This window comes from Kitasatospora sp. NPDC047058, assembly GCF_040643935.1.
Lineage (GTDB): Bacteria > Actinomycetota > Actinomycetes > Streptomycetales > Streptomycetaceae > Kitasatospora.
The window spans coordinates 1-53,882 of the sequence record NZ_JBEYVJ010000003.1; the positions used below are offsets into that span (position 1 = coordinate 1).

Genomic DNA, 53,882 nt, shown 5'->3' on the forward strand with positions numbered 1-53,882 from the left:
TCCCGCGGCCGACTGGCAAGGAGTGGACAGTGCCTCAGCGGGTGCGACGGTGGCCGGAATTGTGGCAGCAAGCTGACAACGGGACCGTAAACCGGCCAGGTCCGCGCGGGCCCCGGCGGCGGCGGTGTGCAGCCGCTGCCGCAGCTCCTCGGCATCGACAGGGCCCGGCATCCGGACCACCAGGCTGTGGCATGACGCGGCCTGACTTCTCGACATGGTCGGACTCCTGACGTACGTGAGAGCGGAGCGGGGGCGGGTCAGCGGGCGCTGAAGCCGCCGTCGACGGTGAGGGTGGTCCCGGTGACCTGGCGGGAGTCGTCGCCGGCGAGCCAGAGCGCGGCGCCGGCGATGTCCTGCGGCTCGATGAGCGCGTTCATCGGCTGGGACTGGACGAAGATCTCCTCGTGCTCGTCGACGGCGACGTCGAGCGAGCGGGCGATCTCGGCGAGCATCCGGCCCTCGTGCAGCGGGTCGTCGCGGACGGAGCCGGGGCAGAGCGCGTTGACCCGGACCCGGAACGGCGCGTAGTCGAGGGCGGCGGCCTTGGTCAGGCCGATCAGGCCGTGCTTGGCGGCGACGTAGCCGGCGAAGTGCCGGTAGCCGACCAGGCCGGCGGTGGAGGCGACGTTGATGACGCTGCCGGAGCGCTGCTCGATCATGGCCGGGACGATCGCCTTCGTCATCCGCCAGGCGCCGGTGAGGTCGATGCCGATCATCAGCTCCCACTCGTCCTCGGCGATCTCGTGGACGGCCTTGCCGGAGGGCGCGGCGATGCCGGCGTTGTTGAGCAGGACGTCCACGGTGCCGAATCGTTCCAGCGCCTGGTCGGCGGCCTCGGCCACCGCCGCCGGGTCACGGACGTCGGCGGCCACGGTGTGCACCGCCACGCCGTGCGCCCGGCAGAGCCCGGCGGTGTGGTCCAGCTGGCCGCGCGAACCCAGCGGGTACGGCACGCCGTCGAGATCGCCGGCCACGTCGACCAGCACCAGGTCGGCGCCCTCGGCGGCGAACCGGACGGCGCAGGAGCGGCCGAGGCCGCGCGCCGCACCGGTGACCACGGCGGTCCTGCCCGCGAGCCGGCCGCCCGCGGCGGCGCCGCCCACCACGCCGGTCACGACGCCCGGCCCGCGGGGGCGGCCAGCGCGGCGGTGACGGCCTCGACCACCGGCAGCGGCGAGTCGGCCAGGTACATGTGCCCGCCGGCCGGCTCCACCAGCCGGAACGCGGCGGTGGTGGCCTGCCGCCACTCCTCGGCCTCGGCACGGGTTACCAGGGTGTCCCCGGTGGCGCGCAGCGAGGTGACCGGGGTGTGCAGCGGCTCGTCGGAGCCGGGCCGGTAGTTCTCGTGCATCTCCACGTCCGCCCGCAGGATCGGCAGCAGCAGCTCGCGCATGTCCGGGTCGGCCAGCGCGTCGTGCTCGTAGCCGGCGAACTCCTGCACCCGGGCGAGGAAGGCGTCGTCGTCCAGGCCGGTGGCGCGGTTGCCGCGGCCGGTCCACGGGCCGGGCGAGCCGCTGACGAACAGGTGGGTGAGCCCGCTCTCCGGCTGCCGCTCCAGCACCCGGGCGAGCTCGAAGGCCAGGACGGCGCCCAGGCTGTGCCCGAACAGCGCGACCGGCCCGCCCCCGGCCAGCTCGGCGACCTTCGGCGCGAGTGCGGCGGCCGCGGTGGCGGCGTCGGTGAACGGCTCGTCGAGGAACAGCTCCTCCCGGCCGGGCAGTTGGAGCGGGACTATGCGCGGTGCGGGTGCGGGGAGGTTCTTCCAGGCCCGGTAGAAACCGGCGCCGCCCCCCGCGAAGGGAAGGCACACCAGGGAGTGGGTCATCAGCGGCATCGCTTTCTGGGAAGCTGCGTGGTTTCCACGCTGTCATCGGCGCCCGAGCACGGGCAACGGGCGTTGCAGATTGCTGCCAACGCCCGCTGCCCGCCCGCCCGGTGGGGAGTGTCAGGCGACCGCGTCCATGGCGTCGGCCAGGGACTTCGGCCGCATGTCGGTCCAGTTCTCGTTGATGTAGTCGAGGCAGGCCCGGCGGCCGTCCTCGCCGAACGCGGTGGTCCAGCCGGCCGGGATCTCGGCGAAGGCGGGCCAGAGCGAGTGCTGGTTCTCCTCGTTGACGAGGACCAGGTAGCGGGCGTCGTCGTTCTCGAACGGGTTGCTGGCCATGGCGGGTCTCCTTGGCGGTGGAAGGGTGTGGACGGTCGGGGTCGGGGGCTACGCGGACGGGGCCACGCGCTCGATGAAGTCCGGCAGCCGGTCGACGCCCCAGTACTTGTCGAAGCCGCAGATGAAGAACGGGACGCCGAACACCCCGTCGCGGTGCAGCGAGTTGAGCGCCTCCATGCCCAGTTCGCGGATCCCGGCGTCCTCGTGCGCGCCGGCCAGCAGCTCGGGGTCCAGCCCGATCGTCTCGCCGATCTTGCGCATGGTGTCGGGGGAGGAGATGTCCTCGCCGCGCTCCCACCGGGTGCGGTACGTCTCGGCGATGAACTCCCGCCCGGCGCCGAGCCGTCGGGCCGCGAGGTAGGCGAGGTGGGAGACCGCCCAGCGGGGGGCCGGGTCCACCGGCCACACCATCTCCAGCTGCCGCGCCCGGGCCAGGCGCCGGACGTCCTGGAGGATGTAGAGGTGCTTCTCCTTGGACATCGGGACGTACGGCAGGGTGATGTTGCTGCGCTCCAGCTCGTCCAGGGCCGGCTCGTCCGGCTCCCAGAACGGCAGCCAGTCGATCCGCTCGGCCACGTCCGGGTGGTGGTCCACCAGGTCCCGGTAGGCCATCCACGAGTAGGGGCTCCGGAAGGAGAAGTACCAGCGCGGTCCGCGTCGTGCCATCGCCGTCTCCAGTTTCTTGGCGTGATTCGAAGGGCCTGGACGTTTCGAAGGGGGGACGGGCGGGCCCGCCGGACAACCCCTAGATGGTGATGCCGCCGTCGATCTGGAGCACCGCGCCGGTGATGTACGCGGCCTTGTCCGAGACCAGGTAGGCGACCAGGTCGGCGACCTCCTCCGCGGTGCCCATCCGGCGCAGCGGGATCGAGGAGAGCGCCTCCTTGCGGGCCTTGTCGTTCATCGCGGCGACCATGTCGGTCTCGATGAACCCCGGGGCGACGGCGTTGACCCGGATGCCGGCCCGGCCGGTCTCCTTGGCCAGGGCCCGGGTGAAGCCGATGATCCCGGCCTTGGAGGCCGAGTAGTTGGTCTGCGTGCCGTGGCCGTAGACCCCGGCGACCGAGGAGATGTTGACGACGGCGCCGCCGCGGCGCTTCATCATGCCGAACACCACCGCGCGGCAGACGTGGTAGACGCCGTCCAGGTTGGTGTCGATGACCTGGCGCCACTGCTCGTCCTCCATCAGGACGAGCGGGTTGTCGCGGGTGATGCCGGCCGCGGTCACCGCCGCGTCGACCGGGCCGAGCAGCTCCTCGGTGGCCTCGATCCAGGCCCGGACCGCGGCGCCGTCGGCGACGTCGACCCGGCTGCCGACGACGCGCACGCCGTGCTCCTGGCCGGTCTTCTCCAGGGTGCGGGCCGCCTCGTCGTCCGAGCGGTAGCAGAACGCGACGTCGAAGCCGTCGCGGGCCAGCGCCCGGACGGTGGCCCGGCCGATGCCGCGCGAGCCGCCGGTGACCAGCGCCACCCGGTGGGTGGTGTCCCCCATGTGATCTCTCCTCAGACGGTGGCCGGGCGCAGTGCCGCGGCCGGGCGGAAGGCCATGACGATCCGGCCGACGGTCATCACGGTCTCGCCGGCCGACCGGGTCTCGCCCTCGAACAGCAGGGTGTCGTCGACCTTGCGGTCCAGCCGGACCAGGTGCTCCAGCACCTCGCCGGGCAGCACCGGGCGGTGGAACTCGACGCCGGTCATGCCGCCGAACAGCATCACCCGTCCGGTCAGCACGTCCGGGTTGGGGTCGTCCCAGGTGGCCAGGACGCCGGCCGACTGGCACCAGGACTCCACCAGCAGCGAGCGGGGGTAACCGAAGTCCTCGTCCGGGGTGTCCGGGCCGAGCCGCTCGTACCACGGCTCGTTGCAGGTGACCGCCTTGAGCGCGGTCAGCCGTTCGCCGGGGACGAGGTGCACGACGCGGTCCACCAGCAGCATCGGGAAGCGGTGCGGCAGCCGGGCCCGGATCTCCTGCTGGCCGATCATGCCGCCGCCTCCCCGGCCGGGGCCGCCTCCGGGGCGGGGGCGGGCCGGCCGTAGCGGAGCCGGACGCTCGCGGCCGGCCCGCGCCCGGTGCTCAGCCTGGCCCGGCACTGCCAGGCACCGGCCGGGGTCTGCTTCCACTCCATGGCGATCTCCACCTGGTCGCCGGGGAAGACCGGCCCGGTGAACCGGGTGGACTCCACGGCGGCCAGCTCGTTGCCCTTGGCGGTGGCCGGCAGGGTGGCGAGGGCGCCCTGGTGGGTGCACTCGACCAGGCAGACGCCGGGGAAGATCGGGAAGCCCGGGTAGTGGCCGGGCAGCACGGTCTCGGTCCCGTCGACGCGGAAGCGGGCCGCGGTGTGCAGCTCGTCCTCGGCGGGCAGCACCTCGACCGCGCCGCGCAGCGGGGCGGCGGCGGGCATCAGGCCGCGCTCGCCGCGGCGAGCCGGTCGAGCAGGACGTCGTGGGCGTTCTGCAGGGTGGTGATCTGCTTGAGGTCCGACTCCGGCAGTTTGATGCCGTACTTCTTCTCCAGCACGACCACGACTTCGAGCGCCATCAGGGAGTCGACCTCCAGGTCGTCGACGAAGCGCGCGTGGTCGGTGACCTCGGCGGTGTCGACGTCCAGCACCTGCGCCACCACGGCGCGCAGTTCTTCCTTGTCCAGCACGGGTGTTCTGCCTTTCGGTGGGGTTCGGCGGGCCCGGCGGGGGCCCGGGGGCTCAGCGCAGGCCGAGCAGGGCGCAGCCGACGGTGCCGGTGCGGTCCACGGAGGTGATCACGCCGATCCGGCCGGCCGCCTCGGCGGGCCGGTCCGCGGCGTACGACAGCAGGGCGGTGGCCTGGAAGGCGGCCGCGGCCGCCCCGGTGTCGCCGATCAGCCCGGTGAGCGTCAGGTCGGCGTACTCCGCCGTCCCGAGCACCTCCCGGACGGCGTCGGCCTCGCTCCGGCCCTCGCGGCCGGGCGCGCCGGAGCGGGCGACGGCGGCCACCCGCCCGGGCTCGACGCCGGCCCGGTCCAGGGCGGCGCGCAGCGCGGCGGCGAGCGCCGGGCCGGTGCCGCCGTCCAGGACGACCCGCAGCTCCACGGCGAGGAGTTCGGCCAGGACCGGCTGGTCCCGGTCCTCCGGGGCGTACGGTTCGACCAGCAGCATGGCGCAGCCCTCGCCGAGCGCGGGGGCGCCGTCGCCGCCGGGCTCGCCGCTGTGGTGCTCCAGCCAGGCGCGGGCCGGGCTGAACTCCTCGGCGGCGCCGCACAGGACGGTCCGGGCGCGGCCGGAACCGAGCAGCCGGCGCGAGTAGTTGAGCGCGTGCAGGCCGGCCGTGCGGCCGCCGGCGATGGTGGCGTTGGGGCCCTTGAGCTGGTACCAGATGGCGCTCTGGCCGGCCGCGCAGTTCATCACGGTGTTGGGGAAGCGCGCCGGGTCGACGAAGAAGGGCTGCTCGCCGGTGAGCGAGTCGCGGGTGAAGTCCATCATCGACTGGGCGCTGCCGGTGGTGGTGCCGAGCGCGAACGCGGCGCCCTCGCCGGTGCCGACGGCGCGGTTGCGCGGTCCGTCGTCCAGCAGCGCGCCGACGGCGGTGACGGCGAGGCCGGTGACCCGGTCCATCGAGCGGGTGCCCTTCTTGCCGAGCACCTCGCGGACGGCGAAGCCGGGGACGACGTGGCCGGTCCCGTCGGGGGTGGTGCCGTGCTCGGGGCCCAGCCCGGTGACGGTGCCGCGGCGCTCGCGCAGGCCCTCGGCGAAGGCGGCCCGGCCGATGCCGTACGGCGACACGGCCGACCAGGCGGTGATCACGGGGCGTCCGGCGCCCGTGGTGAGGGTGGTCATGACCGTCACCATGTCCTTCCGGTTCGGGATTGTGGCGGTTCGGGGTTGGCGGTTCTCGGGTGTGGTGCGACGTTCCGGGCGGTCAGCGGTGGTTCAGAGGAAGACGACCATCCGGTAGCCGCTCCAGCGGGCGGCGGTCGCGCCCGGCGGGGCGAGTTCGACGCCCTCGATCACCGGCCGCGGCGAGCCCAGCGCCGCGATGTCGGGCTCCTCGACCAGGACGCGCACGCCTGCGTCGAGCAGCGTGCGCAGCCCCTGCCGGGGGTCGGTGAGGGTGTCCACCGTGCGGTTGCCGATCCGCAGCGACGGCACCGGGCCGGCGTCCAGGGCGTAGGAGACGGCCGAGCCGCGCAGCAGGATGTCGAGCCCGCCGAGCTGGCGGTGCAGCTCGGTGGCGAGGTACAGCTCGTCGAAGAACTGCTTGTCGAGCGCGCCGCGGTAGCCGCGCTCCACGATGGCCAGCGTGCGGCCGTCCATCAGATCACCCCCAGCAGCAGGGTCTTGTCGGCGGCGGCGACGTTGGCCGCGTACCCGGCGGGCGGGCGGAGCACCACCTGCGGGAGGTGGTCCACCGCGCCGCGGTCGTCGCTGCAGAACCGGCAGCCGTACCAGTACAGCCGGTCCGGGTAGGCGGTCAGCAGTTCCTCGGCGAGGGTGACCAGCGAGGGGTAGTCCCGGTTCCAGTCGGTGAGGTTGCGCGGCTTGTCCGCGCCGAGCGGGCGCTGGGTGATCAGCGTCGCGTAGCCGCAGGTCCACACCTGTACGGTGGCACCGCGCTCCAGGAGCGCCTGGGTCAGCCGCAGGGCGGTGGTGACCTGGTCCGATGCGTGGGGAGCGCCCATCAGGGTGACGAGCACGTCCGTGTGCGGAATCTGCCTGGCCACCTCAGTGCCACACCACCCGGACGGCCGGATCGAGGATCCAGCCCGCCACCACGTCCATCCCGACCACCCGGAGCTCGGGCCGCAGGGCGGCCGTGTCCAGGCCGTGCTGGGCGAGCGAGAAGCTGTCCGCGGCGAGGACCCCGCCCTGCTCCTGGAACCGGTCCAGGTCGCTGTCGCTGCCCGGGACGGCGAGCACCACCCCGTCCTGGACCAGGAAGAGGAGCGCCGACTGCCCGGTGAGCACCTGGGTGACCGCGTCGCGCCGGAAGCCGGCGTCCGTCGCGACGCGGCCCTGGCTCTCGATGAGCAGCAGGCGCGGCGAGGCGCCCTCCCAGGCCTCGCTCACCATGTTCGCCGTTCCCCAGCCGTCGGCCGGGGGTACCCCCAGCTCGTTCACGCCGCCGGGACTCCGTTGACCGCGTCGAGGACGCGCTGGTCGAAGCTGACCAGGCTCCAGTCGCGACGGTTCCCGATCACCGCGTAGCCGTGCACGATGCGGCCGGTGGCGGTCTTGACCAGCTCGCCCCCGCGCAGCACGTAGAAGTCCATCCGCGAGGTGTAGGTGAAGTCCTTGAAGACCTCCTCGACGGTGTAGACCGTGTAGAGGTCCTCCTCCATCAGCGCCTCGTCGAGGACGCGGATGTCGGAGCGCGGCACGACCGGGATCCACTTGCGGTCGTCCAGCAGGGTCTTGATGGAGATGCCGCGGTCCGCGACGAAGCGGTCCTTGCCCTCCTCCATCAGCCGCAGGTAGCCGGACATCTGGATGCGCTCGGTGAAGTGGCAGTACGGGTACGGGATGTTCCACTTCCAGGCGTACGCGTTCCGCCCCGCGGTCAGCGCGGCGAGGATCTCCTCCTCGGCGGGCGCGGCGGTGGCCGGCTCGCGCTCCAGGTCGTCGCCGAGGAGGGCGACGGCGAAGCGGGCGAGCTGCTCCGGCACGGTGCCGGCCGCCTCCAGGTAGGTGTCGATCCGCAGCGAGACCCGGACCTTGGAGGTGACGGCCTTGAGGATCTCGCCGCCGCGCTCGATCCGGATGGTGACCTTGAGGCCGATCGTGCCGTCCGCGTCCTTGGTCCACGGCGCGACCTCGGCCGTGGCGAGGTCGTCCATGTGGAAGGCGTGCAGGATGCGGGTGTCGATGGAGACGAGGTCGAGGCCGAGGCCGTGCTCCTCGTAGAGCGCGCGGGCCGGCAGGGCGCTCTGCCGGAAGTGGTCCAGCACGGCCTCCTCGACGAGGTAGTTGACGTGCTTGAACCCGATCCAGGTGCAGATGTTGGAGCCCTCGTAGCGGGGCCGGACCTGGGTGGTGGTGGTCGTGGTCAGCAGCGCCTTGACGGCGGTGTCCGTGACGAGGGTCATCGCTGGAGCTCCAGGGCTTCGGGGAGGGCCCGCCCGCGCTGGGGGGACAGGCCGGGGACGGTGTGGACGAAGTCGGCGACCGCGGCGGCGAACCGCTCCGCCGTGTCGAGCATCGGGAAGTGCCCGCTGCCGGGCAGGACCAGGCACCGCGCGTCGGGCAGGGCCGCGGCCAGCGCCACGCCCTCCTCGGGGCGGGCGGCGAAGTCGGTCTCGCCGGCCAGGACCAGGGTGGGCAGGCCGAGCCGGGCGGTCGCCAGGGCGGGCGTGCGCAGGTACAGGTCGAAGAACCGGAACCAGCCGTACGGCCCGACCCGGTCGCGGACCCGTTCGCCCATGGCCTGGCGCAGGTCGGCGGAGAGCCGGCCGCCGGAGTGCGCCCTGAGCCCTTCCTCCATGATCAGGTGGAAGTCGTTCAGGTAGTAGCTGATGGTGTCCCAGTCGAACTGGTCGGCCCGGCTCCGGTAGAACGGGGAGACCAGCACCAGGGCGCGGATGCCGTACCGGCGCGGCGCGTCGACGCCCGCCTTGAGCTCCTGGTCGAGCAGGTCGAGCAGGACGTTGGCCGCCATCGAGTGGGCGACCACCACCTCGGCGCCGCCGGGCACCGCCTGCAGCGCCTCGGCGAGCCGGTCGCGCAGGCCGGGCTCCTCGTGCCCGCCGTGGAAGTCGGCGATGGTCTCGGTGCGCCAGGGCAGCCGGGCGGTCCACAGCTGGTGGTCCGCGGGCAGTGCGGGGAGCGCGAGGTCCCAGACGGTGTCGTTGGCGGCCAGGCCGTGCAGCAGCAGGACGCGCGGTCCGCGGCCCCCGGTGCGCTGTTCGACCGAGACCGGACGGAGGTCCGGCCCGCCGGTGACCCCGGGGTCCGCCGCGCCGTTCACGCGGCTTCGGGGGCGAGCAGGAGCAGGTCGGCGCGGGCGTCGCCGTCCGCGGTGCCGGTGACGGCCTGGACCGGGCCCGGCTCGCCGGCGTCGAAGAAGCCGACGGCGGCGGCGACCTGGAGCAGGCCGGCCGCCCCGGAGGCCCGGCCGAGGTGGGCCGGCAGCTCCCAGCGGCGGCCGCGCGCGGCGGCCTCGCCCGCACCGCGCCGGTACCCGCCGAGCACGGCGCGGACGGTCGCGGAGCGGGCGGCGGCGGCCGCCCGGGACTCCACCACCAGGGCCGCCCCGCCGTCCACGGCGCGCTCGCCGCCGAGCAGCCGGCGCACCACCTCGTTGTCCGGTTCGACGCCGAGGACGAGGACGCGCCCGGCCCGGCCGGCGGTGATCAGGGTGGCCGCCCAGTGGACGGCGTCCAGACCGGAGGTCTCGCCGTTGCAGACCATCAGGTTGGGGCCGCGCAGCCCGTACCGGATCGCCGCCGAGGAGGCGATGACGTTGCTGGAGGCGTTCGGCAGGTCCATCGGCGAGGTGGCCGTGACGGTCTCCTCGCGCAGGGTGTCCAGCGCCCGGGCGACGGTGTCCAGGTTGCCAAAATTGGAGCTGGCGACCACGCCGATGCTGGCGGCGGGCACGGTGATGCCCTCCTTCTCGTCGGCGCCGAGCAGCCCGGCGTCGCGCAGTGCGGCGGCGGTCAGCGCGTAGCCGAGCTGGGTGGCCCGGTCCTTGTAGCGCAGGCCCTTCCGGCCGACGTGGGCCGCCGGGTCGACGGGGGCGCCGCCGGGGGCGGGGCCGTCGGCCAGGGCCCGGACCGAGTCGGCGCCGGGCAGCAGTACGGCGGCGCCGGTGACCACCACGGTGGTGTCGGTGTTCATCAGGTCCCCTCCACAATGGCGACGGCGTTGATCCCGCCGAATCCGAAGGCGTTGAGCTGCGCCACCCGCAGCGACGGGTCGGCGGCCGCCCGCCCGGTGACGAAGCGGAACGGCGCGGCCTCCTCGACCGGCTCGTCCAGGCCGACGGTCGGCGGCACCCGTCCCTCGTCGAGGGCCTGCACGCCGATGATCAGGTTGATCAGGCCGGACGCGCCGGAGGTGTGCCCGGTCATCGACTTCACGGCCGTCATCAGCGGCGCCGAGGCGTCGTCCCCGAGGACGGCGGCGAGCGCGGCGGCCTCCGCCTCGTCGTTGAGGAGGGTGCCGGTGCCGTGCAGCATCACCAGGTCCACGTCGGCGGGCTTGACCCCGGCCAGGCTGTGAGCAGCGCGCATGGCCTCGGCGATGCCCTCCGGGGAGGGCGCGGTCACGTGGTACGCGTCGCAGTTGACGGCGACCCCGCGCAGCCGGCCGTGCACCCGGGGGGCGCCGTCCTCGGTGCGGCGCAGCACGATCGCGGCGGCGCCGTCGCCCATCAGGACGCCGGTGCGGTTGCGGTCGAACGGCCGGACCCGGTCCGGGGGCGTCGGGTGGACGCGCTCCAGCAGTCCGTACATCGATTCGGTGAGGACGTCGACACCGGCCACGATGACGGTGTCGGGGGCGTCCTCGCCCTCCTGGTCGAGCAGGTCGCTGCCGAGCGCGAGCGCGTACAGCGAGGCCGAGCAGGCGTTGGAGAAGGTGTGCGTGACGTCGGCGTTGAACCGTTCCTTCAGGCCGGTCCCGAAGTGCAGCCCGGAGTCGGCGAACGGCGAGCCGTCGCGCCACCACAGCTCCAGCGAGCGCAGTTCGCGCAGGCCGGTGCCGACCAGGATCGGGATGCCGGAGAGGTCCTCGCCCAGGCCGGCGTCGGCGGCCGCCTGGGCGATCGCCTCGTGCAGCAGCCGGGAGGCCCGCCCGGCGACGTCCACGCCGGGTGCCGGGCGGTCGTCGACCTCGTACGCGTACTGCGCCCGGAACCTCGTACGGTCGAAGCCGCGCAGCCCGGCGCGGCCGCTGACGCCCGCGCACAGGTTCTCGAAGAGCTCACCGACACCTGAGCCGGTGGCGGCGACGGCACCCATCCCGATGATCGGGCGGATCGTCATGACGCCTCCTTGATTGCGTCGTACCGGCCGAGCAGGACCGCGGCGTTGTTGCCCCCGAAGGCGAGACCGTTGTTCTGGACGATCCGCAGGTCGGCCTCGACGGCCTGGTTGGGCACGCAGTCGACGTCGCACTCGGGGTCGGTGGTGACATGGTTGATGGTGGGCGGGATGAAGCGGTTCTGGATGGCCAGGGCGCAGCCGATCGCACCGAGCGCGCTGGCGGCGCCCATGCTGTGGCCGAGCATCGACTTCATCGAGACGGTGCGCGGCGGGGTGTCGCCGAAGACCTGGCGGATGGCGCCCGCCTCGGTGATGTCGTTGGCCTTGGTGCCGGTGCCGTGCGCGGAGATGAGGTCTACCTCGTGCGGTTTGACGCCGGCGTTGTCCAGGGCCAGCCGCATCAGTTCGGCGACGCTGTCCCGGTCGGGCGCCACCTGGTGGTGGGCGTCGCAGTTGAGCCCGTAGCCGAGCACCTCGGCGTAGACGGTGGCGCCGCGCTCCAGCGCCGAGTCCAGCCGCTCCAGGACGAGCACGCCCGCGCCCTCGCCGGTGAGGATGCCCTTGCGGTCGGTGTCGAAGGGCTGGCAGCGGTCCGGGGCGATGGTGCCCAGCCGGTAGAAGCCGGTGAAGGTCTTGCGGCACATCGCGTCCGCGCCGCCGCAGAAGGCGAACTCCGCCTCACCGGAGCTGACGGCGTCGAAGCCGTAGCCGATGGCGTAGTTGCCGGCCGAGCAGGCGGTCGGGATGGTCAGCGCCTCCACGTCGGTCAGGCCCAGCTCCTGGGCGATGGCGACCGACAGCCGTCCGGCCGGCACCCGCCGGGCGGCCGTCGGGTCGAACGTGCCCGTTCCCTCGGCGAGTTCGCGTTCGACCAGCTGGTCGAGGTCGTAGCTCTCGCCGTCGGTGGTGCCGATGGAGATCAGCCCGCGCCGGCCGCGCAGCAGCGTCAGGTCGAGACCCGAGTCCTCCAGGGCCATCCGGGCCGCCGCGGTCGAGAACTGCGCGGCCCGGCCGAGCTGTTCGACGTCCAGCGTGCTGATCCAGTCCCTCGGGTCGAAGCCCGTGATCTCGCATCCGTTCGCGTGGGCGAAGCCCTCGGTGTCGAACACCGAGATGGGCCGGGCACCGCTGCGGCCTTCGCGGAGCCCCCGGAGGAACTCCTGAACGCCGAGTCCGATGCTGGACACCACCCCGAGCCCGGTGAGAACCACCCGGTGCCGCCCCGGCCGGGTGCGGCCGGTGCTGCTCTCTGCCGCCGTCATGGCAACCTCCCCATCCGTCGCAGCGTCGTCCGGCCTACCAGCCGGCCGGCTCCGACACGACCTCGTAGACGCCCTTGAGGTTGACCATGCGGGGCAGCTCGCTCTGGTTGATGACGACGCCGAAGGCCTTCTCCAGCGCGGCCAGGATCTCGATCGCGCGGAGCGAGTCGGCGTCGTGGTCCTCCTTGAAAAGGCTGGTCTCGGTCACCTCGTCCTCCTCGATCTCGAGAATGTCGCAGACGATTTCCTTGATGGTCTCGAGGCGTTCGTCGCGGGTGGCGGTGGTCATGTTCTTCCCCTTTTCAGGATCGGCCCCGCAGGAATGTCCGGCGGGATTGCCGCGGAATGTGCGGCGGGGTGGCGCGCACCGAAAGTCTGCGCCGGGGTGTTCTTTTCTCACAACGACGGCTGCAACAACCTGCCACCGGCGCCGGGGAATTCGGATCAGGGCGTCCGGCGGCGGCTTATCGGGACAGCCGGGCGCGGATGTCGGCGATCAGCGCGTCGCGCTGGCCGACCAGGTAGAAGTGGTCGCCCGGGAGCACCTTCAGCTCGAATCCGAGCGGGGCGGTCCGGGCCCAGCCGGCCACCTCGTCGGGGCCGACGTCCGGGTCGCGGTCGCCGACGTAGCCGACGACCGGGCAGGGCAGCGGGACCCCGGGGCGCGCGGTGTAGCGGGCGACGGCCCGGAAGTCGGCCCGCAGGGCGGGCAGCACCAGGTCGCGCAGGTCCGCGTCGGCGAGCAGCGCGGAGTCGGTGCCGCCCAGCTTGTCCACCTCGGCGAGCAGTTCCTCGTCGGTGCCGAAGGCGGCGGTGCGCGGGGTCAGCAGGTGCGGGGCCTTGCGGCAGGAGACCATCAGCAGCGCGGGCGCGGCGTGGTACCGCTGCGCCAGCCGCAGCGTGATCTCGTAGCCGAGGGTGGCGCCCATGCTGTGGCCGAAGACCGCCAGCGGGGTGTCCAGGTAGGGCGGCAGCTCGTCGGCGATCGCGTCGGCGAGGTCCTCCAGGGCGGTCCACGGGTCCTCCGCGATCCGCTCCTGGCGGCCGGGGTAGCGCACCGCGAGCACCTCGACGTCCTCGCCGAAGGCGTTCCCCCAGCTGTGGAAGAAGCCGGCCGCGCCGCCGGCGTGCGGCAGGCAGAGCAGGCGCAGCCGCGGGGTCGTGACGGTGGGGTACCGGCGCAGCCAGATGCTCTCGGTGCCAAGCGCCATGGGGTGGTTCTCCTTGTCGGCGTGGTGGTCGCGGGCGCCGGTCAGCCCAGCGCCGCCGGGCTGTTCAGGGACACCACCTCGGTGTCCGGGGTGATCCGGCGGATCAGGCCCGCCAGCGCCTTCCCGGGGCCGATCTCGACCAGCCGGCGGCAGCCGAGCGGGCCGGTCAGGGCGCGCACGCCCGGCTCCCAGAGCACCGGCGAGGTGAGCTGGCGGGTGGCCAGCGCGGGCCAGTCGCAGTCGCCGCGGTACACCCCGGCGTCGGCGTTGGCGACGACCGGCAGGTGGACGGGGGCGAACGCGGTGTTCTTCAGCGCGATCCGCAGCCGCTCCGCGGCCGGGGCCATGTACGGGCTGTGGAACGCCCCGCCGACCTGGAGGCGGATCAGCTTGGCGCCGATCGCGGGCGCCTCGGCCTCGATCCGGTCGACGCCCTCGGCGGAGCCGGAGACCACCGTCTGGCCGGGCGCGTTGACGTTCGCGACCCACAGCTCGGCGCCGTCCGCGCGGATCCGCCCGACGAGCCCGTCGACCTCCTCCAGCGGGGCCGCCACCAGGACGCCCATGGTGCCGGGGTGCTGCTCGGCGGCCGCCCGCATGGCCCGGCCGCGCTCCGCGACCAGGGCGGCTGCGGCGGGCAGGGTGAGCGCCCCGGCGGCGGTCAGCGCGGCGTACTCGCCGAGGCTGTGGCCGGCCACGGCGGCCACCGGGCCGCCGAGCGCGTCGCGGCGGACCGCCTCGGCGTACGCGACCACGGCGACCGTGAAGACGGCCAGCTGGGCGAGGTCGGTGCGCCGCAGGTGTTCGTCGGGGGTGTCCAGGAGCAGTTCGCGGAGGTCCTCCCCGGTGACCTCGGAGATTTCCCCGACGAGCTCCCAGGACGGGGTTTCCCGCCACGGCCCGCCCATTCCCGCCTTCTGGGTCCCCTGTCCGGGGAACACCAGGCCAATCGGTTTCCGGTCCATGGACCCGCCTTCCGCACCGTATTCACCGGGGGAGCGGGGATCCGCCGCCGGAGGTTTTCCGGAGCGGTGGATCCCCGCGCCGGCGGCCGGCGACTCGGGGGAAGTCGCGGGACGCCGGGAAGGGTTTTCCGGCATCCCGTCCGGGCTGGATTCCCTTTCCGCGGCCCATACAACTGCGGGCGTCGCCCGGGCGGCAACAACCGCTTCAGGAAGCTGCCAACCGGGCGGCCGGAACGGGACGGGCCCTACTTCGGCGGCACTCCCTCGCCGCCCGGCGGGGCCTGCCGCGCCGGGCGCAGCAGGCCGAGTTCGGCGGCGCGCACGCCCGCCTGGAAGCGGGACTGGGCGCCGAGCAGGGCCATGATCTCGGCGACGTGCCGGCGGTAGGTGCGCACCGAGACGGTGAGTTCGCGGGCGGCGACCTCGTCGGTGACGCCGGCCCGCAGCGCGCCGAGGATCTGCTGGGCGAGCGCCGCCCGGTCGCGGTCGCCGAAGACGATCCGCTCGCCGGCCGGGACGGCGTTGCGCCACACGCTCTCGAACAGCGTGCCGAGGGTGTGCAGCACCTCGGGCTTCTGGATCACCGAGGCGCGGACCCCGGTCGCGGCCTCGGCCACCACCAGCGCGGTGGTGCCGTCGACCAGCAGCGCCTGCAGCGGCGGCACCCGGGCGATCCGGATCGCCACCGGCCGTTCCAGGGCGAGCTGTTCCCGGACGAAGTCCTCGTCGACCAGGTGCGGGCTGGTCAGCAGCCGGACCGTGGAGGTCTCGGCGGCCGCGTAGATCAGCTTGCGTTCGGCCTGTTCGCTGCGGTCGGGCTGTTCCTCGGCGCCGGGCATCCGGGCGTGCACGATGTCGATGGTGCGGACCGCGCCGCGGATCAGGGCCGCGGCGGTGCGGAGCACGGGGCGGTAGCCGCCGTCCACCGTGGAGATCTGTTGCGCGCGGATGCTGCGGTCCCGGTGGATGGCCACCGTGGACTCGATCAGCGCCCGTACTTCGAGGAGAGCCCGCTCCAGCTCGTCCTCGGCCTTGATGGACACGTCCTGCTCACCGTCCCCCGTTGGTGTTCTCGCTGCTCCGCGGCCGGCCGCAGGGGCGGGCCGCGGTGTTCCCCCGTGGTGGAGGGGGCGGTGCCGGCCGGCGGGGCGTCGCGTCCCGGTCTCCGGCCGGGGGACACCCGCGGGGGCGGGCACACCTGTGCACGTCGTCGTCAGCCGTCGCCGGGCCGCATGGCTCCTCCTTCGTCGTGCGGTGCACGCGTTGTGCCGCCGCACCCCGGTGCGGCGGCCCGACCTGGTCCTCCGTACCGGCTACTCGAGGAGCAGCCCCAGTTCGACGGCCCGCACCCCGGCCTGGAAGCGGGAGCTGGCGCCGAGTTCGCGCATGATCTCGGCGACGTGCCGCCGGTAGGTGCGCAGCGACATGTTGAGGTCGCGGGCGGCGGCGTCGTCGGTGTAGCCGTTCCGCAGGCGTTCCAGGATGCGGCGGGTGAGGTCGCCGAGCAGCCGGGGGCTGAGTGCCAGGTGGTCGTCGAGCTTGCGGCCGCCGGACCAGGCGCCGGCGAAGAGGAGCTCCAGGGCCCGGACCGCGGCCCGGTCGTTCACCAGGGTGGCCTGTCCCTTGGCGCTGCCGGCGCCGGCCCGGACCAGTGCGGCGGTGCCGTCCGCGATGACGATGTCGCGCAGTTCGGCCTCGGAGACCCGGATCTCGAACCGGGCGCCGGGCGAGCGGGCGAGCGCGCCCAGGTCGGCGTCGGCCACCTCGGGCGCGCACAGCAGCCGGACGACCGGGCCGGGGGCCAGTCCGGCCAGGGCCTTGCGGGCGATCAGGGCGAAGACGTCGGCATCGGGGAGGGCGACGCAGACGGAGTGCCGGGCGCGGAAGACCAGCTGCTCGACGGCCTCCCCCAGCACGGCGACGTCGGTGTGCGGGGCGGTGTGGCCCGGATCGGGCCGGCGCCGGTAGAGGGAGACGGTGGACTCGATCAGGGCCCGGGCCTGGAGCAGCGTCTTCTCGACGTGCGCGGCGTGTTCCGCGGGCGTGGTGTCCCCCGTTTCGGACCACTTGTCCGGCCGCCCGTTCGGCGAACCCGCCGAGGCGCTGGTCACGATGTCCCCCTCACCGCGGTGATCTTCTTTTCAGCAGATTCTTTCTTCAACTGTTCAATCCAGAACAAAGAAGGTGACGCCCGCTCAGATCACCTTTGGGCGACAGTAGTTCTCTTGTTCGAAGTCCGTCAACCTTTGTAAAAAAGTCCTGGTCAGAGCCGTGGAAAGCGGGTCCGGGGCAGGCCCGGCCGGGGGCGGCGGACGGCGCCGCGTGCCGCGCCTATACCAAGTGCCGATATTCATGCCACCAAAGCGGCGGATCTCCGGCCGGTCTGACACCAAGCTGCATCCACCCCTCGAAATGGAAAAGCGCCGATTCCGGTTCTATCACGAGTGGTGTCGCCGCCCTCACGGTCCGTGGCGGCCTTGTCCCCTTCCGGCCAACCACGAACCGGCCTCGCGGGCCGGGCGGACTTCGACTTTACGGTAAGGCCTGTGACCACAAGCCACACGGGGACCAACCAGCTTCAGAACCTTCCGAGTTCACCTGCCACCGGCGCGACGGCGCGGTGTCGGGCGGTGCCGCCGTCGGCACCTCGGCGCTGACCGGCCCTCGCACGTCACGCTCGCGGACTCCCGGAGGAGTCCGGTCCCTCCCTGTTCGGCGTGTCCCTTCCCCGGCGCGCTGCCTTGAGATCAGGAGACAGACGGCCGTGCATCCCCCCCGCAACCTCACCGAACTGCTGCTCGCCACCGCGCGGCACCACCCCGCCGCCGGCCTCGGTCACGGTCCGGGCGCCGCCGGCGCCGGCCCGGCCGAGCAGACCTACCCCGAACTCCTCGACGCCGCCCGCCGGATCCTGACCGGCCTGCGCGCGAAGGGGCTGCGCCCCGGCGACCGGGTGGTGCTGATCCTGGACCGCTCCCAGGACTTCCTGCCCGCCTTCTGGGGCGCCGTGCTCGGCGGTTTCGTCCCCTGCCCGCTCGCCGCCCCGGCCGCCGCCGACCCGGAGCGCTGGGCCGCCCAGCTCGACCACGTCGCCGGCCTGCTGGACGGCCCGCTGACGGTCACCACGGCGGCCCTCGCGGCCGCCCTCCCGGCGGGCGACGACCGGCCGGTGGCCGTCCTGGCGGAGCTGGACGGCGAGCCCGCGGCGGAGCTGCACCACGCGGCGCCGGAGGACACCGCCGTCCTGATGCTGACCTCCGGCTCGACCAGCAACTCCAAGGCCGTGATGCTCAGTCACGCCAACCTGCTCGCCTCGATGGCCGCCAAGAACGGCCACCACCGGCTCGGCGCCGGGGACGTCACGCTGAACTGGGTCTCCTTCGACCACGTCGCGGCCCTGCTGGAGTGCCACCTGCTGCCGCTGTCCACCGGCAGCCGCCAGCTGCACGTCGCCCCCGCCGTGGTGCTCGAGGACCCGCTGGAGTTCCCGCGGCTGCTCTCCCGGCACGGCGTCACCATGACCTTCGCGCCCAACTTCCTGCTCGGGCTGGTCAACGCGGCCGCCGGCCGGCCGGCGGAGGACGCCGAGCCGCTCGACCTGAGCCGGGTGCGGCAGATCATCAGCGGCGGCGAGGCCGTCGTGGTCCGCACCGGAGAAACGTTTCTGGAGCTGCTCGCGCCGTACGGCCTGGCCCGGGACACGCTCTGGCCCGCCTTCGGGATGACCGAGACCTGCGCCGGCAGCGTCTACTCCCGCGGAGGCTTCCCGGACACCGACCGCGGCGCCGAGTTCGCCGGTCTCGGCACGCCGGTGGCGGGCCTGGACGTCCGGATCGCCGGCGAGGACGACCGGCCGCTGCCCGCGGGCCGGACCGGTGAGGTCCAGTTCTCCGGTCCGGTGATCACCCGCGGCTACTACCGCGACCCGCAGGCCACCGCGGACGCCTTCACCGCGGACGGCTGGTTCCGCAGCGGCGACCTCGGCCGGCTCGACGACGGGCGGCTGACCCTGGTCGGGCGCAGCAAGGACAGCGTCATCGTCAACGGCGTCAACCGCTTCAGCCACGACATCGAGGCCGCCCTCGAACCGCTCGACGGCGTCGCCCGCTCCTACGTCGCCGCCTTCCCCACCCGGCCGGCCGGCAGCGACACCGAGCAGCTGGTGATCGCCTTCCACCCGGAGCTGCCGGACGGCGACGAGGCCGGCCTGTACCGGGTGCTCAACGCGATCCGCGCCACCGTCGTGACGCACTGGGGCTTCCGGCCCGCCCTCGTCCTGCCGCTGCCCGCCGAGGCCTTTCCCAAGACCAGCCTCGGCAAGATCCAGCGCGCGCTGATGCGCCGGCGCCTGGAGGCCGGCGCCTACGAACGGCAGCAGCGCGAGACGGCCGGACTGACCCTGCGCATGCTCGGCGGCCACACCCCGCCCGAGGGCGAGGTCGAGCGGACCCTCGCCGGGATCTACGCCGAGCTGTTCGACTGCGACCCGGCGGAGATCAGCGCCACCGCCGGCTTCTTCGACCTGGGCGGCACCTCGCTGGACATCCTGCGGCTGCGCGCCAAGGTCGCCGAACGGCTCGGCGTCACCGGCCTGGAGGTGATCACCGTGCTGACCGCGCCGACGGTCCGCGCGCTCGCCGCCCGGCTCGCCGAACCGGCCGGCACCGGGCCGCGGCCGTACGACCCGCTGGTGCCGATGCAGACCGGCGGCACCAAGACCCCGCTGTTCTGCGTCCACCCGGGCGTCGGCGAGGTGCTCGTCTTCGTCAACCTCGCCAAGTACTTCACCGGCGACCGCCCCTTCCACGCCCTGCGGGCCCGCGGCTTCAACGACGGCGAGAAGCCCTTCGTCTCCTTCGAGCAGATGGTCGACACCTACGTGGACGCCATCCGCACCGCACAGCCGCAGGGCCCGTACGCGGTGGCCGGCTACTCCTACGGCGCCGCCGTCGCGTTCGAGATCGCCAAGGTGCTGGAGTCGCAGGGCGAGCGGGTCGACTTCGTCGGCAGCTTCAACCTGCCGCCGCACATCAAGTACCGGATGGACGAGCTGGACTTCCCGGAGACCGCCGCCCACCTCGCGCTCTTCCTGGAGCTGATCGACAAGCAGCAGGCCCGCGAACTCCCGGACGCCGTCCGGCACCTGCCCCGGGAGGAGCAGGCCGCCCGGTTCGTCGAGCTGGCGCCGCCGCGGCGCGTCGCCGAACTCGACCTGGACGCCGCCCGGTTCGCCACCTGGGCGGAGATCGCCGACACGCTGACCGGCCTCGGCCGGACGTACACGCCGAGCGGCACCGTGCGCTCGGTGACCGTCTTCCACGCCCTCCCGCTGCGCGGCACCCGCGAGGACTGGCTGGACGACGAGCTGCGCCGCTGGGACGAGTACAGCCGGGAGGAGAACCGGTACCTGGAGGTGCCGGGCGAGCACTACACCCTGATGGGCCCGCGCCACGTGGCCGCCTTCCAGGCGGTCCTGCGGCGGGAACTGGACCGCGCACTGGCCGGGGCCGACGCCCTCGCGGTGCGGCGGGGAGCGTGAGGGAACCGATGACGACGGGGGAGAACGACATGCGGGGCAGGAAGATCCTGATCACCGGCGGCACCGGGCAGGTCGCCCGGCCGGTCGCCGAGGCCCTGGCCGAACGGAACGAGGTCTGGTGCATCGGCCGGTTCGGCACGCCGGGCGTCGAACGGGAGCTGGCCGCCCGGGGCATCACCACCCGGCGGTGGGACATGGCCGACGGCTCGGACCGGGCGCTCGCGGGGCTGCCGGAGGACTTCACCCACGTCCTGCACTCCGCCGTGCACCGCGGCGAGGACGGCGACTTCAACGCCACCGCCGAGATCAACGCGGTGGCCACCGGCCGGCTGATGGCGCACTGCCGCAGCGCCGAGGCGTTCCTCTACGTCTCCACCGGCGCCCTCTACAAGCGGCAGACCCTGGACCACCTCTACACCGAGGACGACCCGGTGGACGGCTCCGCGGACTGGCTGCCCGCCTACCCGATGGGCAAGCTCGCCACCGAGGGCGCGGTGCGCGCCTTCGCCCGGGTGCTCGGCCTGCCCACCACCATCGCGCGGCTGAACATCGCCTACGGGCCCGGCAGTTACGGCGGCGTGCCGATGCTCTACTTCAAGGCGATGCTGGCCGGGCAGCCGATCGCGGTGCCGCGGGAGGGCCAGAACTGGTGCTCCCTGCTGCACACCGACGACCTGGTGGCGCAGGTGCCGCCGCTCTGGCGGGCCGCCTCGCTGCCGGCCACGCTGGTCAACTGGGGCGGCGACCAGTCGGTCGGGATCACCGACTGCATCCGCCACATGGAGGAGCTGACCGGGGTCACCGCCGACCTCGTCCCGAGCGAGGTCACCCGGGAGACCTACCGGTTCGACCCGGCGCTGCGCCGCCGGCTGACCGGCCCGTGCACCGTCGACTGGCGGGACGGCATCGAGCGGACCCTGCGGGCGATGCACCCGCAGCACCTCGGCGCCGGCCGGCTCGTCGCGGCGAAGGGCTGAGGGGCGCCGTGACGGACATCAGCGACCGCACGACCGCCGCACCGGGCGGCACCGACGCCGGGAACCGGGCCGTGATCGAGCGCGCCTACCGGGCCTTCCACGACCGCGACGTGGCGGCCCTGCTGGGCACCCTCGACCCGCAGGTCGAGTGGGTGCACCCGGACGGCATGGCCGACTACGGCCTCGGCGGCACCAAGCACGGCCACGCCGGGGTGCGCGAGTTCCTCTCCAGGGTGCCCGCGGTGCTCGGCGGGATGCGGCTCGAACCCCAGGAGTTCGTGGCCGCCGGCGACCGGGTGGTGGTCTTCGGCGTCCGGCAGGTCACCTCGGTGCGCGGGACGACCGAGACGCTCCCCTTCATCCACTCCTGGACGCTGCGGGACGGCGCGGCGGTCCGGATGGAGGACGTCTTCGACACGGTCCTGTTCCGCCGCGTCATCGAGAGCTGACCGGCCGCGCCGGGATCGCCGGCGGACCCTAGCGGACCCTAGCGGTCCCGGCGCGCCACGAAGTCGCAGATCGAGTCGAGCACGCCCCGCGCCGGCCCGTCCGGCAGGTCGGCGAGCGCGGCCCGGGCCAGCCCCAGCTGGTCGTGCATCATCGCCCGGGCCTCGGCCATCGCGTCCGAGGCCCGCAGCTGCGCCAGCAGCCGGCGGTGCTGCCGGGCGGTGGCGGGGCGGCCGGAGGTCAGCAGCTCGCGCAGCTTGCGGGCCTTCGGCCGCTCGTCGGCCAGCGCGAGCAGGACCGGGAGGCTCGACACCCCGGCGGCCAGGTCCTTGCCCTGCTCCTTGCCGGACACCGAGGAGTCCGAGGTGATGTCGAGCAGGTCGTCGGAGATCTGGAAGGCGAGGCCGAGGTGCTCCCCGTACTCGCCGAGCGCCCGGACGAGCACGTCGGGGGCGGCCGCCTGGACGGCGCCGAGCCGCAGCGAGACGGAGATCAGCGAGGCCGACTTGCCGGAGATGACCGAGAAGTAGTGGGCCAGCGCGTCCGCGGGGGAGGAGCCGGCGGCCGGCCCGGTGAGCTCCCGCACCTGGCCCGCGACCAGCCGCTCGGTGACCCGGGTGTGCAGCAGCAGGCCCTGCCGCTCCAGCCCGGCCGCGATCGCGCCGCCCTTGGCGAGCAGCCAGTTGCCGGTGAGGACGGCGGTCCGGTTCCCGTGCACGGCGTTGATGCTGGGGGCGCCGCGGCGGGTGCCGGCCTGGTCCATCACGTCGTCGTGGCAGAGCGACGCGGCGTGGACCAGCTCGACCAGCATGGCGGCGTCGGTCACCCCGGGCCGGGCGTGGTCCCCGAACTCGGCACCGAGCAGCACCATCAGGGGGCGCAGCCGCTTGCCGCCGCCGGTGACCACCTGGCCGGCCAGCGCGGCCACGGCGGGGTGCCGGGCCTCGGCGACGCAGGCGCGCAGCCTGTCCTCGGTCGCCTCCAGGCCCTGCCGCAGCCGGGCCTCCAGCTCCGGATCGCACTCCGCCATCCCGGCGAGCGAGCCCCGGTCGTGGGCGGTCCTCGTCAACACGGCCATGGTCATCCCCCCGTTTCCGAACCGAGCGCGGCCTCCGGGCGCGGTCCTCTGCAATCTACGGGACACCTTCCGCACCGGCCGAAGGGGGTGGCAGGTAGCTGCGGAAACGGGTGCCGGAGGGGCCGGGCCGACGGGCCGACGGGAAGTCATCCGGCGTGGCCGGGGCGGCTCGTGACGGTAGTAGGACAAATATGACTGGCTTGTATGCTCCCAAGGGGCTTCCTGTGACTGCGGAGGCTCCGGAGGGGAAGCGGGGGCAGGTCCCGGGGGCGTTCATCGGTCATTACGACCTTCGTATGTGCAACCCGGCTGCCGGTTCCGGCCGTCTCTCTGTGTGCAGTGCGCTCGGATGACGGGCGCCGCGTCCACCGGTGAAAGGTACACGGATGTCAGGTCAGTGGGGCGAGGGCCCGGCTCGTGGTGACGACGCGCCCGGTGCGCTCACGACCGAGGGCGGCGACGCCGGGGTGCCGCAGCAGCGGGCCGGGGGGCGGGCCGAGGCCCGGCGCGCGGCCCAGGGCAGGGGCGGCCCGCCGGCGCCCGAGGCGGCCGCGGCCGGTGGAGCGGCGGCCGGTGGACGGGCGGCGGCCCGGAACAGCCGCAAGCCCAGGAAGAACGTGAAGAAGATCGTCGCCTGGTCGGCGGCCGGCGTGCTGGTGCTGATAGCCGGCACGGGCGGCGCGATCTACTTCAAGCTCAACGGCAACATCAAGTCCTTCGACGGCGACGCCATCGCCGCCGACCGTCCGCCGGAGGCCCAGGCCGACGCGGACGGCAACAAGCCGGTGAACGTGCTGCTGATCGGCTCGGACAGCCGCGGCAAGAACAACTCCGACCTCGGCGGCGGCAACGAGGACGGCGGCGCCCGCTCGGACACCACGATCCTGCTGCACGTCTACGCCGACCACAAGCACGCCGTCGGCATCTCCATCCCGCGCAACGCCATGGTGGCGATCCCCTCCTGCAAGCTGCCGAACGGCAAGTGGACCAAGCCGATCTCCAGCGACCTGTTCAACGCCGCCTTCTCGAAGGGTGAGAGCGACGACGGCAACCCGGCCTGCACCCAGAACACCGTCGAGAAGCTCACCGGCATCCGCGTCGACCACACCATCGTGGTCGACTTCCAGGGCTTCTCCGCGATGACCAAGGCCGTGGACGGCGTGGACGTCTGCCTGCCCAAGGCGATCTACGAGGGGGACATCAACCCCAACCTCCCCAGGAAGGGCAACGAGGTCCTCAAGGCGGGCCAGCAGAAGGTCCAGGGGCAGCAGGCGCTCGACTACGTCCGCCTGCGGCACGGCATCGGCGACGGCTCCGACGTCGGCCGGATGAAGCGCCAGCAGGCCTTCCTCGGCTCGCTCGCCGCCAAGATCAAGAAGCAGGGGCTCAACCCCACCACCCTGCTGCCGCTCGCGGACGCCGCCACCAAGTCGATGACCGTCGACCCCGGGCTCGACTCGGTGGACAAGCTGATGTCCTTCGGCCTGTCGCTGAAGAACATCGACATGCACGACCTCAAGTTCGTCACCCTGCCCTGGCGCTACCGCACCCAGGACAAGAACATCGACATCGTCCAGGCGGACGCCGCCAAGCTCTGGGACACCCTCAAGGCCGACCGGACCATCGACGGCCAGAACGCCACCGGCCAGCAGCCCGACGCGCCCGCGACCGCCGGCGCGACCACGCCCGCCGCACCGGCCGCGACCGGCTCGGCGCCGTCCCCGGCGGCCGACGCCGGGAACGCCTCGATCAAGGTGTCCGTCTACAACGGGACCACCACCAAGGGGGCCGGGGACAAGGCGAGCGAGGTGCTCAAGGCGGCGAAGTTCACCGCCACCAAGGCGGGCAACGCGGCCAGCCTGAAGTACACGACCACGATGGTCGAGTACGGCTCCGGGCAGAAGGCGAACGCCGAGAAGGTCGCCGCGCTGTTCCCCGGGGCGACCGTCGAGGCCGGCTCCTCGCCGGGCATCACGCTGATCGTCGGCAAGGACTTCGCGGCGGCCAACGCCGGCGGCGCGGCCGCCCCGGGAACCGCGGGCGCCGCCGGCGGCGCCTCGGCCGCGGCGCCGGCCCCGCTGCCCACCAGCGTCACCGGCGACGCCCGCTCGGCGGACGACGACATCTGCTCCAACGTCTCCTACGGCTGACGGCCGGCGGCCGCGCCGCACCGGGCCCGGGGTGTACCGACCCCGGGCCCTGTGCCATGGTGGCCGGAGGGGGCCGAGCAGGGGGGTGCAGGCCCGAAAGGCGGACCTCATGGCCGAGATCGCCCTGCAGTTCGACGTCGCGGCGCCCCGCGCCGTCGTCCTCGCCGCGCTGAACACCCACGACGGCCTCACCAGCTGGTGGACCACCGAGGTGGACCGGGACGGCGACGTGCTGCTCTTCGACTTCCCCGACGTCCCCGAGCCGTTCCGGCTCCGCCTCGAACGCGCCGACGAGGACCGCGTGGTCTGGACGAACACCGGCACCTTCCCGCCGCACTGGGCGGGCACCTGGATCAGCTGGGACCTCGCCGGGCAGCCCGGTGCCCCCGACCGCACCCGGCTGCTGTTCCGCCACGGCGGGTGGCAGCCCGGCAGCGAGGACGGCGTGCCGATGGTGGCCGGCACCTGGGCCGAACTGATCGTCCGGCTCAAGGACTACGCCCAGAGCGGCAAGGTGCAGCCGTACTTCGTGAAGCCGCCCCAGCACGCCGCGTGACCGGGCGCTCCGGCTCCCCCGGGTAGCCCGCCGGGCGCCGTCCGGTGGCGCACCGGTGCCGGCCCGGCGATGGTGGGCGGTGTACCGCCGTCCGGCCGCCGCCCGCCGAGGCCCGCGGAGGGGCCCGCCGGGGCCCCGGCCCCGCCCGGCCGGGGCGGAGGACCCGTGCCCCTGGAGGCCCCGCAATGCCCGTAGTCACCGCTCCGTACAAGCCCGGTACCCCGTGCTGGGTCGACCTGATGGCGAGCGACCAGCAGGCCGCGCTCGACTTCTACCGCGACCTGTTCGGCTGGCAGGGCGAGATCGGCCCGCCCGAGTTCGGCGGCTACGCCGTGTGCGCGCTGAACGGCCGGCCGGTCGCCGGGATCATGGCCCGGATGGCCCCCGAGGGCCAGCCCGTCCCGCCGGTCGCCTGGACCACCTACCTGGCCTCGGACGACGCCGACGCCACCCAGAGCGCCGTCGCCGAGCACGGCGGCACGATCCTCTACCCGGCCATGGACGTCGGCACGGTCGGCCGGATGCTGGTCGCCGCCGACCCGACCGGCGCGGTGTTCGGCGTCTGGCAGAAGCTGGACTTCATCGGCGCCGGCATCGTGAACGAGCCCGGCTCGCTGGTCTGGAACGAGCTCAACACCGGCGACACCGACGCGGCCGGCCGGTTCTACCACCAGGCCGTGGGCCTGCGCCCGGGGACCGTCCAGGGCATGGAGGGCTACTACTCGCTCAACGTCGGCGACCGCACCGTCTGCGGCATGCAGCAGGTCCCCGGGTACCTCGCCCCCGGCACGCCCGCGCACTGGATGACCTACTTCTCGGTGGACGACACCGACTCCACCGTGGACGCCCTGGTCAAGGCGAGCGGCTCGGTGATCCAGCCGCCGTTCGACATGCAGGCCGGCCGGATGGCGGTCGTCCAGGACCCGCAGGGCGCCGTCTTCGCGATGATCGCCGCACCGGGCACGCCCTGATCCGCCGGACCGGCGGCGGCCCCGTCGGCCGCCGGAGCCGCCCGTTCCCGCGACGCGCCGCCGGGAATGGGCGGCTTCCCCGCGTCCGCGGGTGAGACTGCACCCATGCTGGGGCTTCCGGACGACATCCGCGCTTTCCTCTTCGACCTCGACGGGGTGCTCACCCAGACCGCCAAGGTGCACGCCGCGGCCTGGAAGGACACCTTCGACGCGTTCCTGCGCGCCGAGGCGGCCCGCACCGGCGAGCCGTTCGTGCCCTTCGACGCCGTCCTCGACTACGACACGTACGTCGACGGCCGCCCGAGACTCGACGGCACCCGGGCGTTCCTGCACAGCCGCGGCGTCGACCTGCCCGAGGGCACCGACGCCGACCCGCCCGGCACCCGCACCGTGCACGGCATCAGCCTGGCCAAGAACGACACCGTGCTGCGGATGATCCGCGAGCAGGGCGTCCAGCCGTACCCGGGCTCGGTCGCCTACGTGCGCCGGCTGCGCGGCCTCGGGCTGCCCACCGCGGTCGTCTCGTCCAGCGCCAACTGCCGGGACGTGCTGCGCGCCGCCGGGATCGAAGAACTGTTCGACGTGATCGTGGACGGCGTCGTGGCCAAACGCGAGAACCTGCCGGGCAAGCCCGCGCCCGACACCTACCTCGCCGCCGCCCGGGCCCTGGGCGTCGAGCCCGCGCACGCCGCCGTCTTCGAGGACGCGCTCGCCGGGGTCGCCTCCGGCCGGGCCGGCGGCTTCGGCGCGGTGGTCGGCGTCGACCGCACCGGCCAGGCCGCCGAACTGCGCCGCGACGGCGCCACCGTGGTCGTCACCGACCTCGCCGAGCTGCTCGAAGGAGACGCGGCATGACCAGCCTGGACAACTTCAGCGTCGACCCCTGGCAGATCACCGAGCAGGGCCTCGACCTGGAGTCGATGGCCCGCGCCGAGTCCGTCTTCGCGCTCTCCAACGGCCACATCGGCCTGCGCGGCAACCTCGACGAGGGCGAGCCGCACGGCCTCCCCGGCACCTACCTGAACGGCGTCTTCGAACTCCGCCCGCTGCCGTACGGCGAGGGCGGCTACGGCTACCCGGAGTCCAGCCAGAGCGTCATCAACATCACCAACGGCAAGATCATCCGGCTGCTGGTGGACGACGAGCCCTTCGACCTGCGGTACGGCGAACTGCTCGGCCACCGCCGCTGGCTGGACTTCCGGGACGGGCTGCTGCGGCGCGAGGCCGAGTGGACCTCCCCGGCCGGCCGGACCATCAGGGTGAACTCGACCCGGCTGGTCTCGCTCACCCAGCGGGCCGTCGCCGCCGTCGAGTACACCGTCGAGGCGGTGGACGCGCCGGTGCGGATCGTCCTGCAGTCCGAGCTGGTCGCCAACGAGCAGCTGCCCGGCGGCCCCGAGGGCGACCCGCGCGCCGCCGCCGTGCTGGAGGCCCCGCTGATCGGCGAGGTGCACCACGCCGGCGGCAGCAAGGCCGTCCTGGTGCACCGCACCCGGTACAGCGGCATCCGGGTCGCCGCCGGGATGGACCACGTCATCGAGGGCCCGGAAGGCCTGGACACCGTCGCCGAGGCGGAGGTCGACCACTGCCGGATCAGCGTCACCACCCTGCTCCGGCCGGGCGAACGGCTGCGGCTGGTGAAGTTCATGTCCTACGGCTGGTCCGCGACACGCTCGCAGCCCGCCGTCCGGGACCAGGTGGAGGCCGCGTTGACCGCCGCCCGGTATACCGGCTGGGACGGGCTGGTGACCGAACAGGCCGAGTTCCTCAAGGAGTTCTGGGAGACCAGCGACGTCGAGATCGAGGGCGACGTCGAACTCCAGCAGGCCGTCCGGTTCGCCGTCTTCCACGTCCTCCAGGCGGGCGCCCGGAGCGAGGAACGGGCCATCCCCGCCAAGGGGCTGACCGGCCCCGGCTACGACGGCCACAGCTTCTGGGACACCGAGACCTTCGTCCTGCCGGTGCTCACCTACTGCCTGCCGGCCGCCGTCAACCAGGCGCTCCGCTGGCGCTACACGACCCTCCCGATGGCCCGCGACCGGGCGACCCAACTCGGCCTCGCCGGCGCGGTGTTCCCGTGGCGGACCATCCGCGGCGAGGAATGCTCGGGCTACTGGCCGGCCGGCACCGCGGCCTTCCACATCGGCGCCGACATCGCCTCCGCCGTGTCCCGCTACGTCCGGACCACCGGGGACGCCGAGTTCGAGCGCGAGTACGGGCTGGAACTGCTCGTCGAGACCGCCCGGATGTGGCGCTCGCTCGGCCACCACGACGCCGTCGGCAAGTTCCGCATCGAGGGCGTCACCGGCCCCGACGAGTACAGCGCCGTCGCCGACAACAACGTCTTCACCAACCTGATGGCGCAGGCCAACCTGCGCGTCGCCGCCGAAGCGGCCGCCCGGCACCCGCGCGAGGCGGCCGCACTCGGCGTCGACACCGAGGAGACCGCCGCCTGGCGGGACGCCGCCGCCGCGATGTTCATCCCGTACGACGAGAACCTCGGCGTCCACCCGCAGGCCGACGGCTTCACCGACCACCAGGTCTGGGACTTCGAACACACCCCGCCGGAGAACTACCCGCTGCTGCTCCACTACCCGTACTTCGACCTGTACCGGAAGCAGGTGGTCAAGCAGGCCGACCTGGTCCTCGCCATGCAGGTCCGCGGCGACGCCTTCACCGACGAGCAGAAGGCCCGCAACTTCGCCTACTACGAGCGGCTGACCGTCCGCGACTCCTCGCTCTCCGCCTGCACCCAGGCGGTGATCGCCGCCGAGGTCGGGCAGCTGGACCTCGCGTACGACTACACCGCCGAAGCCGCCCTGATGGACCTGCACGACCTCGGCGGCAACACCCGCGACGGCCTCCACATGGCCTCGCTCGCCGGGGCCTGCATCGCCCTGGTGGCCGGCTTCGGGGGGCTCCGCGACCACGGCGAGATCCTCAACTTCCGGCCCCGGCTGCCGGCCGGGCTGATGAAGCTCAGCTTCTCGCTGCTGGTGCGCGGCCGGCTGCTGGGCGTCCGGATCACCCACGAGGGCACGACGTACACGCTGCGCCGCGGCGAGGTGATCCACCTGCGGCACGACGGCGAGGTGGTCCAGGTGAAGGCCGGCTCCCCGGTCACCGTGCCCACCACCGTCCCGCCCGCCCAGGAACGCTGCAGCCAGCCCCCCGGCCGCGAACCGGCCCGCCGCCAGCCCCAGGCCGGGATCGCCGCCGGCACCCTCAGCCCCGGCCCGGACCACCTGGCCGCGGAGTAGCCGCCCCGCCCGCCCCGCCCCCGGCCCTCACCCCTTCGGCCCCTCCCGGGTGCGCGGCCCGCGCTCCCGCCGGAGGGTGCAGGTGTCCTGTGGCGAGCGGCGGCCGGTGAAGGAGCCCCCCGTGGTGAGTGTGGCCGAGCAGATGGTGGAGGTGCTCCGGCAGGCCGGGGTGGAGCGGGTGTACGGCGTCGTCGGCGACAGCCTCAACCCGGTGGTGGACGCGATCCGCCGGGCCGAGGGGATCGGCTGGGTGCACGTCCGCAACGAGGAGGCCGGGGCCTTCGCCGCGGCCGCCGAGGCCGAGCTCAGCGGCCGTCTCGCGGTCTGCGCCGGCTCCTGCGGTCCCGGCAACACCCACCTGGTCCAGGGCCTCTACGACGCCCAGCGCAGCGGCCTCCCGGTGCTCGCGCTCGCCTCGCACATCCCGTCCGGCCAGATCGGCACCGGCTTCTTCCAGGAGACCCACCCCGAGCGGGTGTTCACCGACTGCAGCAGCTGGTGCGAGATGCTCTCCGCGCCCGCCCAGCTGCCCCGCCTGCTCCGGATCGCGGTCCAGCACGCGCTGGGCGCCCGCGGCGTCTCGGTGCTGGCCTTCCCCGGCGACGTCGCCGCCATGCCCGCCGCCGGCCCGACCGGCACCAGCCACTTCCTCACCGAGCAGGCCGTCGCCGCCCCGCCCTGGTCCCAGGTGCAGGCGCTGGCCCGTGCCCTCAACGCGGCCCCCCGGGTGGCCCTGTTCTGCGGTGCGGGTGTGCGTGGCGCGCACGCCGAGGTGATGGAGGTCGCCGGGGCCCTGAACGCGCCGGTGGGGCACTCGCTGCGCGGCAAGGAGTGGATCCAGTTCGACAGCCCGTACGACGTCGGGATGAGCGGCCTGCTCGGCTACGGCGCCTGCCACGAGGCCTTGCACGCGGCCGACCTGGTGCTGCTGCTCGGCACCGACTTCCCGTACGACTCCTTCCTGCCGCAGGCCCGCACCGTCCAGGTGGACCACGACGCCACCCGGCTCGGCCGCCGCACGGCCCTCGAACTGGCCGTCCACGGCGACGTCTCGGCGACCCTGCGGGCCGTCCTGCCGCTGCTGGAGCCCAAGCAGGACCGCGGCTTCCTGGACGAGATGCTGCGCAAGCACTGCCGCGCCCTGGAGGACGTGGTCGGCGCCTACACCCGGGACATCGGGAACCACCTGCCGGTCCACCCCGAGTACGTGGCCTCGGTGCTGGACGAGGTGGCCGCGGACGATGCGGTGTTCACCGTGGACACCGGGATGAACAACGTCTGGGCCGCCCGCTACCTGCAACCGAACGGCCGCCGCCGGGTGATCGGCTCCTTCCTGCACGGCTCGATGGCGAACGCGCTGCCGCACGCGATCGGCGCCCAACTGGCCTGTCCCGGACGGCAGGTGGTGGCCATGGCGGGCGACGGCGGGCTCTCGATGCTGCTCGGCGAGCTGCTCACGGTGGTGAAGCACCGGCTGCCGGTGAAGACGGTGGTCTTCAACAACGGCGCGCTCGGCATGATCAAGCTGGAGATGCTGGTCTCCGGTTACCCGGAGTCGGAGACCGGCAACGGGGACGTCGACTACGCGGGGATCGCCCGGGCGATGGGCATTCCGGCCAAACGGGTGACCGAGCCGGCCCGGGTGCGGGAGGTGCTGGCGGAGGCGCTGGAGCGGCCCGGCCCGGCGCTGGTGGACGTGGTCACCGACCCGAACGCGCTCTCCATCCCGCCGCACATCACCGCCGCGCAGGTGAAGGGCTTCGCCCTGGCGGCCGGCCGGACGGTGCTCTCCGGCGGGGTCGGGCGCATGATCGACCTGGCCCGGAGCAACCTGCGGAACATCCCCCGGCCGTAGGCCCCTGTCCGGGCCGCACGGAGGCGTCGCGGAGCCTTTTGCCTCAGAGGCAATTTTCTTGCCCGTCCGGCACGCGGGGTGTCCACTGGTCACATGACCACCAGCCCGACCGGCCCCTCCGCCCCCGGCGACCAGTTCGACGACCAGGAGGTCGCCGGCCTCGCCGCGCGGCTGCGCGAGCACCGGCTCAGCAGCCGGCTCACGCTCGAGGTGGCCGCCGCCCGGATCGGTCTCTCCCCAGCCTATCTGTCCCGGCTGGAGACCGGCCGCCGGCAGCCGTCGCTGCCCGTCCTGCTGGGCCTCGCCCGCGCCTACGGCACCTCCGTCTCCGGCCTCCTCGGCGAGGCCATGGTCGAGCCCGACCCGGTGGTGCGCGGCGGCGCGATCGAGCCCGGCCGCGCGGGCGGCTGGGGCTACCGCCGGGCCGGCGCCCCCGGCCGGGCCATGCAGGCGCTGCGCGTGCACGTCCCCCCGGGCGTGCAGGACGCGGTGGTCCGGGTCCACCCCGGCGAGGAGTGGCTCTACGTCCTCCAGGGCCGGCTGAAGCTGACCCTCGGGGACCGCGTCCACGTCCTCGCGGAGGGCGACTCCGCGCACTTCGACTCGCTCACCCCGCACTGCATCGCCGCCGACTCGGCGGACGGGGTCGAGCTGCTCTTCGTCCACACCCTGCTGCAGAGCCCCGGCGGCGAACTCTGCCTCGGCGGCGGCCCTGCCGCACCCCACTGACCCGTCGTCAGAACTCCCGGAGGAGATCTCCCATGGCTGATCCCACCACCACCGCCACCACCACCGCCGTCCCCGCTGCCGCCCCCGCGGCCGTGCCCCAGGCCGCCCCGAAGACCGTCGACGCCGGCAAGTGGGCCAACCGCCGCGTCGGCATCCGGGTGCTGGTCTACATGGTCGCCACGCACGCCTTCGCGGGGTTCATCATGCTGCTCTTCGAGCTCGGCAACCGCAACAAGTAGCCTGCCGCGCCGGTCCGTTCGTTCGGCCAGGCCGTTCCGGCCGCGCCCGTCACGCCCCCCGGAGCAGCTCGCAGAGCGCGTCCAGGGCGGCCGGGAAGGTGCGGTCGGACGGGGTGCCGTAGCCGACCACCAGCGCGGGCGGGGCGTCCGGCGCGAGGGCCGGGTCGGCGAGGTGCCAGCCGAGGCCGGTGACGACCAGGCCGGCCGCCTCCGCGCGGTCCAGCAGCTCGGCCTCCGGCACTGCGCCGGACGGCAGTTGCAGGACGGCGTGCAGCCCGGCCGCGATGCCCGTCACCTCGACCTGCGGGGCCCGCTCGGCGAGCGCCGCGACGAGCAGGTCGCGGCGGCGCCGGTAGTGCAGCCGGGAGCGGCGGACGTGCCGGTCGTAGGTGCCGGAGGTGATCAGTTCGGCGAGGGTGAGCTGGTCGAGCACCGGGGCCATGCCGTCCGCCAACTGCTTCAGCCGGGCCACCGGCTCGACCAGCGCGTCCGGCAGGGCCAGCCAGCCGAGCCGCAGGCCCGGGGCGAGGCTCTTGGCCGCCGTCCCCGCGTACACCACCCGCTCGGGGTCGAGCGCCTGCATCGCGCCGAGCGGCTGCCGGTCGTAGCGGAACTCGCCGTCGTAGTCGTCCTCGATCACGTACCCGTCGTGTGCGCGGGCCCAGCCGACGGCCGCGGCCCGGCGGTCGGCGGCCAGCGCGGCGCCGGTCGGGTACTGGTGGGCGGGGGTGAGCAGGACGCCGCCGGGCCGGCCGTCGAGCAGGTCGGTCCTGGCCCCGGAGCAGTCCACGGGCAGCGGGAGGGTGGCCAGCCCGGCGGCCCGGACGGTGTCCCGCTGCGGCGGCAGCCCGTACGCCTCGACGGCGAGGGCCCGGCCGTCCCGCCCGCGCAGGGCCGCGCTCAGCAGGCCCAGGCCCTGGGTGAACCCGGCGCAGACCAGCAGGTGGTCGGGGTCGGTCCGGACCCCGCGCACCCGGGCCAGGTAGGCGGTGAGCGCCTCCCGCAGCTCGATCCGGCCGAGCGGGCTGCTGTAGTCGAAGGCCGCGTGCGGCGCCGTGGCGAGCGCGCGCCGGGTGGCGGACAGCCAGGCGCTGCGCGGGAACAGCGAGACGTCCGGGCGGCCGGGCATCAGGTCGTGCCGGCCGTGCCGGCGGTCGAGCGGCGGGTGGGCGGTGCGCCGGCCCGGGCGCGGTGCCGTCCGCTCGGCCACCGTGGTGCCCGAGCCCTGCCGGGAGGTGAGCCAGCCCTCGGCGGTGAGCTGCCCGTACGCCTCCACCACGGTGTTGCGGGCGATCCCGAGGTCCTCGCCGAGCGCCCGGGAGGACGGCAGTCGGGTGCCGGGGGCCAGCCGCCCGTCCTGCACCGCCTCGCGCAGGGCGTCCTCCAGGGCCGCCCGCAGCCCGGCCCCGGCGGCCCGGCGGCCGGTGAGGTCGAGGTGCAGGTCGCCGCCGAACGTCGTCCAGGAGGCGTTCCGGGGGGTGCTCATTGGGCGGTGGGCCCCGTTCCGTGTTCCGTTGCCGATGCGGTCCGTACCGCGATTATCGCGCTCCCCCGCCGGCGGCCGGTCGGGCCTCCGGACGGGGCCCGGCGGCGGTGCGGGCACGCCGGAGAAGGCCGGGTGCCCGCGCAGCCCGGCCGGTTATCGTCAACACGGCACCGACGGACCAGAGCTGGGGGATGTGACAGGTGAGCGGGGACGAATTCCAGGCGCGGCGGTTCGAGGAGCACCGGCCGCAACTGCGCGCGGTGGCCTACCGGATGCTCGGCTCGCTCAGCGAGGCCGAGGACGCGGTGCAGGAGGGCTGGCTGCGGCTGTCCCGCACCGACACCTCCGGGGTGGAGAACCTCGGCGCCTGGCTGACCACGGTGGTCGGCCGGATCTGCCTGGACCTGCTGCGCTCCCGCACCGCGCGGCGCGAGGACCCGCTCCAGGGCGAGGACGGGCAGGTCCGGCTGCCCGACCCGGTGGTGGGGACGGCCTCCGGTGCCGTCGACCCGCAGGACGAGATCCTGATGGCCGACTCGGTCGGCATCGCGCTGATGGTCGTCCTGGAGACCCTGACCCCGCCCGAGCGGCTGGCGTTCGTGCTGCACGACCTGTTCTCCGTCCCCTTCGACGAGATCGCGCCGGTCCTCGGCCGCACCTCCGCCTCCACCCGCCAGCTCGCCAGCCGCGCCCGCCGCCGCGTCCAGGGCGCCGCCCCGGCCCCCGACAGCGACCGGGCCCGGCGCCGTGAGGTGGTGGAGGCCTTCCTCGCCGCCTCCCGCGCCGGGGACTTCGACGCCCTGCTCGCCGTCCTCGACCCGGACGTGGTGGCCCGCGCGGACGGCGGCACGCTCCGCCCCGGCCTGGTCCGCCGCGGCGCGGCCGAGGTCGCCTCCCAGGCGATCACCTTCGCCCGCTTCGCCCAGGACAGCCGGGCGGTGCTCGTCAACGGTGCGCCCGGCGTGCTCTCGCTCGCCGACGGCAAGCCGCTCTCGCTCATGGCGTTCACCGTGCACGGCGGCCGGATCGTCGCGATGGACTTCCTCACCGACCCGGACCGCCTGGCGCAGCTCGACCTGGTGGCCCTCCTGGACGGCTGAGGCCGGGGGCGCCGGGGCGGGGGCTGACACGGCCCGGGCCCTCCCCGCATGTTGATCATGGGGGAGGGCCTCCCGGCACGGCCGGAGGAGCGGCGGACCCGGGCGTGGGACGGGCGCGAAAAAGATCCGGGAATTCCGTCGGGCGGTGTAGAGGGCCGTGCCTCCGCTCCGACCGAAGGGTGGAAGCGCGCCGACGGGGCGCGCGGGAAGCGGGAGGACACCCGGAATGAAGTACGTCGCGATGATCTACGGCAACCAGGCCAAGTGGGACGCGTTCCCGGCCGAGGCCTGGCCCGAGGCGATCGCCCGGCAGGACGCGTTCAACAAGCGGTACCGCGAGAGCGGCGAGCTGATCGGCGCCTACGGTCTGGCCGACGCGGCCGCCGCCCAGCTGGTGCGCCGCCGGGACGGCCTGCCGGCGGTCACCGACGGCCCGTACCTGGAGACCAAGGAGTACCTCGCCAGCTTCTACCTGCTGGACTGCGAGAGCCTGGAGCGCGCCCAGCAGATCGCCGCCGACATGCCGTTCGCGGACGTCGAGCCGGTCGAGCTCTGGCCGGTCCTGCACGACGCCGCGGCGGACGTGTGACCGGCCTGCCCCACCCCGCCGAGGACCTGCTGCGCGAGCTGGCGCCGCAGGTCCTCGGCGCGCTCGTCCGCCGGTACGGCGTCTTCGACACCTGCGAGGACGCCGTGCAGGAGGCGCTGCTCGCCGCGGCCCTCCAGTGGCCCGGGTCCGGCGTGCCGGAGAACCCGCGCGGCTGGCTGCTCACCGTCGCCTCCCGCCGCCTGGTCGACCAGGTGCGCAGCGAGAACGCCCGCCGCCGCCGTGAGGACGCGCTCGCCCTGGCCACCCCGCAGTCCGCCCTGCTCGGCCGTGCCGCCGACAGCAGGCCGGAGGCCGACCGGGACGACTCGCTGGCCCTGCTCTTCCTCTGCTGCCACCCCGCGCTCTCCGCGCCCAGCCGGATCGCGCTCACCCTGCGCGCGGTCGGCGGCCTGAGCACCGCGCAGATCGCCGCCGCGTTCCTGGTGCCCGAGGCGACGTTGGCCCAGCGGATCAGCCGGGCCAGACAGACGGTCAAGGGCCTGGGGCTGCCCGCCCCCGAGGGCGCGGAGCGCGCCGAGCGGCTGGCCGAGGTCCGCCAGGTGCTCTACCTGGTCTTCAACGAGGGCTACACGGCGAGCGGGGGCGACGGCCTGACCGCGCCGGAGCTGGCCACCGAGGCGATCAGGCTCGCCCGGCTGCTGCACCGGCTGGTCTCGGACGACCCCGAGACGGCCGGCCTGCTCGCCCTGATGCTGCTCACCGACGCCCGCCGCCCGGCCCGCACCGGGCCCGGCGGGGAGCTGGTGCCGCTCGCCGAACAGGACCGGCGGCGCTGGGACGGCCGGCTGGTGGCGGAGGGCGTGGCGCTGATCAGCCGCACCCTGCCGGGCGGCCGGGTCGGCCCGTACCAGCTGCAGGCGGCGATCGCGGCCGTGCACGACGAGGCCGGATCGGCGGAGGACACGGACTGGCCGCAGATCCTCGCCCTGTACGAGCTGCTGGAGCGGTTCGGGCCGAACCCGGTGGTGACCCTGAACCGCGCGGTCGCGGTGGCCGAGGTGCACGGCCCGGCCGCCGGGCTGGAGCTGCTCGCCACGCTGGAGGGTGACAAGCGCATGGTGCGCAACCACCGGCTGCTCGCCACCCGGGCCCACCTGCTGGAGCTGCTCGGCGACCGGTCCGGTGCGGCCGGGGCCTACCGGGAGGCGGCCCGCCGCACCACCAGCGCGCCCGAGCGGCTCCATCTGACGGAACGCGCACGGCGGTTGGAGGCCACGGGATGAGCACTGACGCTTCGGCAGCCGTCCGCGGCACCGGGCACGGCCTCCACCTCGCACGCCCGGCGGAGGTGGCGCGGCTGATCGGCGGCTTCGTCCCGCCGCCGGAGTGACCCGGCGGTGTCGCCGACACCCGGTGCGGACGGTGGTGCGGGACCTACGCGGCCCGGCTCTCCAGCAGCCGCTTCAGCGTCTGCTCGTTCTTCGGCATCTCCTTCTTCGCCATCGGTTTCACGACCAGCGGCACGAGCACGTGGCCGAGCCCGTGCGGCTCGAAGTCGAGCGAGAGCGTGACGCGGGACCGTTCGCCGTCGCCGAGCGGTTCGACGGTGCCCCGCACATCGCCCCGCACCGGGCCGTCGATGCCGTGCATCCGCCAGCTGCGGGGCGGGTCGAACTCGGTGATCTCCGAGGTCATCGGCATCTCCCGGCCGCGGACCTTCCGGGTGACCCGTACCCGGGAGCCGACGTGCAGGGGGCCGCCGTCCAGTGCCTCGGCGGAGACCGCACTCTCCTGCCATTCGGGCAGGTGGGAGGTGTCGGTCAGGTACGAGAAGACGTCCTCGGGCCGACGCGCGATGTCGATGCTTTCCTTGATCGCGGACATGGCTGCCCCCTTTCGCGGTGCCATCACTTGAATGGTCCCACCACGCCCGCGCCCCCGACCCTCCCGCACGGGAAGTCGGCCCGGCGGCTTCCCGCGCGGGAGGCCGCCGGCTCAGCCGGCCGGGGCGATCCGGGCGACCAGGGTGTCGACGAGCGCGGCGGGGTCGTCCAGCAGCCCGGGCAGCGTGAGGTGTTCGAGCAGCAGGCCGGTCATCGCGAGGTAGAGGACGACCACGGTGTCGCGGTCGCCGGGGAGGCCCTCGCCGAGGTGGTAGGCGATGTTGGCGTCCAGCTCCGCCCGGAGGGTGCGGGTGAGCTCGGTGCGCAGCCCGGGTCGGCGGGCGGCCTCCAGGCGCAGCTCCAGCAGGGCGAGGTAGCCGGAGCGGTGGGCCTCGATGCGCCGGAGCAGGTCGTGCAGCAGGGCGGCGACCAGGGCCCGGTCGCGCGGGGCGCGCAGCAGGCCGGTGATGACCTCCGGGTCCGGGGTGAGGTGGTGGTGGACCCGGCCGGCGACCTGGTGGAGCAGGTCGTCGCGGTTGGCGAAGTAGTTGGAGGCGGTGCCGGCCGGGACGCCCGCCCGGACGTCGACGGCGCGGAAGGTGAGGCCGCGGGCGCCGTCGCCCGCGAGGACCTCGATGGCGGCGTCGACGAGCGCCGCACGGCGGGCGGGATTCTGGGCCATCGCTGATTCTCCTTCAGGAAACTCTTGCACCACTACATCCGGAGTACTATAACTGGAGTGGTTCGCATGACGGGCCGGAACCCCGCAGTCACGACAGCAAGGACCTGGATGCGCAAGCTCAGCTACTTCATCGCCGGCACCATCGACGGCTTCATCGCCGCCCCGGACGGCACCTACGACTTCTTCTTCCCGTACGTCACGGGTGACTTCCTCCCCTACCTGTCCGACACGTTCGCGGACACCATCCCCGCCCTGGGCCGGACCGCCATGGGCCTCGACGGGGTGCCCAACAAGCGCTACGACACCGTGCTGATGGGCCGCGCCACCTACGAGCCGGGGCTGGCCCTCGGCATGGCCAGCCCCTACCCCCACCTGCGGCAGATCGTCTTCTCCCGCTCGCTCACCGAGAGCCCGGACCCGGCCGTCGAGGTCACCGCCGAGGACCCGCTGCCCGTGGTCCGCCGGCTCAAGCAGGAGGACGGGCTGGACATCTGGCTCTGCGGCGGCGGCACGCTCGCCGGGCAGCTGCTGCCGGAGATCGACGAACTGATCATCAAGCTCAACCCGATCGTGGCCGGTTCCGGCGTGCCGGTCTTCTCCGCCGACTTCGCGCTGCGCGCCTTCGACCTGGTCGAGAGCCGGAGCTTCGACAACGGCACCGTGGTCCTCACCTACGCGAAGTCGACCCTCGCGACCGGCGGGGAGCTGGGGGCGGACGGCATGCCGCTCGCGCCGGCGAGCTGACCACCGGGCAGGCGCCCGCGACCGCCGCAGCACGCTCAGCGCACCTCGGCGTACAGCTCCTCGACCAGCCGCGCGACGGCCTCCGGCTCGCGCAGCATCGGGTAGTGGTCGGAGGCCGCCATCCGGACCAGCCGGCAGCCGGGGATCCGGGCCGCGGTCTCCTCGTTGAAGCGCACGACCCCCGGCCGGTCCAGCTCGCCCAGCGCCAGCACGGTGGGCGCGGCGATCTCGCCGAGCCGGTCGAAGGCGGGCGGGTCGGGTTCCTGGTACCCGACGTTGCCGAACCAGGCGGGCAGCACGGCCCTGAAGTGCGCGGCGGCGACCGGGTCGGCCTCCGGGGTGCCGCCGCCGGCCAGCCCCCAGAGCCCGAGCCCGAGCCGGACGATGCCCTCCGTGTCGCCGGCCCCGGCCAGCCGTCCCACCTCCCGGTGCAGCTCGGACTCGTCGAGGCCGTCGTACCCGGTGACCGTGGGGACGAACAGCGCCAGGCCGGCCACCCGCTCCGGGGCGGCCAGCGTGAGGCTGACCGAGGCGGCCCCGCCCATGCTGGAGGCCACCAGGACCGCCCGCTCCAGCCCGAAGTGGTCGAGCACCGCGGTGAGGTCCGCGGCGGGGGAGTACGCGGCCGTGGGCGCGGGTGACCGCCCGTAGCCGCGGGCGTCGTAGCGGATCACCCGGTACCGGCCGTCGAGCGCCGAGAGCACGCGATCCCAGATGGTCGAGTCACCCACGCCCGGGTGGACCATGACCAGCGGCAGCCCGTCCCCTCCCGAGTCCTCCGCCCAGACTTCGCCGTTGCCGACGGACACCATGGTTTCCATGGCGCCAGTCTGGGCGCCCGGGCGGCCCGCCGCATCAGGGCGTCACCCCAGGCGCCGCCCGAACCGCTCCGCCAGGAACTGCTCGAAGGTGACCCGGCCCACCGCCCGCTCCGGCGTCAGGTGGCCGCCCGCCCGCAGCGCGCGGTAGGTCCCGCCGGCCAGCCGCACGTTCAGCAGCGGACGGCGCCGTCCGGTCGCGTCGAGGTAGGCCCGGGCCAGCTCCGGGAACGGGCGGACGGCCGGCCCGCCCATGTCCGGCACCCTTCCGGCCGGCGTCGCCGTCGCGAGCCCGGCCAGCCGGGTGGCGACCTCCGCCACCTCGATCGGCTGGTCGGCCACCCCGGCGGGCAGCAGCATGACCGGCAGCTTGGCCGAGGCCTGCACGACCCGCAGCATCAGGTCGTGGAACTGCGTCGTGCGCAGGATGGTCCAGCCGAGCCCGGACTCCTCGACCAGCTTCTCGACGGCGAGCTTGGACCGGTAGTAGGACAGCGGCACCCGGTCGACGCCGACGATCGAGATGTAGACCAGGTGCCGTACGCCGGCCGCGCGGGCCGCATCGATCAGGTGGCGGGCCGCCTGTTCGTCGCCGCCGCGGGGGGAGGAGGCGCAGTGCACGATCGTCTCGACGCCCGCCACGGCGTCGGCCAGCCCGGTGCCCTCGCGCAGGTCCACGGCGTACGGCCGGGAGTGCCGGCTCAGCACCCGTACGTCGTGCCCGTCCGCGCGCAGCCGTTCGGTGACGAGCCGGCCGAGCGTGCCGGTGCCGCCGGTCACCAGGATCGTGGTCATCGCAGTTGCCCCTTCGATGGGCGCGCTCCCCGGTGGAGCGCGCGTCACCCGCTGAGAACCGACGAGCCCGCGCTTTTGTGACAACGGCCCCGGGACGGCCCCCAGCCGTGGGGGCCGGAGTCGGGGGCGGTCAGACCCCGGGCGCCGAGGCGGCGAACTGGCGGCTCGCGAAGGCGAGCTTCTCCGGGTTCAGCACGACCCGCACCTCGGCGATGACGCCGTCCCGCGGTTCGAAGGAGGCGACGGAGATCAGCTGCCCGCCCGCGTGCAGCAGCAGAGCCGCCGCACCGTTGACCTCGGCGACCGTGAACTCCCAGCCGCCGCCGAACCGCTCGCTGCTGCCCGCCAGGAAGCGCAGGACCTTCTCCCGGCCGACGATGGGCCGCAGCGCCGCCGTGATCCTCCCGCCGCCGTCGCTCCACCAGACGATGTCCTGGGCGAGCAGCCGTTCCAGCCCGGCGAGGTCGCCCTCGCGCGCCGCCGTGACGAAGGACGCGACGAGTTCGCGCTGCTGCTCGGCCGCCGGGGTGAAGCGGCTTTCGGGCGCGGCCACCCGTTGGGCCGCCCGGCGGTACAGCTGCCGGCAGTTGGCCTCGGTCAGGTCGAGCACCCCGGCGATGTCCCGGTGGCTGTAGTCGAACGCCTCGCGCAGCACGTAGACCGCCCGCTCCGTCGGGGTGAGCCGTTCCAGCAGCACCAGCAGGGCCGTCGAGACGGCCTCCCGCTGTTCGGCGGACTCCAGCGGGCCGAGGGTGCCGTCCTGGGTGAACACCGGCTCCGGCAGCCACGGCCCGACGTACTGCTCGCGCCGCATCCGGGCCGAGGTGAGCCGGTTGACGCACAGGTTGGTGACGACCTTGGCCAGCCAGGCCCCCGGGTGTCCGATCGACGCGCGAGGGGCGCCGTTCCAGCGGAGGTAGGCGTCCTGCACCGCGTCCTCGGCCTCCTCGGCGGAGCCGAGCAGCCGGTAGGCCAGGCCGAACAGCCTGGGGCGGTGGGCGGTGAACTCCTCGGCGGTCCCTGATGTCACGTCCTCAGCCTGCCAGAGGCCCGGAAACAGACGTATCGTGGTGCTTACCGGCAGAAGTTCGGGTGAGTCCTGAGGAGTAACCGGCGCTACCGTCTGGACGACGCGACTGGCGGTGTGTCAGGATCGGTCCTGCCGACGGGCGGTGGGCCCGGCCGGCGAACCAGGGGAGGAATCATGTCGCAGGACTCTCAGCCGCAGTTCGTGATGGTGCCGGTGCCCGTCGAGCACGTCACCAAGGTGTACGGCTTCCTCGCGGAGCTGGCCGGCGCCGGGTCCGCCGCTCCCCCCGTCCCCCCGGCTCCGCCGGAGGGGCCGGGTGCGGCGGACGACGGCAAGTGGCCGGTCGTCGAGTGGACCGTCGAGGACTTCCGCCGGCTGATGATCGAGCCGCTGGGCTCGGTGCAGACGGTCGCCCGCGTGCTCGACGTCCTGGCCGAGCAGCCGGACACGAAGGTCAGCTACACCACGCTGGCCACCCGGCTGGGGGTCGAGAAGAAGAACCTCCAGGGCAACCTCGCCGCCTTCACCCGCGCCGTGCACCGGCACTACCGGCGCCGGAACTGGCCGATGACCTGGGTCGAGGCGCTCACCGACGAGCCGGGCCTGAAGGTCGAGTTCTTCTACACGATGAGTGCGGGCACGGCCGCCCGCTGGCTGAAGGCCCGCGCGGAGGGCTGACCGGCCGCTGGTGCCGTCTACTCCAGGCGTCCGTCGGACCAGTCGCTAGACGACCCGCCGCCAGCCGCCGTCCGCCGGTCCCGCCGTGGGGGCGGGGCCGAAGTCGTACCGGACCCCGGACGGCCCGAAGGCCAGCAGCGAGATCGACGACGAGCCCCAGATCCGGCCGTCGCCGAACTCGCGCCGCTGGATCAGCGCCGCCGGGTCGTCCGGCTCCAGGCCGTCGCCGGAGACGATCGGCCTCCAGGCGCCCCACGCCTCCGCCACGTCCTCGCCGCCCCCCGGCTGCGGCTCCGGCCGGGGGGTGGCCCCGAAGCGGGCCCGGAAGTGCGCGGACCGGGCGGCCATCAGCGAGCTGACCAGCTCCGACGCGGTGCGGTTCGCGGCCAGCCCCTCCAGGCCGTCGTTGAGCACGACGCTCAGACCGGCGGGCAGGTCGAGCTCCTCCAGCCGGCTGCCGCTGCCGCCCCAGCTCAGCACCCTGGCGCCGGCCGGGCCCGCCAGCACCAGGTGGAACGGGTCGTACCGGTCGAGGTCGAGGTGCCCGATCCCGCCGTCCCGGACGGCGATCAGCGGCAGTTCGCCGCGCGAGAGCCGCGCCCCGGCCGGGGCCATGGTGCCGAAACCGTTCAGCAGACAGGCCGCCGCGGCCGGGTTCCCCGGGCCGGTCCCCGGCTCGACCGCCAGCCACGTCCCGCCCGCCACGAGGTCCAGCCCGCCGACGGCCGTCGGGTGCCCCGGCCAGTGGTGGTCCGGCGGCGCCCACCGCCGCCCGGCGTACTCGTCCCGGACCGACAGCAGCAGCACCGGCACCGCCGACGCAGGGTCGATGCTGACGAACGCCGTGCACACGCGCTGGGCTCCCTGACCTCGCCGGACGGGTGGCCGCACAGCCGCCCTGCCGCCGATCCTCGCACGGACGTTCGCCCGTCGGGAGGGTCGTGCCCCCGTCGTTCCGCCGCCGTGCCCCCGCCGTTCCGCCGCCGCCGTGCCACACTCGGGCCGGACGCCGCCCGCCCGCGGCACCGCCCGGCCCCGAGACCGGAGTGGCCCACGATCTCCCGGCCCGAATGTGCCGGAGCGGCAGTCCATTCCCCGCCTAGGGTGGCCCTCATGACGACGACCGAGCACCCCACCGTGTCCGCCCCCGAGCAGCGGATCTCCCTCCCCGACCTCGCCCCCGAGTTCTACCGGGCCATGGCCGGCCTGGAGCGCGCCTCCCGGAAGGGCGTCGACCCGGTGCTCGCCGAGCTGGTCAAGGTGCACGCCTCGATGCTCAACGGCTGCGCCTTCTGCATCGACATGCACTCGACCGACGCGGTGAAGAACGGCGAGCAGCACCACCGGCTGCTCTCCCTCCCGGCCTGGCGCGAGACCTCGTGGTTCACGGCGAAGGAGCGGGCCGCCCTGGCGCTGACCGAGTCGATCACCCTGCTGACGCAGGGGCACGTCCCGGACGCCGTCTACGACGAGGCCGCCGCGCGGTTCGAGCAGACCGAGCTGGCGCAGCTGATCACGCTGATCGTCACCATCAACGCCTGGAACCGGATCGGCGTGACCTCCCGCCTCAGCCCGGCCGTGAAGGAGGGGTGACCGGCATGACACCGACCCGGCAGCAGGAGAAGGCCCGCGCGCTGGGCGAACTGCACCGCCCCGGCGAGCCGTTGGTGCTCGCCAACGTCTGGGACGCGCTGGGAGCCCGGCTGGTCGCGGCGGCCGGGGCCCGGGCGGTCGCCACAGCCAGCGCGAGCGTGTCCTGGACGCTCGGCAGTGCGGACGGTGACGCCGCCGACCGCGAGGAGGTGCTCGCCCGGACCGCGCAGATCGTGCGCTCGGTCGGGCTGCCGGTCACGGCGGACCTGGAGACCGGGTTCGGCGCCACCGCGGCCGAGGTCGGCGAGACGGTGACGGCCCTGGTCGCCACCGGCGCGGTGGGCGTCAACCTGGAGGACGCGGCGCGCCCGGCCGACGAGGCGGCCGAGCGGATCGCGGCGGCCCGGGCGGCCGCGGGCGGGGCCGGGGTCGACCTCTTCGTCAACGCCCGCACCGACGTCTTCCTCCGCCGGATCGGCGACCCGGCCGGCCGCCTGGACGAGGCGGTCCGGCGCCTGCGCGCGTACGTCGAGGCGGGTGCGGACGGCGTGTTCGTGCCCGGGGTGGCGGACCGGGAGACGATTGCGGCACTGGTCGCGGCCGTCCCGGCGCCGCTGAACGTGCTGGCGGGCCCGGGCTCGCCGTCCGTGCCGGAGCTGGCGGAGCTGGGCGTGGCCCGGGTCAGCCTGGGGCCGGGCCTGGCCGAGGCGGCGTACGCGGTGGTGCGCCGGGCCGCCGAGGAGGTCTACACGGCGGGCACCTACACGGCGCTCGACGGCGGGCTCACCTATCCGGAGCTGAACGCCCTCGCCCTGGGACGGGACTGAGCCGCGGGTGGTCCGGGCACGCTCGGGGGTGTGCCCGGACCACCCGCGTGGTGCGGGGTGGTCCGGATCAGTTCAGGACCTGCCCGCTGATCCCCGGGTGCTCCATCTGGCCGGTGCCGACGGCCTCCACCTGCTGGGCGGCGTGGCCGACCAGCGGCAGCTTGCCGGCCTCGTGGATCACCAGGTCACTGGGGGAGAGGTTGAGGCCGCTGGAGAGCCCGTCCAGGGCGTCGGGCTGCGAGGCGACCGAGCTGGTGGCGGACGCGGCGGGGGCGGCCAGGGCGAGGCCCGCCATGGTGAGGGCGGCCAGGGTGGCGAGTTTCTTCATGGAACGCCAAACGACCCGGCCGCCCTCAGGTCACCCCCGACGACCCCCGACGACCTCCGGAGGCCTCCGACGGCCTCATCCCCGGCAGGCGCTCACACCGTCACCCGCAGCGTCCGCACGCTGTTGCTGACGAACGACGCGATCGGCTCGGGCGCCGGGCCGTCCTCCGCCGGGGCCAGCCCGGGGAACCGCTCGAACAGGAACCGCAGCGCCGTCTCGGCCTCCATCCGGGCCAGCCCGGAGCCGAGGCAGAAGTGCGGGCCGTGGCCGAGCGAGAGGTGCCGGTTCGGCTGCCGGGTGACGTCGAAGCGGTCGGCGTCCTCGTGGTGGCCGGAGTCCCGCCCCGCGGCCGCGTACGAGGCGAGCAGCGCCTCGCCGCGCCGGATGACGACGTCACCGACCTCGATGTCCTCGGCGGCGTACCGCATCGGGAACTGGCCGACCGGCGAGTCGTACCGGAGCGTCTCCTCGACCACCGCGGACCACCCGACCGTGCCGTCCAGCACCAGCCGCAGCTGGTCGGGGTGGGCGAGCAGGGCGCGGACGGCGTTGGTGATCAGGTTGAGCGTGGTCTCGTGGCCGGCCACCAGCATCAGCAGCAGGGTGCCCACCAGCTCGGCCTCGCTGAGCCGGTCGTCGGACTCCCGGGCGGCGATCAGGTCGGTGGTGAGGTCGTCGCCGGGCTCGGCGCGCTTGGCCGCGACGACGGAGGCGAGCAGCGCGTGCAGGCCGCGCTGGGCGGCGATCGCGGCCTCGGGGGTGGCGGAGCTGGAGACCAGGGTGTCGGAGAGTTCGTGCAGTTCGTCCTGCTGCTTGGGCGGCAGGCCGAGCAGCTCGCCGATGACCTGCATGGGGAGCGGGTAGGCGAAGTGCTCGCGCAGGTCGAACGCGCCCTCCAGCCGGGCGACGCCGTCCAGCAGGGCGGTGGTCCGGGCCTCGATCGCGGGCTGCAGTTCGGCGATCCGGCGCGGGGTGAAGGCCTGGCTGACCAGGCCGCGCAGCCGGCGGTGGTCCGCGCCGTCGACGGTGATCATGCCGGGCACGGTGACGAAGTTCAGCAGGGGCCAGCCCTCGGGCAGCCGGCCCTCGGTGAAGGTCGTCCACAGCTGCGGGTTCTTTCCGACCCGTGGATCGGCGAGCAGCTCCTGCAGGGTGTCGTGGTGGGTTATCGCCCAGACCACCACCCCGCCAGGGAGTTCCACCAGGACCGCCGGGCCGTCGGCGCGGAGTCGGGCGTTCTCGCCGTGCTGGTCGCGTCCGAAGGGGTCGAGCCGGACGGGCTCGGTTCGGCGCTGCTCGGGTCCACGGGCGGCGGTGTCCATGCGGGCCTCTCGGGGGCTGGCGGGCGGGGCGGGGTGAAGGCGCTGTAGAGCACCGGCAGGCCGACCAGGGCGCGCGACCACGGCGACGGGCGCCAGGTCAGTTCGCCCGACGGCACCGCGAGTTGGAGGTCGGGCAGGCGGTGCAGCAGGGTCTCGACGGCGGTCTCGACGATGATCCGCGCCGGGTGCTGGGCCGGGCAGACGTGCTGGCCGGCGCCCCAGGCCAGGTGCGCCCGGTTGCCGCCGAGGGCGCCGTGCACGGCCGCGGCGGACCCCTGGGCGGCCGGGTCGGCGTTGGCCGCGGCCAGGCCGAGGACGAGCATGTCGCCGGCGCTGATGTACTGGCCGCCGAGGACGGTGTCGCCGGTGGCCCAGCGGCCGGGGAAGTTCTGCGTCGGGGGGTCGCGCCAGAGCACCTCCTCCAGCGCGTCGGAGACGGTGAGCCGGCCGCCGGTGAGGGTGGCCCGGAAGCGGCGGTCGGTGAGCAGCAGCCGCAGGGTGTTGCCGGTCCAGTTGATGCTGGTCTCGTTGCCCGCGACCATCAGCACCACCAGGTGGTGCACCGCCTCCTCGTCGGTCAGCGCGGCCGGGTGGGCCAGCAGCCAGGAGGTGAGGTCGGCGCCGGGGGTGGTGCGGCGGCTGCGGACCAGGTCGACCAGGATCGCCTGGAACTCCGCGTTGGCCCGGACCGACTTCTCGCTGCTGTCCACGAAGTGGCTGATCAGCTCGACCAGGTGCGGGCCGGCCTCCGCGGGCAGGCCGAGCAGCTGGGTGAAGACCAGCAGCGGCAGCCGGCGCGCGTACTGGGCGATCAGGTCGGCGGTGCCGTCCGGGCCCCAGCTGTCGATCAGGGCGTCGGCGGCGGCCTCGGTGGTCCCGCGCAGCTGGCGGTGGTCGATCCGGGCTAGCGTGTCGGCGACGGCGGCGCGCAGCCGCTGGTGCTCGGCGCCGTCCAGGTTGAGCAGGGTGGGCCGCCAGGCGGTCATCGGCAGCAGCCGGGAGTCGGCGGCGAGCCGGCCCTCGGCGGGGACCCGCCAGCGGCGCGAGTCCTTGGAGAACAGCGCCTCGTTGCGGGTGAGTTCGAGCAGCTCGGGGTAGCCGAGGACGAGCCAGGCCTCGACCCCGGGCTCCAGCTCGACCGGTGCCACCGGGCCGTACCGGTCGCGCAGCCGGGCGTACAGGCCGTGCGGGTCCTCGGCGACGGCGGCACCGTACAGCGGCGTGAGCGGCACCCCGGCCGGCCGCCCGCCGCCCGCCGGCAGCCCGCCCGCCGGCGCGCCGGCCCCGGCGTGCGCCGGGCACCCGGGCGGCGGCGCGAGTGGCGGAACGGCCGTACCGGGCTCGGGGGTCGTCATCGCTGCAGCTCCAGGACGGAGGTGGCGTGCAGGTGGCCGACGAAGTCGATCAGCAGGTCGTACGCGGCCCGCCGGTCGCGGGCGTCGCAGTACAGGATCGGTACCTCGGGCAGCACGTCGAGCGCCGCGCGCAGCTCGTCCTCGGGGTAACTCGGCGAGTCCGGGAAGGTGTTGACGGCCACCGCGAACGGGATCCGCTGCTCCTCCAGCCGCCCGAGCACGTCGAAGCTCTCGTCCGGGCGGCGCAGGTCCACCATGGCGATGGCACCGAGCGCGCCGCGGGACAGGTCGTCCCAGAGCGGCCGGAACCGCTGCTGGCCGGGGGTGCCGAAGAGGTACAGGGCGAGCCGCGGGTTGAGCGTGATCCGGCCGAAGTCCAGCGCGACGGTGGTGGTGGACTTGTCGCCGCGGCCGGTGAGGTCGTCGACGCCGCTGCTGGCGGCCGTCATGGTCTCCTCGGTGCGCAGCGGCGTGATCTCGCTGAGCGAGCCGACCAGCGTGGTCTTGCCGACCCCGAACGGGCCGGTGACCAGGATCTTCACCGCACCCTGCACGGAGGACGGCAGGTACTGCGGCTCGCCGGGGGCTCCGGCGGCGGCCGCGCCGGCGGGGGCTTCAGCGGAGTTGGCGGAGGCCAACGAGCACCTCTTCCAGGAGGGTTGCGGGCAGGCGTTCGGCCTGCGGGACGGGCGGGAGCACCTGGACGGCGCCGAGGTCCCAGAGGTCGCCGACCAGCACCTTGACGATGCCGAGCGGCAGCCCCAGGTGGGCCGCCACCTCGGCGATCGACAGCAGGCTGCGGCAGAGGTCCAGGATCCGCTGGTGCTCGCGGTTGAGCAGCACGTCCTCGGGTAGTTCGGGCCGGTCCGGTAACGCGCTGACCAGGCTCTCGACCGCGAGCGCGGCCCGGGTGGGCCGGCTGCGGCCGCCGGAGATCACATAGGGCCGGACCGGCCCGCTCACCGCCGGCCCCCCGCCGCGTGGTCGACGCGCGGCGGGCTGGTGAGGTGGGTGCCGATCCGCTCGACCAGGACCTGCATCTGGTAGGCGACCAGGCCGGCGTCGACGGCCTCGCCGGTCACCACGGCGAGGTGGGCGCCGGCCCCGGCGGCGACGATGAAGAGGTAGCCGCCGCCGTACTCGATGATGATCTGGCGGGTCGCGCTGTTCTGGCCGCCGAAACCCTGGGCGACGCCGCGGGCCAGCGACTGCAGGCCGGAGCATGCGGCGGCGAGCCGCTCGGCGTCCTCGCGCACGATGCCCGCGCTGCGGCCGATCTCCAGCCCGTCGTTGGACACGACGACGGCGTGCCGGACCTCGGGGACGGAGACGATGTCGGCGAGCAGCCAGCCGAGGTCAGGGGTGGTGGTCATGGAACTCTCCGGAGCGCTGGGGAAGCTGGGGGGAAGCGGGCTGGGAAGGGTCGTGGTGCGCCGGTACCTGGGCCTGGGCCCGGGTGCGGATCTGGGCCCGGGCCCGGGCGGCCGAACGGCCGTTGGCGGTCCCGGCCTGGAACATCGCCATGAACGCCTGGGCGTCCTGCGCCGAGCGGTGGAGCGGGGGCGCCGGCGTGGTCGCGGCCGGCGCGGTGCGGCGGTGGGTGCGGTCGCGCCGGTGGCTCCGGCGGGGCAGCGGCGGCGGGGCGGCGGGGCCGGCCGCGGGGGGTCGGTCGGTCGGCGGGGTCTCCACCAGGGGGTGCCCGGCGTCCGGCGGGTACCCGGAGCCGGGGAGGTGGCCGGTGGCGGGGGCGGCCGGGTGCAGCGGGCCCGCGGCCCGGTGGGGGAGGGGGGTGAACGCCGGGTCGTCGAGTCCGAGCCCCGGGACGGTCGGCGGGAGCGGTTCGGTGAGCAGCGCGTTCGGCAGCAGCACCACGACCCGCACCCCGCCGTACGGTGAGGGCGCGGAGCTGAGGGTGACCCGGAAGCCGTACTGCTCGGCGAGCCGGCCGACCGCCGCGAGGCCCAACTGCGGTACCTCGCCGAGGCGGGAGACCTCCAGTGCGGAGCCGCCGGCCAGTGCGGAGGCGGCCTTGGCGACCGCCTGCTCGGGCATGCCGACGCCGCCGTCGTCGATCTCGACGACGGCGCCGTTGTGCACGGGCATCAGGGTGACGAACACCTGGGTGCTGGGCGGGGAGTAGCGGGTGGCGTTGTCCAGCAGTTCGGCCACGGCGTGGATCAGCGCCTCGGCGGCGGCGCCGACCACGGCGGTCTCGATCCGGCTGCGGACCACCACCCGCTGGAAGGGCAGGATGCGCGACTGGGCGCCGCGCACCACGTCCTCCAGCGAGACCGGTTCGGGCCAGTGCCGCCCGGCCCGGGCGCCGCACAGGACGGCCAGGGTCTGGGCGAGGCGGGCCTGTTGGGCGGCGGCGTGGTCCGCCTTGAGCAGGCCCTCCAGCAGGGCCGGGTCGTCGTGGGTGCGCTCCATCTCGTCCAGCAGGGCCTGTTGGTCGTGTGCCATGACGAGGATCCGGCGGGCCACGCTGAGGAAGGCCCGCTGGGTGGAGGCGTTGAGTTCCTGCTCCTGCTGGACGGCGGCCAGTTCGCTGCCGCGGCGGGCCAGTTCGGCGTCGAGCTGGTCCCTCAGCCGGGCGAGTTCGCGCTGCTGCCGGTTGTTGCGACGGCGCTGGGTGGCGGAGACCGCGCGGTAGCGGGCGGCGGCCACGAGGGCGAGGGCGGCGAACAGGCCGGCCGCCGTTGCGCACCACTGAGTCATCGTCACGCGGCGAATTCTAGGGTGATGATCCTACGAAGGGGTGAACGGATCTCGCCATGTGACCGGATCTCGTCAATATCCCGTCAATACGGCGTCAATCAGACGTCCTTCGGCCCCGACCGGCCCTTCTGCCGCCCGCCCCCGGGCGCTACCGCGCCGCCGCCACCCGGTGCAGCAGCAGGAGCGCCACGTCGTCCGGGCGCGAACGGCGCTCGGTCACGTTGAGGGTGAGCAGATCGGCCAGCCGCTCCAGGGCCGGCCCGGGGCCGATCCGGACCGGGCCGGCCTGCCGGGCCCAGAGCTCCAGCCCGCCCAGCATCCGCTGCACCGACTCGTCGTAGTCCTCCGTGCGGTCCTCGACCAGCCCGTCCGTGTACACCAGCAGCGTCTCGCCGGCCTCCAGGCGGCCGGCCGACAGCTCGTACGGCACCCCCGGGTCCACGCCCAGCGGCGGGCCGCCCGGCAGGTCCAGCTCGACGGCCCTGGCCCCGGCGGTGATCCGCACCGGCGGCGGGTGCCCGGCCCGGGCCGCCCGCAGGGTGCCGTCGGCCGGGTCCAGGGTGAGGTAGAGGCAGGTGGCGAAGAGGTCGGTGTCCAGCCCGGAGAGCAGCCGGCCGGTGCGGGCCAGCGTGGCCGCCGGGTCGTGCCCGTCGGTGGCGTACGCCCGCAGGGCGCTGCGCAGCTGGCCCATCACCGCGGTGGCCTCGGCGTTGTGGCCCTGGACGTCGCCGATCACCAGGCCGATCCTCCCGTCCGGCAGCCGGAGCAGGTCGTACCAGTCGCCGCCGATCTGCATGCCCTCGGTGCTGGGCAGGTAACGGGCGGCGCTGGCGATCCCGGGCAGCCGCGGCAGGGTGCGCGGCAGCATCGCGCGCTGCAGCTCGGTGGCCCGGTGGTGGTGGGTGTCGTACAGCCGGGCGCGCTCCAGGGACTGCGCCAGGACGCCGGCGAACGCCGAGTAGAGGGTGCGGTCCTCGCGGCCGAAGACCCGCTCGGTGGCGAAGGTGATCAGGCAGGAGCCGACCTGCCGCCCCGAGGCGACCAGCGGCAGCACCGCCCAGGCGGCCGGGGCGAGCGGTCCGTTCCCGTCGCCGCGCCCGCCGGTGCCGCCCGGTTCGCTGAACAGCGGGGCCGAGCGGGCCAGCGAGCGCTGCATCACGCCCTCGGAGAGGTCGGCCAGCCGGGTCAGCTCGGTGCGGCGCGGTCCGCCGTAGACGGTGTGCGCGACGGGCAGCAGCCGGCCCTCGTCCACCAGGTCGAGCACGATGCCGGCGGCGCCGAACGCCGGGCGGGCGATGTCGGTCACCGCGGTGGTGACGTCCCGGACGGTGATCGCGCGGGACAGCGCCCGGGTGAGCGCCAGCAGCAGCGCCGAGCGGGCCCCGGCTGCCGCCGTGGCGTCGTCCGGCGCGTCGGCGGGCGGGCGTTCCCCGGCGGTTCGGGCGCGGTCCCGGTCGGCGAGCAGCCCGGCGATCCGGACCGGCCGCCGGTGCACGTCCAGCATCACCTCGCCGGTCTCCTCGATCCGCACCACGCCGCCGCCCTGCCGCAGCACCCGGTACCTGATCCGGTACGGGCCGCCGGTGGCGAGGGCCTCGGCCAGCGCGGCCTGGACGTCCGGCAGGTCCTCGGGGTGGACGAGCCGGTCCAGGTCGGGCGGGCCGGCCGGGGCACCCTCGGCGGGCTGCGGCCGGCCCACCACCCGGTAGGCCTGGGCGTCCCAGTAGGTCTCGCCGGTGACCAGGTCGCGTTCGAAGGCGCCGTGCCCGGCGGAGCGGACGGCGAGCGAGAGCATCGGGTGGGCCAGTCCGGCGGCCCCGTCCTGGTCGCCCCCCGCCGTCCCGGCACCGGGGCCGGGCCGGACGCCCCGGGGCACCCGGGCCTCGGCGTGCGCGTGGTCCAGCAGGTGGGCGAGCCGGTGGGCGCAGGCGTCGGCGAGCGTCTCCAGGACGTCCAGGTCGCGGCGCGGGACGGTGCCCCGGTGGGCGAGGGCGAGGGCCAGCACTCCGGTGGGCTGCTCGTCGACGATCATCGGCAGGGCGATGACGGCGACCATGCCGGTGCCCATCCCGGTGTTGTGGTTGGGGTAGTCGGCGCTGGTGCGCTCGGGGCTGAGCAGGTAGGGGCGGCGCAGCCGGAGCGCCATCGCGGCGGGGAGGTCGCCGGCCGGGTCGACCACGCCGTAGCGCTCGTGCGCCCAGTCGGGCAGGCCGTGCGAGGCGGTGAGCCGGAGCATGCCGGCGGGGTCGAGCAGGTAGAGCGCGGATCCCTCGCCGGTGATCCAGCCCGGGCCCTCGGCGAGGACGGTGCCGAGGAGTTCGGCGGCGCTGGTGCAGGCGAGCAGTAAGCGGACGCAGCGCATGGCGCTGCGCGCGGTGGGGCTGCTGCGCGGCGTCCGGCTCTCGTCCTCGGAGGGGGGAAGCCACGGCGAGGACAGGTCCATGGGATCCTCCGGCGGTGTCTTATCGGACACTCAATTCTTAATACCTTATTTCTCCGGGCGTCGAACGGCGGCCCATGCGTCGCACCGGTCCCCGGGGGGCCGGCCGGCCGCGGGCAGGACCTGGTCCCGCGGTCGAGTAGACTGTGCTGTCGGCGCGGGCCTATAGCTCAGACGGTTAGAGCGCTTCCCTGATAAGGAAGAGGCCACAGGTTCAAGTCCTGTTAGGCCCACCGCGTCGAAGGGCCCGGAGCGATCACGCTCCGGGCCCTTCCGCATGTCCGGGCCGGTCAGGGGCTCTTCGGCCAGTCGCGCAGGCCGTGGGTGAGGACGGCGATCAGCCGGTCCTGGGTGTCGCCGAGGTCCTCCGCGAGCCGGAACGCGCCGCCGATGGAGAGCGAGGCGAAGCCGTGCGCCACCGAGCGGACGGCGCGGGCGGCGTGGATCGCCTCCGACCCGTCGAGGCCGTACCCGCGCAGCACCGCGATGATCACGCCGACCAGCCGCGTCGCCGCCCGGGTGAGCTCGTCGTCCGGCTGCGGGGCCTGGGGGAGCGCGTTGTAGCGGTGCGGGTACTCGGTGGCGTAGCCGTGGTAGGCGCGCAGCACGGCGGCGACGGCGTCGTCCCCGCCGCGGCCGACGGCGGCCTCGGCGAGCCGGTCGGCCAGCTCCTCGGTGACCCGGACGGCGACCAGCCGGCGCAGCTCGGCCAGTCCGCCGCTCACGTGCTTGTACAGCGAGGGGGTGGCCACCCCGGCCCGCGCGGCGACGGCGGCCAGGGTGAGGGCCTCGGGGCCCTGCTCGTCGATGAGGGCGAGGGCGTGGCCGACGACCTGCTCGGGGGTGAGTCCTACGCGGGGCATGGGGCGGTTCTCCGTGGTTGCGGGGGCGGGGACGGCGGCAGGACGGGCGGTCAGGCCAGCTCGGCGAGGAACGGCAGCAGGGCGTCGGCGGTGGCCTGCGGGTGGTCGGCCATCGGGTAGTGGCCCGCGCCCTCGATCATCACCTTGCGGGCCCGCAGCGCGGCGGCCTGCCGGTCGGCGACCAGCTCCGGCTTGGGGAAGTCGGGGTCCTTGCTGCCCATCACGACCAGGGCCGGGCAGCGCACGGCCGCGGTCCAGCCGGTGGGCGCGGAGTCGCCGCGGACGTAGCCGCGGGTCGCGGTCCTGCGGCC

At 74.3% G+C, this 53,882-nt stretch carries 59 protein-coding genes and 1 tRNA gene (1 of these 60 running past the window's edge); 19 read left to right on the plus strand and 41 right to left on the minus strand.

From position 1 onward, the window contains the following. The 23 genes from ABZ885_RS00660 to ABZ885_RS00770 form a co-directional block, all read right to left on the minus strand. The coding region (locus tag ABZ885_RS00660) for a hypothetical protein (protein ID WP_360181442.1) at window positions 1-216 on the minus strand (216 nt) is incomplete at its 3' end. A 41-nt stretch (window positions 217-257) separates the two neighbouring features. Then, window positions 258-1,115 (minus strand): SDR family oxidoreductase, encoded by an 858-nt coding sequence (locus tag ABZ885_RS00665; protein ID WP_360181444.1) that lies wholly within the window; start codon window positions 1,113-1,115, stop codon window positions 258-260. Next, window positions 1,112-1,834 carry an alpha/beta fold hydrolase gene (locus ABZ885_RS00670; RefSeq protein WP_360181447.1) on the minus strand — a complete coding sequence of 241 codons (723 nt, stop codon included), beginning with the start codon at window positions 1,832-1,834 and terminating at the stop codon, window positions 1,112-1,114. Before ABZ885_RS00670 ends, ABZ885_RS00665 begins: the two co-directional genes overlap by 4 nt. A gap of 111 nt (window positions 1,835-1,945) precedes the next feature. Beyond that, window positions 1,946-2,164 (minus strand): MbtH family protein, encoded by a 219-nt coding sequence (locus ABZ885_RS00675; RefSeq protein ID WP_360181450.1) that lies wholly within the window; start codon window positions 2,162-2,164, stop codon window positions 1,946-1,948. Window positions 2,165-2,212: 48 nt separating this feature from the next. Continuing rightward, window positions 2,213-2,830: a DsbA family protein gene (locus tag ABZ885_RS00680; RefSeq protein WP_360181453.1), complete on the minus strand. Its 618-nt coding sequence runs from the start codon at window positions 2,828-2,830 to the stop codon at window positions 2,213-2,215. Between the two features lie 79 nt (window positions 2,831-2,909). After that, window positions 2,910-3,656: a 3-oxoacyl-[acyl-carrier-protein] reductase gene (gene fabG, locus ABZ885_RS00685; protein ID WP_360181456.1), complete on the minus strand. Its 747-nt coding sequence runs from the start codon at window positions 3,654-3,656 to the stop codon at window positions 2,910-2,912. Between the two features lie 11 nt (window positions 3,657-3,667). Further along, window positions 3,668-4,147, minus strand: a complete 480-nt coding sequence (locus tag ABZ885_RS00690; RefSeq protein ID WP_360181459.1) for a beta-hydroxyacyl-ACP dehydratase — start codon at window positions 4,145-4,147, stop codon at window positions 3,668-3,670. Further along, entirely contained in the window at window positions 4,144-4,566 is a 423-nt protein-coding gene (locus tag ABZ885_RS00695) for a hypothetical protein (RefSeq protein ID WP_360181462.1), read from the minus strand. Before ABZ885_RS00695 ends, ABZ885_RS00690 begins: the two co-directional genes overlap by 4 nt. Beyond that, complete coding sequence (locus tag ABZ885_RS00700; RefSeq protein WP_360181465.1) at window positions 4,566-4,814, minus strand: acyl carrier protein; 249 nt, start codon at window positions 4,812-4,814, stop codon at window positions 4,566-4,568. Before ABZ885_RS00700 ends, ABZ885_RS00695 begins: the two co-directional genes overlap by 1 nt. Before the next feature lie 52 nt (window positions 4,815-4,866). Continuing rightward, complete coding sequence (locus ABZ885_RS00705) at window positions 4,867-5,976, minus strand: beta-ketoacyl synthase N-terminal-like domain-containing protein (RefSeq protein ID WP_360181468.1); 1,110 nt, start codon at window positions 5,974-5,976, stop codon at window positions 4,867-4,869. 93 nt (window positions 5,977-6,069) lie between these two features. Further along, window positions 6,070-6,453 (minus strand): hypothetical protein, encoded by a 384-nt coding sequence (locus ABZ885_RS00710; RefSeq protein ID WP_360181471.1) that lies wholly within the window; start codon window positions 6,451-6,453, stop codon window positions 6,070-6,072. Then, complete coding sequence (locus ABZ885_RS00715; protein ID WP_360181474.1) at window positions 6,453-6,860, minus strand: hypothetical protein; 408 nt, start codon at window positions 6,858-6,860, stop codon at window positions 6,453-6,455. The genes ABZ885_RS00710 and ABZ885_RS00715 overlap by 1 nt, the downstream gene beginning before the upstream one ends. Before the next feature lies 1 nt (window position 6,861). Then, on the minus strand, window positions 6,862-7,257 hold the full coding sequence (locus ABZ885_RS00720) for a hypothetical protein (RefSeq protein ID WP_360181477.1): 396 nt from the start codon (window positions 7,255-7,257) through the stop codon (window positions 6,862-6,864). After that, window positions 7,254-8,222: a hypothetical protein gene (locus tag ABZ885_RS00725; protein WP_360181480.1), complete on the minus strand. Its 969-nt coding sequence runs from the start codon at window positions 8,220-8,222 to the stop codon at window positions 7,254-7,256. Before ABZ885_RS00725 ends, ABZ885_RS00720 begins: the two co-directional genes overlap by 4 nt. Continuing rightward, window positions 8,219-9,100: an alpha/beta hydrolase gene (locus ABZ885_RS00730; protein ID WP_360181483.1), complete on the minus strand. Its 882-nt coding sequence runs from the start codon at window positions 9,098-9,100 to the stop codon at window positions 8,219-8,221. The genes ABZ885_RS00725 and ABZ885_RS00730 overlap by 4 nt, the downstream gene beginning before the upstream one ends. Next, the gene (locus ABZ885_RS00735; RefSeq protein ID WP_360181486.1) at window positions 9,097-9,972 is read right to left on the minus strand and encodes a beta-ketoacyl synthase N-terminal-like domain-containing protein; all 876 of its coding nucleotides are present in this window, start codon (window positions 9,970-9,972) and stop codon (window positions 9,097-9,099) included. Before ABZ885_RS00735 ends, ABZ885_RS00730 begins: the two co-directional genes overlap by 4 nt. Further along, window positions 9,972-11,120 (minus strand): beta-ketoacyl synthase N-terminal-like domain-containing protein, encoded by a 1,149-nt coding sequence (locus tag ABZ885_RS00740; RefSeq protein ID WP_360181489.1) that lies wholly within the window; start codon window positions 11,118-11,120, stop codon window positions 9,972-9,974. The genes ABZ885_RS00735 and ABZ885_RS00740 overlap by 1 nt, the downstream gene beginning before the upstream one ends. Then, a complete protein-coding gene (locus ABZ885_RS00745; protein WP_360181492.1) occupies window positions 11,117-12,382 on the minus strand; it encodes a beta-ketoacyl-[acyl-carrier-protein] synthase family protein in 1,266 nt (421 codons plus the stop codon). The genes ABZ885_RS00740 and ABZ885_RS00745 overlap by 4 nt, the downstream gene beginning before the upstream one ends. Before the next feature lie 34 nt (window positions 12,383-12,416). Next, window positions 12,417-12,671: an acyl carrier protein gene (locus ABZ885_RS00750; RefSeq protein ID WP_360181495.1), complete on the minus strand. Its 255-nt coding sequence runs from the start codon at window positions 12,669-12,671 to the stop codon at window positions 12,417-12,419. A gap of 175 nt (window positions 12,672-12,846) precedes the next feature. Then, window positions 12,847-13,593, minus strand: a complete 747-nt coding sequence (locus ABZ885_RS00755; protein WP_360181498.1) for a thioesterase domain-containing protein — start codon at window positions 13,591-13,593, stop codon at window positions 12,847-12,849. A gap of 41 nt (window positions 13,594-13,634) precedes the next feature. Beyond that, complete coding sequence (locus tag ABZ885_RS00760) at window positions 13,635-14,558, minus strand: ACP S-malonyltransferase (protein ID WP_360181500.1); 924 nt, start codon at window positions 14,556-14,558, stop codon at window positions 13,635-13,637. A gap of 245 nt (window positions 14,559-14,803) precedes the next feature. Next, window positions 14,804-15,601, minus strand: a complete 798-nt coding sequence (locus tag ABZ885_RS00765; protein ID WP_360181503.1) for a LuxR family transcriptional regulator — start codon at window positions 15,599-15,601, stop codon at window positions 14,804-14,806. Window positions 15,602-15,871: 270 nt separating this feature from the next. After that, on the minus strand, window positions 15,872-16,669 hold the full coding sequence (locus ABZ885_RS00770) for a DNA-binding response regulator (protein WP_360181506.1): 798 nt from the start codon (window positions 16,667-16,669) through the stop codon (window positions 15,872-15,874). A 653-nt stretch (window positions 16,670-17,322) separates the two neighbouring features. On the opposite strand from ABZ885_RS00770, the gene ABZ885_RS00775 reads away from it, so the two are divergent. Genes ABZ885_RS00775 through ABZ885_RS00785 form a run of 3 tightly spaced genes read left to right on the plus strand, consistent with a single transcriptional unit; the run spans window position 17,323 to window position 21,523 of the window. After that, the gene (locus tag ABZ885_RS00775; protein WP_360181509.1) at window positions 17,323-20,097 is read left to right on the plus strand and encodes a non-ribosomal peptide synthetase; all 2,775 of its coding nucleotides are present in this window, start codon (window positions 17,323-17,325) and stop codon (window positions 20,095-20,097) included. Window positions 20,098-20,126: 29 nt separating this feature from the next. Beyond that, window positions 20,127-21,074 carry an NAD(P)-dependent oxidoreductase gene (locus ABZ885_RS00780; protein WP_360181512.1) on the plus strand — a complete coding sequence of 316 codons (948 nt, stop codon included), beginning with the start codon at window positions 20,127-20,129 and terminating at the stop codon, window positions 21,072-21,074. Window positions 21,075-21,082: 8 nt separating this feature from the next. Continuing rightward, the gene (locus tag ABZ885_RS00785; protein ID WP_360181515.1) at window positions 21,083-21,523 is read left to right on the plus strand and encodes a nuclear transport factor 2 family protein; all 441 of its coding nucleotides are present in this window, start codon (window positions 21,083-21,085) and stop codon (window positions 21,521-21,523) included. A gap of 38 nt (window positions 21,524-21,561) precedes the next feature. Here ABZ885_RS00785 and ABZ885_RS00790 read toward each other — a convergent pair whose 3' ends face one another. Further along, window positions 21,562-22,599 (minus strand): polyprenyl synthetase family protein, encoded by a 1,038-nt coding sequence (locus ABZ885_RS00790; protein ID WP_360181518.1) that lies wholly within the window; start codon window positions 22,597-22,599, stop codon window positions 21,562-21,564. Window positions 22,600-22,985: 386 nt separating this feature from the next. Here ABZ885_RS00790 and ABZ885_RS00795 point away from each other — a divergent pair, with 386 nt between their 5' ends. From ABZ885_RS00795 to ABZ885_RS00830, 8 genes are all read left to right on the plus strand, one after another. Next, entirely contained in the window at window positions 22,986-24,749 is a 1,764-nt protein-coding gene (locus ABZ885_RS00795) for an LCP family protein (RefSeq protein ID WP_360181521.1), read from the plus strand. 109 nt (window positions 24,750-24,858) lie between these two features. Beyond that, window positions 24,859-25,305: an SRPBCC domain-containing protein gene (locus ABZ885_RS00800; RefSeq protein WP_360181524.1), complete on the plus strand. Its 447-nt coding sequence runs from the start codon at window positions 24,859-24,861 to the stop codon at window positions 25,303-25,305. 185 nt (window positions 25,306-25,490) lie between these two features. Beyond that, window positions 25,491-26,276, plus strand: a complete 786-nt coding sequence (locus ABZ885_RS00805; protein WP_360181527.1) for a VOC family protein — start codon at window positions 25,491-25,493, stop codon at window positions 26,274-26,276. A gap of 105 nt (window positions 26,277-26,381) precedes the next feature. Beyond that, window positions 26,382-27,131, plus strand: coding sequence for a beta-phosphoglucomutase family hydrolase (locus ABZ885_RS00810; protein WP_360181530.1), 750 nt, complete (start codon window positions 26,382-26,384; stop codon window positions 27,129-27,131). Further along, window positions 27,128-29,536: a glycosyl hydrolase family 65 protein gene (locus ABZ885_RS00815; RefSeq protein WP_360181533.1), complete on the plus strand. Its 2,409-nt coding sequence runs from the start codon at window positions 27,128-27,130 to the stop codon at window positions 29,534-29,536. Before ABZ885_RS00810 ends, ABZ885_RS00815 begins: the two co-directional genes overlap by 4 nt. A 121-nt stretch (window positions 29,537-29,657) precedes the next feature. Beyond that, window positions 29,658-31,391 (plus strand): pyruvate dehydrogenase, encoded by a 1,734-nt coding sequence (locus ABZ885_RS00820; RefSeq protein WP_360181536.1) that lies wholly within the window; start codon window positions 29,658-29,660, stop codon window positions 31,389-31,391. A 93-nt stretch (window positions 31,392-31,484) separates the two neighbouring features. Further along, window positions 31,485-32,120 (plus strand): XRE family transcriptional regulator, encoded by a 636-nt coding sequence (locus ABZ885_RS00825; protein ID WP_360181539.1) that lies wholly within the window; start codon window positions 31,485-31,487, stop codon window positions 32,118-32,120. 32 nt (window positions 32,121-32,152) lie between these two features. After that, window positions 32,153-32,359, plus strand: coding sequence for a DUF6126 family protein (locus ABZ885_RS00830; protein WP_360181542.1), 207 nt, complete (start codon window positions 32,153-32,155; stop codon window positions 32,357-32,359). Window positions 32,360-32,408: 49 nt separating this feature from the next. On the opposite strand, the gene ABZ885_RS00835 is transcribed toward ABZ885_RS00830, so the two are convergent. Beyond that, window positions 32,409-33,845: a PLP-dependent aminotransferase family protein gene (locus ABZ885_RS00835; RefSeq protein ID WP_360181545.1), complete on the minus strand. Its 1,437-nt coding sequence runs from the start codon at window positions 33,843-33,845 to the stop codon at window positions 32,409-32,411. A 200-nt stretch (window positions 33,846-34,045) separates the two neighbouring features. Here ABZ885_RS00835 and sigJ point away from each other — a divergent pair, with 200 nt between their 5' ends. From sigJ to ABZ885_RS00850, 3 genes are all read left to right on the plus strand, one after another. Further along, window positions 34,046-34,945 (plus strand): RNA polymerase sigma factor SigJ, encoded by a 900-nt coding sequence (sigJ, locus tag ABZ885_RS00840; RefSeq protein ID WP_360181548.1) that lies wholly within the window; start codon window positions 34,046-34,048, stop codon window positions 34,943-34,945. 226 nt (window positions 34,946-35,171) lie between these two features. Continuing rightward, complete coding sequence (locus ABZ885_RS00845) at window positions 35,172-35,534, plus strand: YciI family protein (RefSeq protein WP_360181551.1); 363 nt, start codon at window positions 35,172-35,174, stop codon at window positions 35,532-35,534. After that, window positions 35,531-36,778 carry a DUF6596 domain-containing protein gene (locus ABZ885_RS00850; protein ID WP_360181554.1) on the plus strand — a complete coding sequence of 416 codons (1,248 nt, stop codon included), beginning with the start codon at window positions 35,531-35,533 and terminating at the stop codon, window positions 36,776-36,778. The genes ABZ885_RS00845 and ABZ885_RS00850 overlap by 4 nt, the downstream gene beginning before the upstream one ends. Before the next feature lie 151 nt (window positions 36,779-36,929). On the opposite strand, the gene ABZ885_RS00855 is transcribed toward ABZ885_RS00850, so the two are convergent. Then, window positions 36,930-37,379 (minus strand): SRPBCC family protein, encoded by a 450-nt coding sequence (locus tag ABZ885_RS00855; protein ID WP_360181557.1) that lies wholly within the window; start codon window positions 37,377-37,379, stop codon window positions 36,930-36,932. A gap of 111 nt (window positions 37,380-37,490) precedes the next feature. Beyond that, window positions 37,491-38,060, minus strand: coding sequence for a TetR family transcriptional regulator (locus ABZ885_RS00860; RefSeq protein ID WP_360181560.1), 570 nt, complete (start codon window positions 38,058-38,060; stop codon window positions 37,491-37,493). A 108-nt stretch (window positions 38,061-38,168) separates the two neighbouring features. Between ABZ885_RS00860 and ABZ885_RS00865 the strand changes: the two genes are divergently transcribed. Further along, complete coding sequence (locus tag ABZ885_RS00865) at window positions 38,169-38,804, plus strand: dihydrofolate reductase family protein (protein ID WP_360181563.1); 636 nt, start codon at window positions 38,169-38,171, stop codon at window positions 38,802-38,804. A gap of 35 nt (window positions 38,805-38,839) precedes the next feature. Here ABZ885_RS00865 and ABZ885_RS00870 read toward each other — a convergent pair whose 3' ends face one another. The 3 genes from ABZ885_RS00870 to ABZ885_RS00880 form a co-directional block, all read right to left on the minus strand. Then, a complete protein-coding gene (locus tag ABZ885_RS00870; RefSeq protein WP_360181566.1) occupies window positions 38,840-39,625 on the minus strand; it encodes an alpha/beta hydrolase in 786 nt (261 codons plus the stop codon). A 42-nt stretch (window positions 39,626-39,667) separates the two neighbouring features. After that, on the minus strand, window positions 39,668-40,417 hold the full coding sequence (locus tag ABZ885_RS00875; RefSeq protein ID WP_360181568.1) for an NAD(P)H-binding protein: 750 nt from the start codon (window positions 40,415-40,417) through the stop codon (window positions 39,668-39,670). Window positions 40,418-40,547: 130 nt separating this feature from the next. After that, on the minus strand, window positions 40,548-41,447 hold the full coding sequence (locus ABZ885_RS00880) for an RNA polymerase sigma-70 factor (RefSeq protein WP_360181571.1): 900 nt from the start codon (window positions 41,445-41,447) through the stop codon (window positions 40,548-40,550). 174 nt (window positions 41,448-41,621) lie between these two features. Here ABZ885_RS00880 and ABZ885_RS00885 point away from each other — a divergent pair, with 174 nt between their 5' ends. After that, complete coding sequence (locus ABZ885_RS00885; protein WP_360181574.1) at window positions 41,622-42,125, plus strand: hypothetical protein; 504 nt, start codon at window positions 41,622-41,624, stop codon at window positions 42,123-42,125. 45 nt (window positions 42,126-42,170) lie between these two features. On the opposite strand, the gene ABZ885_RS00890 is transcribed toward ABZ885_RS00885, so the two are convergent. Beyond that, window positions 42,171-42,977 carry an NRDE family protein gene (locus ABZ885_RS00890; protein ID WP_360181577.1) on the minus strand — a complete coding sequence of 269 codons (807 nt, stop codon included), beginning with the start codon at window positions 42,975-42,977 and terminating at the stop codon, window positions 42,171-42,173. A 261-nt stretch (window positions 42,978-43,238) separates the two neighbouring features. Here ABZ885_RS00890 and ABZ885_RS00895 point away from each other — a divergent pair, with 261 nt between their 5' ends. Then, the gene (locus tag ABZ885_RS00895) at window positions 43,239-43,718 is read left to right on the plus strand and encodes a carboxymuconolactone decarboxylase family protein (RefSeq protein WP_360181580.1); all 480 of its coding nucleotides are present in this window, start codon (window positions 43,239-43,241) and stop codon (window positions 43,716-43,718) included. 5 nt (window positions 43,719-43,723) lie between these two features. Further along, window positions 43,724-44,545 (plus strand): isocitrate lyase/phosphoenolpyruvate mutase family protein, encoded by an 822-nt coding sequence (locus ABZ885_RS00900; protein WP_360181583.1) that lies wholly within the window; start codon window positions 43,724-43,726, stop codon window positions 44,543-44,545. A gap of 67 nt (window positions 44,546-44,612) precedes the next feature. Here the strand turns inward: ABZ885_RS00900 and ABZ885_RS00905 are convergent, their stop codons facing one another. From ABZ885_RS00905 to ABZ885_RS00940, 8 genes are all read right to left on the minus strand, one after another. After that, on the minus strand, window positions 44,613-44,873 hold the full coding sequence (locus ABZ885_RS00905) for a hypothetical protein (protein WP_360181586.1): 261 nt from the start codon (window positions 44,871-44,873) through the stop codon (window positions 44,613-44,615). A 92-nt stretch (window positions 44,874-44,965) separates the two neighbouring features. Then, window positions 44,966-46,075: a cytochrome P450 gene (locus ABZ885_RS00910; protein ID WP_360181589.1), complete on the minus strand. Its 1,110-nt coding sequence runs from the start codon at window positions 46,073-46,075 to the stop codon at window positions 44,966-44,968. Beyond that, window positions 46,039-47,550 (minus strand): cytochrome P450, encoded by a 1,512-nt coding sequence (locus ABZ885_RS00915; RefSeq protein ID WP_360181592.1) that lies wholly within the window; start codon window positions 47,548-47,550, stop codon window positions 46,039-46,041. Before ABZ885_RS00915 ends, ABZ885_RS00910 begins: the two co-directional genes overlap by 37 nt. Then, window positions 47,547-48,116, minus strand: a complete 570-nt coding sequence (locus ABZ885_RS00920; RefSeq protein ID WP_360181649.1) for an ATP/GTP-binding protein — start codon at window positions 48,114-48,116, stop codon at window positions 47,547-47,549. Before ABZ885_RS00920 ends, ABZ885_RS00915 begins: the two co-directional genes overlap by 4 nt. A 49-nt stretch (window positions 48,117-48,165) precedes the next feature. Then, a complete protein-coding gene (locus tag ABZ885_RS00925; protein ID WP_360181595.1) occupies window positions 48,166-48,513 on the minus strand; it encodes a DUF742 domain-containing protein in 348 nt (115 codons plus the stop codon). Then, window positions 48,510-48,923: a roadblock/LC7 domain-containing protein gene (locus tag ABZ885_RS00930; RefSeq protein ID WP_360181598.1), complete on the minus strand. Its 414-nt coding sequence runs from the start codon at window positions 48,921-48,923 to the stop codon at window positions 48,510-48,512. The genes ABZ885_RS00925 and ABZ885_RS00930 overlap by 4 nt, the downstream gene beginning before the upstream one ends. Further along, window positions 48,907-50,268 (minus strand): sensor histidine kinase, encoded by a 1,362-nt coding sequence (locus ABZ885_RS00935; RefSeq protein WP_360181652.1) that lies wholly within the window; start codon window positions 50,266-50,268, stop codon window positions 48,907-48,909. Before ABZ885_RS00935 ends, ABZ885_RS00930 begins: the two co-directional genes overlap by 17 nt. Window positions 50,269-50,416: 148 nt before the next feature. Further along, the gene (locus ABZ885_RS00940) at window positions 50,417-52,711 is read right to left on the minus strand and encodes a SpoIIE family protein phosphatase (protein WP_360181601.1); all 2,295 of its coding nucleotides are present in this window, start codon (window positions 52,709-52,711) and stop codon (window positions 50,417-50,419) included. Window positions 52,712-52,867: 156 nt separating this feature from the next. Between ABZ885_RS00940 and ABZ885_RS00945 the strand changes: the two genes are divergently transcribed. Then, window positions 52,868-52,941, plus strand: a tRNA-Ile gene (locus ABZ885_RS00945). Between the two features lie 57 nt (window positions 52,942-52,998). Here ABZ885_RS00945 and ABZ885_RS00950 read toward each other — a convergent pair. After that, window positions 52,999-53,571: a TetR-like C-terminal domain-containing protein gene (locus ABZ885_RS00950; protein ID WP_360181604.1), complete on the minus strand. Its 573-nt coding sequence runs from the start codon at window positions 53,569-53,571 to the stop codon at window positions 52,999-53,001. A 50-nt stretch (window positions 53,572-53,621) separates the two neighbouring features. Further along, window positions 53,622-53,882: the final stretch of an alpha/beta hydrolase gene (locus ABZ885_RS00955; protein ID WP_360181607.1), read on the minus strand. It continues 567 nt past the right edge of the window; 261 of the gene's 828 nt are visible here — the last part of the coding sequence; its start codon lies off the right edge, out of view; the stop codon is at window positions 53,622-53,624.

What these genes read in the sequence shown, in the direction of transcription:
- ABZ885_RS00900 (WP_360181583.1), top strand. Translation starts at nt 43,724, where the DNA reads ATGACACCGACCCGGCAGCAGGAGAAGGCCCGCGCGCTGGGCGAACTG.
- ABZ885_RS00885 (WP_360181574.1), top strand. Translation starts at nt 41,622, where the DNA reads ATGTCGCAGGACTCTCAGCCGCAGTTCGTGATGGTGCCGGTGCCCGTC.
- ABZ885_RS00675 (WP_360181450.1), bottom strand. Translation starts at nt 2,164, where the DNA reads ATGGCCAGCAACCCGTTCGAGAACGACGACGCCCGCTACCTGGTCCTC.
- ABZ885_RS00695 (WP_360181462.1), bottom strand. Translation starts at nt 4,566, where the DNA reads ATGCCCGCCGCCGCCCCGCTGCGCGGCGCGGTCGAGGTGCTGCCCGCC.
- ABZ885_RS00815 (WP_360181533.1), top strand. Translation starts at nt 27,128, where the DNA reads ATGACCAGCCTGGACAACTTCAGCGTCGACCCCTGGCAGATCACCGAG.
- ABZ885_RS00795 (WP_360181521.1), top strand. Translation starts at nt 22,986, where the DNA reads ATGTCAGGTCAGTGGGGCGAGGGCCCGGCTCGTGGTGACGACGCGCCC.
- ABZ885_RS00750 (WP_360181495.1), bottom strand. Translation starts at nt 12,671, where the DNA reads ATGACCACCGCCACCCGCGACGAACGCCTCGAGACCATCAAGGAAATC.
- fabG (WP_360181456.1), bottom strand. Translation starts at nt 3,656, where the DNA reads ATGGGGGACACCACCCACCGGGTGGCGCTGGTCACCGGCGGCTCGCGC.
- ABZ885_RS00865 (WP_360181563.1), top strand. Translation starts at nt 38,169, where the DNA reads ATGCGCAAGCTCAGCTACTTCATCGCCGGCACCATCGACGGCTTCATC.
- ABZ885_RS00905 (WP_360181586.1), bottom strand. Translation starts at nt 44,873, where the DNA reads ATGAAGAAACTCGCCACCCTGGCCGCCCTCACCATGGCGGGCCTCGCC.
- ABZ885_RS00875 (WP_360181568.1), bottom strand. Translation starts at nt 40,417, where the DNA reads ATGACCACGATCCTGGTGACCGGCGGCACCGGCACGCTCGGCCGGCTC.
- ABZ885_RS00940 (WP_360181601.1), bottom strand. Translation starts at nt 52,711, where the DNA reads ATGGACCTGTCCTCGCCGTGGCTTCCCCCCTCCGAGGACGAGAGCCGG.
- ABZ885_RS00805 (WP_360181527.1), top strand. Translation starts at nt 25,491, where the DNA reads ATGCCCGTAGTCACCGCTCCGTACAAGCCCGGTACCCCGTGCTGGGTC.
- ABZ885_RS00810 (WP_360181530.1), top strand. Translation starts at nt 26,382, where the DNA reads ATGCTGGGGCTTCCGGACGACATCCGCGCTTTCCTCTTCGACCTCGAC.
- ABZ885_RS00725 (WP_360181480.1), bottom strand. Translation starts at nt 8,222, where the DNA reads ATGACCCTCGTCACGGACACCGCCGTCAAGGCGCTGCTGACCACGACC.
- ABZ885_RS00755 (WP_360181498.1), bottom strand. Translation starts at nt 13,593, where the DNA reads ATGGCGCTTGGCACCGAGAGCATCTGGCTGCGCCGGTACCCCACCGTC.
- ABZ885_RS00680 (WP_360181453.1), bottom strand. Translation starts at nt 2,830, where the DNA reads ATGGCACGACGCGGACCGCGCTGGTACTTCTCCTTCCGGAGCCCCTAC.
- ABZ885_RS00845 (WP_360181551.1), top strand. Translation starts at nt 35,172, where the DNA reads ATGAAGTACGTCGCGATGATCTACGGCAACCAGGCCAAGTGGGACGCG.
- ABZ885_RS00860 (WP_360181560.1), bottom strand. Translation starts at nt 38,060, where the DNA reads ATGGCCCAGAATCCCGCCCGCCGTGCGGCGCTCGTCGACGCCGCCATC.
- ABZ885_RS00790 (WP_360181518.1), bottom strand. Translation starts at nt 22,599, where the DNA reads ATGGCCGTGTTGACGAGGACCGCCCACGACCGGGGCTCGCTCGCCGGG.
- ABZ885_RS00735 (WP_360181486.1), bottom strand. Translation starts at nt 9,972, where the DNA reads ATGAACACCGACACCACCGTGGTGGTCACCGGCGCCGCCGTACTGCTG.
- ABZ885_RS00870 (WP_360181566.1), bottom strand. Translation starts at nt 39,625, where the DNA reads ATGGAAACCATGGTGTCCGTCGGCAACGGCGAAGTCTGGGCGGAGGAC.
- ABZ885_RS00705 (WP_360181468.1), bottom strand. Translation starts at nt 5,976, where the DNA reads ATGACCACCCTCACCACGGGCGCCGGACGCCCCGTGATCACCGCCTGG.
- ABZ885_RS00830 (WP_360181542.1), top strand. Translation starts at nt 32,153, where the DNA reads ATGGCTGATCCCACCACCACCGCCACCACCACCGCCGTCCCCGCTGCC.
- ABZ885_RS00935 (WP_360181652.1), bottom strand. Translation starts at nt 50,268, where the DNA reads ATGACTCAGTGGTGCGCAACGGCGGCCGGCCTGTTCGCCGCCCTCGCC.
- ABZ885_RS00895 (WP_360181580.1), top strand. Translation starts at nt 43,239, where the DNA reads ATGACGACGACCGAGCACCCCACCGTGTCCGCCCCCGAGCAGCGGATC.
- ABZ885_RS00690 (WP_360181459.1), bottom strand. Translation starts at nt 4,147, where the DNA reads ATGATCGGCCAGCAGGAGATCCGGGCCCGGCTGCCGCACCGCTTCCCG.
- ABZ885_RS00710 (WP_360181471.1), bottom strand. Translation starts at nt 6,453, where the DNA reads ATGGACGGCCGCACGCTGGCCATCGTGGAGCGCGGCTACCGCGGCGCG.
- ABZ885_RS00760 (WP_360181500.1), bottom strand. Translation starts at nt 14,558, where the DNA reads ATGGACCGGAAACCGATTGGCCTGGTGTTCCCCGGACAGGGGACCCAG.
- ABZ885_RS00835 (WP_360181545.1), bottom strand. Translation starts at nt 33,845, where the DNA reads ATGAGCACCCCCCGGAACGCCTCCTGGACGACGTTCGGCGGCGACCTG.
- ABZ885_RS00950 (WP_360181604.1), bottom strand. Translation starts at nt 53,571, where the DNA reads ATGCCCCGCGTAGGACTCACCCCCGAGCAGGTCGTCGGCCACGCCCTC.
- ABZ885_RS00855 (WP_360181557.1), bottom strand. Translation starts at nt 37,379, where the DNA reads ATGTCCGCGATCAAGGAAAGCATCGACATCGCGCGTCGGCCCGAGGAC.
- ABZ885_RS00740 (WP_360181489.1), bottom strand. Translation starts at nt 11,120, where the DNA reads ATGACGATCCGCCCGATCATCGGGATGGGTGCCGTCGCCGCCACCGGC.
- ABZ885_RS00800 (WP_360181524.1), top strand. Translation starts at nt 24,859, where the DNA reads ATGGCCGAGATCGCCCTGCAGTTCGACGTCGCGGCGCCCCGCGCCGTC.
- ABZ885_RS00670 (WP_360181447.1), bottom strand. Translation starts at nt 1,834, where the DNA reads ATGCCGCTGATGACCCACTCCCTGGTGTGCCTTCCCTTCGCGGGGGGC.
- ABZ885_RS00780 (WP_360181512.1), top strand. Translation starts at nt 20,127, where the DNA reads ATGCGGGGCAGGAAGATCCTGATCACCGGCGGCACCGGGCAGGTCGCC.
- ABZ885_RS00745 (WP_360181492.1), bottom strand. Translation starts at nt 12,382, where the DNA reads ATGACGGCGGCAGAGAGCAGCACCGGCCGCACCCGGCCGGGGCGGCAC.
- ABZ885_RS00825 (WP_360181539.1), top strand. Translation starts at nt 31,485, where the DNA reads ATGACCACCAGCCCGACCGGCCCCTCCGCCCCCGGCGACCAGTTCGAC.
- ABZ885_RS00915 (WP_360181592.1), bottom strand. Translation starts at nt 47,550, where the DNA reads ATGACGACCCCCGAGCCCGGTACGGCCGTTCCGCCACTCGCGCCGCCG.
- ABZ885_RS00930 (WP_360181598.1), bottom strand. Translation starts at nt 48,923, where the DNA reads ATGACCACCACCCCTGACCTCGGCTGGCTGCTCGCCGACATCGTCTCC.